Genomic DNA, 54995 nt, shown 5'->3' with positions numbered 1-54995 from the left:
GGGCAACTGGAGCCGGCGTACACCGTGGGCGGGGACCACTTCGACTGGTCGCTGGACGGCGACCGTCTCACCGTGACGGTGCTCAACGGCGAGGGCAGTGGGCTGGCCGCGTCGATGCTGACCGCCGTCACGGTCAACGCGATGCGCAACGCCCGGCGCTCCGGTGGCGGCCTGGTGGAGCAGGCCGAGCTCGCCTCGGACACGGTCTTCTATCAGCACCGGGGCCGCCGGTACGTGGCGACCCTGCTGCTCGACGTCGACACCCGCACCGGCCGGGTCTGTGCGGTCGACGCGGGCTCCCCGCACCTGCTGCGGATGCGTGGGGCCACGGTGGAGCCGATGAAGCTGGATCAGCAGTTGCCGCTGGGGATGTTCGCGGAGACCCGCTACGAGGTGCAGGAGTTGCACCTCGAGCCGGGTGACCGGCTCTTCGTGGTCAGTGACGGTGTGTGGGCCGCCGAGCCGCCGGGTCAGGAGCCGTACGGGGATCGGGCGATGGCTCGCTCGCTGCGCGCCACGCGGTTGCAGCCGGCGGCCGAGGCGGTTGGTACGGTGATGCGCGAACTGCACGCCTACCACGCGGACTCCGATCTGCGCGACGACGCCGTCGTGGTGTGTCTGGACTGGCACGGTCCGCGTGAGCGGGGCAGCGGGTGAGGGTCGCCGCCTCGTCTGGTGGGCACCAGCGCGACGACGGCAGGGGACAGCGGGTGGAGCGTCCTGAAGATCTCGCCGCGGCGATCGCCGCGGCTGCCGGGACGTTGATCGCCGTGCTCGACTCGTCCGCGTCGGGGCATCAGGTGCCGCCCACGCAGTTGCGGGTGTTGACGTTGATCAGCAGCCGCTCGGAGACCAATGTCAACGGGTTGGCGGAGCTGCTCGACGTGGTGCCGTCGTCGGCGAGCCGCCTCTGTGACCGGTTGGAGGCGACCGGGCTGTTGCGGCGGGTGGCCGATCCCCGCGACCGGCGTGAGGTGCGGTTGGTGCCCACGCCCGCGGCGCTGGCGTTGCTGGGGGACCTGGCCGAGCGGCGCCGGCGTGCGGTGCAGTCGGTGCTGGATCGGATGCCGGGCAGGACGCAGCACGATCTGTGGCTGGCGTTGGTCGCGTTCGGCCGGGCGGCGACCCACTCGGTGCCCGAGCAGCAGACCGATCCGGCGGCACAGACGGCCTGAACCCCCGCTTCCACTAGTATCCTAGGACGCTCTACACGTGGTGATCCACACCACAGTGCGACACAGTCGCACCGAACGCGCGGTGACGGCGCCGGGCAAGCGGAGACAGGCCCGATATAGTGACAGCGCACTTACCCGGCCCGTGATCTTCGAGATCGCGGGCCGGATCAGGGAACAGGCCCCACCCGGGGCCGCAGGGGGAGCCGGCGCGGGCCGGCCCGACAGCGCGTACGACCCTCCGCCGCGCCCGACGTCGGCCGAGGGTCCTTGCCGTGGAGGAGGATCGGTGTCGCGTCCGGCTCGGGCAGAGCAACCGCGGGACACCGGTGACGAGGCCCCCGGCAACCAGGTGCTCACCCTGCCCAACCTGATCAGCTTCGTACGGCTGCTGGGCGTGCCCCTCTTCCTCTACCTGTTCCTGGTCGAGCAAGCCGACGTGGCGGCGATCGTCGTCCTGGCCATCGGCGGCACCACGGACTGGGTCGACGGCTGGATCGCCCGCCGCCTGCACCAGGTGAGTCGACTCGGGGAGTTGCTCGACCCGTTCGCCGACCGGCTCTACATCCTCGCCACCCTCGTCGCCTTCACCGTGCGGGAGGTGGTGCCGTGGCAGTTCACCGCGGCGCTGCTGGCCCGCGAGCTGCTGCTGCTCGGCTCGCTGGCGGTGCTGCGCCGCTACGGGTACGGGCCGCCGCCGGTGCACTACGTGGGTAAGACCGCCACGTTCCTGCTGCTGGCGGCGTTCCCGGTGCTGCTGTTGGCCAGCGAGTGGAGCGCGGCGGCCACGGCGACGGCCGCGATCGGTTGGGCGTTGGCGTGGTGGGGGCTGGTGCTCTACTGGGTGGCCGGCGGGATGTACGTGGTGCAGGCGGCGCGGCTGGTGCGCGCGGCGCGCGGCCCGGGAGCGGCGGCATGAGCGCGCCGCAGCCGGGCAAACCCCGCCCGGACCGGGTGTACGCCCCGGATTTCCTCACCGAGTTGTTCCGCAACCCGCTCGATCCGGGTTACGCGGATGCGGCGGCGGCCCGTCGGCGCTCGGCGTCCACCGGGTCGGCCCGGGGGTGGCGGGCGTGGCCGGCGCGGTCGGTCAGTCTGGTCGTGGTGGTGCTGCTCGGTTTCCTGTTCGCGGTCGCGTACCGGCAGACGATGGCGGACGAGCCGGGGCGGGCCCAGGCTCGTGCCGGTCTGGTGGCGCAGATCAAGGAGCGCGAGGGCACGACCGACCGGTTGTCCACGCGCGCGGACCAGCTGCGCGAGGAGGTCAGTCGGCAGCGGGACGCGGCGTTGAGCGGCACGGCGGCGGCACGGCTGCGGGACCTGGAGGCGAGCACCGGGCTGGGGCGGGTGCGCGGCGACGGCGTGGTGGTGCGGTTGGCGGACGGGCCGGGTAACGCCGACGCGGTGACGGGGGCTGGTGCGGGGCCGTCGCGGGTGTTGTACAGCGACCTGCAGGGTGTGGCGAACGCGTTGTGGAGTGCCGGTGCGGAGGCGATCGCCATCAACGGGCAGCGGTTGACCTCGACGTCGACGATCCGTACGGCGGGTGATGCGATCCTTGTGGATTTCCGGCCGGTGATGGGGCCGTACGAGGTGTCGGCGGTCGGGCCGGGTTCGATGCGGCGCAGGTTCGAGGACAGCCGCAACGCGGACGTGATGCGGGAGGTCGCGCAGAAGACCGGGTTGTCGTTCGGTGTGCGGGAGGCCGATGACCTCACCCTGCCGGCGGCTCCGGAGCCGCAGCTACGCTACGCGAAGCCGTCGGCCAGTCCGAGCCCTTCCGCGTCGGGTGTCCGGTCCGGCAGTCCTGGGTCGTCCGGTCCGACGACGACCGTTAGCCCCTCCGGAGGTGGCCGATGATCGCGGTGCTGGCGTTGCTTGCCGGTGTGGTGCTGGGTGTGTGGCTTGATCCCACGGTGCCGGCGGCGTTGCAGCCGTACCTGCCGATCGCGGTGGTGGCCGCGTTGGACGCGGTGTTCGGTGGGGTGCGGGCCCGGTTGGACCGCATCTTCGACGACAAGCAGTTCGTGGTGTCGTTCATTTCGAACGTGCTGGTGGCTGGTCTGATCGTGTATCTGGGTGACCAGCTCGGGGTGGGCGGGCAGTTGTCCACGGGCGTGGTCGTCGTGTTGGGTGTCCGCATCTTCGGCAACGTGGCGGCGATCCGTCGGCACCTGTTCCGGGCGTAGGTTTGACAGCGATGAGTGATGAGCAGAGCGACACGGGGACCGGGTGGCCGCAGCCGGGTGGGCCGACGCGGCCGGGTGGGCCGGCGGGTGAGCCGGATCCTCGTCCGGACGCGCCTGATCCGGATGAGCTGAGCCCGTTGGCCCCGCAGGAGCCGGCCCGGCCGCAGGAGCGGCCGGACGAGGAGCCCGGGGTGGAGCGGGTCGACGACGGCGCGACGGTGGACCTGAACGCGGTGTCGCGGTCGGAGGAGCCGGTGGCGGCGTCGGACGGGTTGGGTGAGCCGGCCGGGGAGTCGGTGGCGGTGCCGCCGGTGGCGGCGGGTCGGTTCCGGTGGAGTACGGCCGGTGTGATGATCGTGGCGTTGTTGGTGTTGCTGGGTTTCACGTTGGTCGTGCAGTTGAAGACGACGTCGACGGATCCGACGTTGGGGGCGACGCGCCAGGAGGACCTGGTGCGGATTCTGTCGGATCTGGATGCGCGGGAGAGTCGGCTTCAGCAGGATATTCGTGCTCTGGAGGACAGTCAGCGGCAGTTGCGCTCGGGTGAGCAGGGTCGTCAGGCGGCGTTGGACGAGGCGACGCGGCGGGCGAACGAGTTGGGCATTCTGGCGGGTACGTTGCCGGCGGTGGGGCCGGGGTTGACGGTGCAGTTCGATGCGGGTGTCAAGCCGATCACGGCGACCCGGGTGTTGGACGCGGTGCAGGAGTTGCGGGGTGCGGGCGCGGAGGCGATGCAGATCGCCGGTGGTGACCGGGTGACGGTGCGGATCATCGCGTCGACGTACTTTCTCGATGGGGACAACGGGTCGTTGGTGGTGGAGGGGCGTCGGTTGACGGGGCCGTACACGATCACGGTGATCGGTGATCCGGCGACGATGCGTACGGCGTTGAACATTCCTGGTGGGGTGGTGGCGTCGGTCCGGGGTGTCGGCGGTAACGTGACGTTTGGGGAGCGTGAGGTTGCCGAGGTTTCGGCGCTGCACGCTCCGATCAAGTTGGAACACGCCCGTCCGGTCTCCTGACCGGCGCGGCCGCGCCGGGCCCGGGTGGTCCGGGGCACCGATGGATGAAGGACGCGTCTGGTGATTCCTGAGGATCTGCGATACACCGCCGAGCATGAGTGGGTGGCGGGTGACGGCACGGGTTCGATCCGGGTCGGTATCACGCACTTCGCGCAGGACGCGCTGGGTGACATCGTGTACGTGCAGTTGCCCGAGGCGGGCGCGGTGGTAGCGGCCGGTGATTCGTTGGGTGAGATCGAGTCGACCAAGAGTGTGTCGGAGATCTACGCGCCGGTCGCCGGTACGGTGGTGGCGCCCAACGAGGCGTTGGGTGACACACCGGAGCTGATCAACACTGATCCGTACGGTGCGGGTTGGTTGGTGGAGATCACGCCGAACGATCCGACGGCGACGGATGGGTTGCTGACGGCGGCGGCTTATCAGAAGATCACCGAAGGCTGAGTGTGCGTGATCCGGTGCGTGGGTTGTGTGCGCGCGTCCGGTTGCCCTGCATTTCGGCGCTGGCTAGGCTCGCCCAGTCGACCGAGAACCCAAATAGTTGAGCGTTGTGGAATTGCCTTCCCGGGCACGGGGAGCCAGCCGCCGGGTGTTCACGTGCCCGGCGGCCAGACCCGCCATTACCCGACGCCGACCGAACAGATCCGTGAGGTGGTCCCATGACGCGGCCAGACGACGAGTTCCCCCCGCTCGACGTCACTTCGACGCTCAATCTCGGTTCGCTCGACGAAGTGCTGGAAGGGCCGGACACCGATGTGGTGCCGAGCCGGATGTCCGGCTCGTTGCCGCCGGGTATGGCGCTGCTGGTGGTTCGTCGAGGTCCGAATGCGGGTGCCCGGTTCCTGTTGGACCACGATGTGACGACCAGTGGCCGGCATCCGGACAGTGACATCTTCCTCGATGACGTGACGGTGTCGCGTCGGCACGCGGAGTTCCACCGTGATGGTGGGACGTTCACGGTGCGGGACGTGGGTAGCCTGAATGGCACGTACGTGAATCGTGAGCGGGTTGAGGCGGCCACGTTGAGCAATGGTGACGAGGTTCAGATCGGTAAGTTCCGGGTGGTGTTCATCGCCGGTCCGCGCCCGGAGGAGGAGGCCGGCCGGGGGTGAACGAGCCTGCGGCCTCCATGTCACCCGGGGCGGCTCGGTCTGAGCCGCTGATGAGCATCGGTGAGGTGCTTGGGCAGTTGCGGGTGGATTTCCCGGACACCACGATTTCGAAGCTGCGGTTTCTTGAGGCTGAGGGTTTGGTCGAGCCGCAGCGGACGGCGGCGGGTTACCGGAAGTACAGCTGGGACGATGTGGCGCGGTTGCGGTTCGTGTTGACCGCGCAGCGGGACAAGTACCTGCCGTTGCGGGTGATCCGTGAGCAGTTGGCCCAGTGGGATTCGTCTGGTGAGCAGCCGGGGCGGTCGCGGCCGGCGTTGGTGGCGGTTGGTCCTGATGGTGCGGTGCCGGGTCGTGAGTCGGTGGAGCCGGCCGAGTCGTCGCAGGTGCGGCTCGGCCGGGCGGAGCTGGTGGCCCGGAGTGGGATCGACGAGTCGACGCTTGGGGAGTTGGAGCGGCTCGGTGTGTTGGTGTCGGATCCGCCGGGGTGGTATGACGGGGATGCGTTGATCATCGCTTCGGCGGTGGCGGGGTTGGCGTCGTACGGGTTGGAGCCGCGGCATCTGCGGGGTTACCGGACGGCGGCGGATCGCGAGGTTGGTTTGTTCGCTCAGTTGGTGGCGCCGTTGGCGCGGCAGAGTGATCCGGCGGCGCGGGCTCGGGCGGCGGAGACGGCGCGTGAGTTGGTCGCGTTGTCGGAGCAGTTGCACGCGGCGTTGGTGCGGGTGGGTTTGCGGTCGACGTTGGGTCGCTGAGGGGTCCCGGTGGGTGGTGGCTGAGCGGAAAGATCTCTTCCGGGAAGCGTGCCGTAGGCTTGCCGGGGTAACCCCTTTCCGGCGCGGGCGTGGTGCGGTAGCGCACGGGACGACCGTGTCGCGGTCCGTGTACCGTGCAGGGAAGGGCGCGGTGCGGCGTAGGTGACAACGACACGGAGGCGGCGGTGCGCGAGCTGAGCGTGGTCGGAGTTCGGGTGGAGTTGCCTAGCAACCAGCCGATCGTCCTGCTCAGGGAGGTCGAGGGTGACCGCTATCTGCCGATCTGGATCGGCGCGGTCGAGGCCACGGCTATCGCTTATGAGCAGCAGGGGGTGAAGCCGGCCCGACCGTTGACGCATGATCTTCTGCGGGATGTGTTGGCGGCGTTGAAGGCGCCCTTGCAGGCGGTGGAGATCACCGAGCTCAAGGAGAATGTGTTCTACGCGGATCTGTTGATCGGCGATGGGGTGCGGGTGTCGGCGCGTCCGAGCGATTCGATCGCGTTGGCGTTGCGGGTTGGTGCGCCGATTCGTTGTGCTGAGCAGGTCCTCAGCGAGGCGGGGATCGTCATTCCTGATGAGCAGGAGGACGAGGTGGAGAAGTTCCGGGAGTTCTTGGAGCAGGTGCGTCCGGAGGACTTCGCGGGCTGAGGTGGGCCGTGGGCTCGCTCCCCGGGTGGGTGCTCCCCGGTGCGGTTGGTGATCTTTCTCGGTGGCGGCGCGGCGTGTCGTGTCGGTTCCTCCGTGGTAACCCCTGAGGGTGGCGATAGGGTTGCCGTGTCGAGGGGTGCGCGTCCCGGAAACGACGCGTCGCCACACTGACGGGGGAGGTTGTCCGGATGCACGAGCCGCGGGATCCCGATCCAGGCACGGAGTTCGACGAGTCGGGTGCCTCGTCGCCAGGTGTGGCGGCTGAGGGTGACGGTTCGGTCGGCTACCGGGGTGTGACGGCCTGCCACGCGGTGGGCATCAGTTACCGGCAGTTGGATTACTGGGCGCGGACGGCGCTGGTGGTGCCGAGTGTGCGGGACGCCTCTGGTTCGGGTACGCAGCGGTTGTATTCGTTTCGGGACCTGGTGGTGTTGAAGGTCGTGAAGCGGTTGTTGGATGCGGGGGTGTCCCTGCAGAACATCCGTAAGGCGATTGAGGCGTTGCGGTCGCGTGGTGTGGAGGATCTGGCCGGGATCACGTTGATCTCCGATGGGACGACGGTGTATGAGTGTCGGTCTCCGGAGGAGGTGGTCGACCTGTTGCAGGGTGGCCAGGGTGTCTTCGGGATCGCGATCGGTGGGGCGTTCAAGGAGATCCAGGGGTCGTTGTCGCATCTGCCGGCGGAGCCGGCGACGAGCGCTCCGGTGGAGCCTGCGGTGGCGTCTGGTTCGGATCCGGTGGGTGACGAGTTGGCGGCGCGGCGGGCGCGGCGGCGGGCTGGCTGAGCGCGGGCGCCTGGTTTTTTCGGTTGGTTTTTTCGCGACCGTCGGTGACGGCTGGTGGCGTCGGTGGGTGAGTTCTCTCCACTGTGGACACCCTGGGTGGTGTTGTCGTTGCCGACTGTGGAGATACCCGCCGGTAGTGGTGACGCTGCGTTTCGGGCAATTGTCGGGAACGCGATAGGGGGGCAATGACCCCAGACGATTGACACGCTATGGTCCGTCACGGTTATCGACCCTTCCCCCCGGAGGAACGACCGTGACGGTTACCGAAGAGGCTCTCCCCAAGTCGCACTACGACCGTATTGGCGGTGCCAGCTCGGTCAGGGCGGCTGTGGAGCTGTTCTATGACAAGGTGTTGGCCGACCCGACGTCGGCGAGCTATTTCGCCAACGTGGACATGGTGGGTCAGCGGCGGCACCTGACGTTGATGTTGACCACTGTGTTGGGTGGTCCGGACGAGTACACCGGTCGTGGGTTGGCCGAGGCGCACCAGCCGTTGAACATCCCGGTGGAGCACTACGCGAGGGTGGGCGAGTACCTGCTGGCGACGCTGGCCGAGTTGGATGTGCCGGCGGACACTCTGGACCACGTGCGGGTGGTGCTGGGCCAGGTGCAGGACCAGGTGGTGGCCTCCGGAGACCGGTCGGGCGCCTGAGCGTGGACGCTGCCCAACTCAAGCAGAGCTGGTCGGTGGTCGCCGAGCATGGCGATCAGGTGCCGCTCTATTTTTATTCGACGTTGTTCCTCGCTCATCCTGAGACGCGGCAGATGTTCCCGACGAACATGGCCGGTCAGCGGGATCGCCTGGTGACCGCGTTGGGGCACATTGTGTCCAACGTGGATCAGGTGGACCGGTTGGTGGGTTTCCTGCAGGACCTGGGTGCGGACCACCGCAAGTTCGCGGTCCGCGCGGAGCACTACCCGGCTGTCGGTGAGGCGCTGTTGGCGACGTTGCAGCATTTTCTCGCCGAGCAGTGGACCGACGAGTTGGCCGCGGACTGGGCTGCCGCGTACGGGTTGGTGGCGCAGGTGATGGTGGAGGCCGCTCAGGCCGCCGAGGCGGTGAACCCGCCGTGGTGGGTGGCGGAGATCGTGGCGCATGAGCGGCGGGCGTTCGACGTGGCGGTGTTGACGGTGCGTCCGCAGTATCTGCTGCCGTTCACTCCGGGTCAGTCGGTCGGGGTGTCGCATCCGTCGGTGCGTTCGTGGCGGTACTACTCGCCGGCGAACGCGCCGCGGGCGGATGGCACCCTGGAGTTGCATGTGCGGGCCGCGCCGGGTGGTGCGGTGTCGTCGCGGCTGGTCTACGGGTCGGCGGTGGGGGATCGGGTCCACCTGGCGGCGCCGGTCGGGGAGCGGCTGGGGTTGTGGTCGGCGGGCTCCAGTGATCTGTTGCTGCTGGTCGCGGGGACCGGTTGGGCGCCGGTGAAGGCGCTCGTGGAGCAGGTGGCGGCGGAGGGTTCGCGTCGGCGGGTGGATCTGTACGTGGGGGCCCGTTCCCGCAGTGAGCTGTACGACAGTGAGGCGATCGACAAGTTGGCGTCGTCGTATCCGTGGTTGACGGTGACCTATGTGGTGGGTGCCGACGTGAGCCGGCCCGGGGAGTTCGCGCACGCGGTGGATCGGGCGTTGGCCGACGGTGAGTGGCGTTCCCGGCACGTGTTCGTGTGTGGGTCGGACGAGATGGTGTCGTACGCGGTGCGGGCGTTGCTGCAGGCGGGTTTCCACGCGGGGCAGGTGCACCACGAGGGCCTGGGTGAGCAGTGGTACGGCCCGGCGTGGCGTACGGCGGTGCAGCAGTCGCCGGTCGGTGACGTTTCGGGAGGTGGGCACAGGTGAGCGCGACCCCGATCAGCCGGTACGACGGGATGCAGGTGTCCGGCGCGGTGCAGGTGCGGATGACCGCCGATCGGGTGCGGCGGTGGCAGTTCGGGGCGGCGTCGTTCGCGCGGCGTGGTTACGACAACGCCGACGTGGACCGGTTCCGGATGCAGATCGCCGACGAGTTGGACGTGTTGGCGACGCAGATCGCGACGTTGCGGGCGGAGAACGAGCGGCTGACCGACCGGGTGGAGCTGCACCGGCATGGGGTGATCCCGAGCACGGGGGCGGCGGGGAAGGCCCCGGCGGCGCGGGAGGTGAATCTGCTGTCCGCGGCGCAGCGGGAGGCGGAGCAGATCATCGCGCAGGCGCATGACTACGCGCGGCGGGTCGCCGAGTACGCCCGGGTGCAGTACGAGAGTTACCTGCACGCGGCGGAGGCGGAGGCGAAGCAGGAGGCGGAGCGGGCGGTGGCGGAGTATCGCAGCGCGGCCGGGTCGAGCTTCGACGACACGGTGGCCACCCGGGAGGCGTTGCGGATCTTTGGGGAGATGATGGTGTCGCACATGCAGGCGGCGGCGCGGCATCTCGATGATGGCAGTGAGCAGTTGGCGCGGACGATGGATCGGATCGCGGCGGAGACGCCGGGGGCGCCGTTCGTCGGCGGTGTGGTGGGTCAGTCGGCGTTGCCGCGTCACCACCAGCGGTGAGCGCACCGGGTGGGGTGCGACCCCACCCGGTGCTCAGCTGAGGCGTTGTGCGAGGTGGAAGGTCACCTCGGTGCCGGCGTCGCTCTTGCCGATGGCCTTGCAGAGGGCGGCGCGGATGGGCAGCCAGTGCGGGCCGGTGCCGGAGGGCATCAGGGTGGCGCTGAACGGGTGGCCGTCGATGGTGCCGGTGACCTTGACGGCGCGGCGGGTGCCGAGCAGGTGCGCGGAGTCGGGGACGGTCACGTAGGTGGCGAACGCGCCGTCTTTCTCGATGGGCGCGGTGAACCGGTGGTCGAGTGGTTGCGGGTCCATTGCTGTCCTCCGGGGGGTGACGCGGCGGGCGTTCAGGTGGTGGCGGCGCGGATGGCGTCGGCGATCGGGGTGGGTCCGCTGACGAGTTCCAGGGTCGCGCCGGCGGTGGCTGGTGCGTCGAGCAGGGCGACGAGGACGTGGGCGACGTCGGCGCGGCTGATCGCGCCCCGCCCGGCGTGTGGGGTGAGGGTGACCCGTGCGGTGGGGTGCTCGTCGGTGAGCCGGCCGGGTCGCAGCACCGTCCAGGCCAGGTCGCGGCCCCGCAGGTCGTCCTCGGCGGCGCGTTTGGCGCGCAGGTACGCCGCCCACACGTCGTCGGTGTCGGCGGAGGGTGGCTCGTCGACCCCCATGGAGGAGACGAGCAGGTAGCGGCGGACACCGGCGCGGGTGGCGGCGTCGGCGAGGAGCGCGGCGGCGGCCCGGTCGACGGTGTCCTTGCGGGCGGCGCCGCTGCCGGGTCCGGCGCCCGCGGCGAAGATCACCGCGTCGGCGTGTTGCAGGTGCGCGGCGACGTCGGTGACGTCGGCGTGTTCCAGGTCGCAGACGACGGGGGTGGCGCCGGCGGCGCGCAGCGTCGCGGCCTGCTGGGGGTTGCGGATCAGGCCGACGGCGGTGTCGCCGCGCCCGGTGAGGTGACGCTGGACGAGGAGGGCGATCCTGCCGTGGCCTCCGGCGATGACGACGTGCATGGGTCCAACCTACCGGCGACACCGGGAGGCGACGGGGTGGTGTCCTGGCCGGCGGCCTTGACCTTGACCTTTGGGTAACCCCCAGGGTGGTGCGTGCCGGTCGCGGTGACCGGTACGAGGAGGATGCCGCCGTGGAGTTGTTGACCATCGGGGCGTTCGCGCGGGCGGCGAGGCTGACGCCGAAGGCGCTGCGCCTGTACGACCAGGTGGGGCTGTTGGTGCCGGCCGCGGTCGATCCCGAGTCCGGGTACCGGCTCTACGACCCGGAGCAGGTGCCGTTGGCGCGCCTGATCGCGCAGTTGCGCCGCATCGGGATGCCGTTGGCGCAGATCCACGCCGTGTCTGGTTTGGCGCCGGCGGCGGCGGCTGAGGCGGTCGCCGCGTACTGGCAGCAGGTCAGCGCCGACACGGCGGCGCGGGCGCGGCTGGCCTCCGTCCTCGTGGACCACCTGTCTGAAGGAGGCACCACCATGACACCCACACTTGCCGTCCGTCACGCCGCTGGTTGTGTGGCCGGGGCCGTGCGCGACAGCAACGAGGACGCCGCGTACGCCGGTGGGCGGTTGCTGGCCGTCGCCGACGGGATGCGAGGACCGGGCGGCGCCGTCGCCAGCGCTGCCGCCATCGACGCGCTGCGACCGTTGGCGCTGGCCGACGTCGCGGCGGACGACCTGCTGACGGTGCTCGCTGGTGCGGTCACCGACGCCGAGCGCACGGTGCGCGCGTTGGCGACCGACGAGTACCAGCCGGTCACCACGCTGACCGCGGTGCTGTTCGGTGGCTCCCACCTGGCTTTGGTGCACGTGGGGGACACCCGGGCGTATCTCCTGCGCGGCGGTGAGTTGTCGCTGCTCACCCAGGATCACACCTGGGTGCGGGCTCAGGTGGAGCAGGGCCGCCTCGACCCGGATCAGGCCGCCGCGCATCCGCAGCGGGCCGTGCTGGTGCGCGCCCTCGGTGGCGGCCAGCAGGTCGAGGCGGACCTCGCGTTGCGTACCGCGCTGCCCGGTGATCGTTACCTGTTGTGCTCCGACGGTCTGTCCGCCGTCGTCGGCCGTGCCGACCTGTGCGCGACGCTGGGCGCGGCGACCGGTCCCGGGCAGACGGTGCGGGCACTGATCGGTCTGGCTGAGGCCGCGGGGGCGCCGGACAACGTCGCCTGCGTCGTCGCCGACGCCGTCGCCGGGTAGGACCGCGACAGCGGTCGCCGGGTAGAAGCGCGACAGCCGCCGACGGTCGGGCCTGGAGACGCCGAGCCGTCGGCGCGGCGTTGCCGGCCCGGCCGCCAGTGCCGAGCGGCCCGCGCCGAGCGGCCAGTGCCCAGCGGCCAGTGCCCAGCGGCCCGCGCCGAGCACGACGCCCACCCGAGGGCCGAACCCCGACCGCCCGGCGAGCCGCGGGTGGCCGGGGGTTCGGCATCGGCGGGTGGGGTGAGGCAGCATGAAGGGGTGACGGAGAGCTTCGAGGCGGTGCGCGCGCTGGTGGCCGATGGTGGGGTGGTGGTGCTCAGCGGCGCGGGCCTGTCCACCGAGTCGGGCATCCCGGATTACCGGGGGCCCAGCGGGGTGGCGCGGCGGCACACCCCGATGACGTTCCAGGCGTTCACCCGGGATCCTCTGGCCCGGCGACGCTACTGGGCGCGTAGCCACCTGGGGTGGCGGTTGATCGCGGGTGCGGCGCCCAACGCCGGGCACCGGGCGGTCGCCGGGCTGCAACGGGCCGGGCTGGTCGATACGGTGATCACCCAGAACGTCGACGGTCTGCACGGTGCGGCCGGCAGCACGTCGGTGATCGAGTTGCATGGTCGCCTGGACGAGGTGATCTGCCTGGACTGCGGCAACCTGACCTCCCGGGAGGAGTTGGACCGGCGGCTGCGCGAGGCCAACCCGGACTTCGTGGCGCGGGTCGCCGCGGTCAACCCGGACGGTGACGTTGATCTCCCCGACGAGCAGGTGGCGGCGTTCCGGACGGTGGACTGCGGCATCTGCGGCACCGGGATGCTGAAACCGGACGTGGTGTTCTTCGGGGAGACGGTGCCGCCGCAGCGGGTGGCGCGCTGCTTCGCGGCGGTGGAGCGGGCCCGGTCGTTGCTGGTGCTGGGGTCGTCGTTGACGGTGATGTCCGGGCGACGTTTCGTGATTCGGGCGGCGAAACGGGGCATCCCGGTGGCGATCGTGAACCAGGGCCCGACCCGGGGCGACGGGCACGCCAGCGTGTGCGTCGACGCCCCGTTGGGCGCGTTGCTGCCGGAGTTGGCCGCCCGGGTCGCCGGCACTGCGGCGACGGTCGGGGTCTGAGCACCGCCGGGGGGAGGACATCTGCCGGAAATACCGGCGCTGGTAGCGTTGTCCGTGCCGGTAACACCCACGTGGGAGAGACCGCCCGACAGCACGCAGGGCGGCGCCGAAGGGGCAAATCCTCCCCGGAACCTCTCAGGCAAAAGGACCTCGTGGGCAGGCACTGTGGAGCACCCCCGGGTGCGACAGAGGGGGAGGCCGACACGTCGACCTCGCCCCGGGAGTGCCCCTATGACCGTAGAGCAGTTCGCCACCCGTCACATCGGTCCCGGCCCCGACGACGAGCGTCGGATGTTGGAGGTCGTCGGGCACGGTTCGATCGACGAGCTGATGGACGCCGCGATCCCCGAGGTGATCCGCTGGCACGGCACCCTCGACCTGCCCGACCCGGCCACCGAGGCCGAGGCGATCGCTGAGTTGCGGGCCCTCGCGGCCCGTAACACCGTCGCCGTGTCCATGATCGGGTTGGGGTACCACGGCACGCACACCCCGGCGGTGATCCGCCGCAACGTGCTGGAGGACCCGGCCTGGTACACGGCGTACACGCCGTACCAGCCGGAGATCAGTCAGGGTCGCCTGGAGGCGCTGCTGAACTTCCAGACCATGGTCACCGACCTCACCGGCCTGGCCACCGCGAACGCGTCCATGCTCGACGAGGGCACCGCCGCGGCGGAGGCGATGACCCTGGCGCGGCGGGCGTCCAAGAGCAAGAGCCGGGTGTACGTCGTGGACGCCGACGCGTTGCCGCAGACCATCGCGGTCATCACCAGCCGGGCCGAGCCGCTGGGCATCGAGGTGCGGGTCGTCGACGTGGAGCGCGACGAGGTGCCGGCGGAGTTCTTCGGTCTGCACCTGCAGTACCCGGGGGCGTCCGGGGCGGTCCGTGACCACAGCGGTCTCGTCGAGGCCGCGCACGCCGTCGGCGCGCTCGTCACCGTGGCGGCGGACCTGTTGGCGTTGACGCTGCTGCGGGCGCCGGGGGAGATCGGGGCGGACATCGCCGCCGGCACCACGCAGCGTTTCGGCGTACCCATGGGCTTCGGTGGGCCGCACGCCGGTTACCTGGCGGTGCGCGCGGGCCTGGAGCGGATGCTGCCCGGGCGTCTGGTTGGGGTGTCGCGCGACGCGGACGGCAACCCGGCGTACCGGTTGGCGTTGCAGACCCGTGAGCAGCACATCCGGCGGGAGAAGGCGACGAGCAACATCTGCACCGCGCAGGTGCTCCTCGCGGTGATGGCCGGCATGTACGCCGTGTACCACGGCCCGGACGGGTTGCGGGACATCGCGGCGCGTACCCATGCCATGGCGGTGCGGCTCGCGGCCGGGTTGCGCGCCGGTGGCGTGGACGTCGCGGACGTCGCGTTCTTCGACACCGTCACCGCGACCGTGCCGGGCGGCGCGGCGCGGGTCGTCGCGGCGGCCGCGCGGCGTGGGGTGAACCTGCGGCTGGTCGACGCCGACCGGGTGGGGGTGTCCTGCGACGAGACGACCACCGACGCGCACCTGCGGGAGGTGTGGGAGGCGTTCGGGGTGCCCCACTTCGACGGCGACGCCGACGTGGCCCTGCCGGTCGAGTTTCGTCGCACGAGTGACTTCCTCACCCACCCGGTGTTCCGCAGCCACCACTCGGAGACGGCGATGCTGCGCTACCTGCGGCGGCTGTCGGACTTCGACTACGCCCTGGACCGGGGCATGATCCCGCTCGGGTCGTGCACGATGAAGCTGAACGCCACCACCGAGATGGAGCCGGTCAGCTGGGCGGAGTTCGCGAACATCCACCCGTTCGCGCCGGACGCGCAGACCGTCGGGTACCGGGAGATGATCGGTCAGCTGGAGTCGTGGCTGGCCGAGGTGACCGGCTACGACGCGGTGAGCGTGCAACCCAACGCCGGGTCGCAGGGTGAGCTGGCCGGGTTGCTGGCGATCCGCTCGTACCACGCGTCGCGGGGTGAGTCGCACCGCGACGTGTGTCTGATCCCGTCGTCGGCGCACGGCACGAACGCGGCGTCGGCGGTGATGGCCGGCATGCGGGTCGTCGTGGTGGCCTGCGACGACGACGGCAACGTCGACCTCGTCGACCTGGACGCGAAGATCGACAAGCACCGCGACGCGCTCGCCGGGATCATGGTGACGTACCCGTCGACGCACGGCGTGTACGAGACGGGCATCGCGTCGCTGTGCGCGAAGGTCCACGACGCCGGCGGTCAGGTGTACGTCGACGGGGCGAACCTCAACGCCCTGGTCGGGTTCGCGAAGCCCGGTAAGTTCGGGGCGGACGTGTCGCACCTGAACCTGCACAAGACGTTCTGCATCCCGCACGGCGGCGGCGGCCCCGGTGTCGGTCCGGTGGCGGTGCGCGCGCACCTGGCGCCGTTCCTGCCCGGTGACCCGCTGGGCGCGCACGAGGACTCCACGCCGGCGATCTCGGCGGCGAAGTACGGGTCGGCGGGCATCCTGCCGATCCCGTGGGCGTACCTGCGGATGATGGGCGCGCAGGGGCTGACCCGGGCCACCGGCGTCGCGGTCCTCGCGGCGAACTACGTGGCGGCCCGGCTGCGGGGGCACTTCCCGGTGCTGTACGCCGGCAACAAGGGCCTGGTGGCCCACGAGTGCATCCTCGACCTGCGGCCGTTGACGAAGGCGACAGGCGTGAGCGTGGACGACGTCGCGAAGCGGCTGATCGACTACGGCTTCCACGCGCCCACCATGTCGTTCCCGGTGGCGGGGACGCTGATGGTGGAGCCGACCGAGAGTGAGGACCTGGCCGAGCTGGACCGGTTCTGCGACGCGATGATCGCGATCCGGGCGGAGATCGAGCAGGTCGCGTCGGGGCAGTGGCCGGCCGGGGACAACCCCCTGGCCAACGCGCCGCACACCGCGGCGATGGTCAGCGGCGACGACTGGGCGCACGCGTACCCGCGGTCGGTGGGCGCGTACCCGGCCGGGGTGGACCGGGCCGGGAAGTACTGGCCGCCGGTGCGGCGCATCGACGGCGCGTACGGCGACCGGAACCTGGTCTGCTCGTGCCCGTCGCCGGAGGCGTTCGAGGACTGACAACGTCGCAGCCGGTCGAGACTGACAACGGCGCGCCGGGGCGGGCGGTACGGCCTGCCCCGGCAGCCGCTACGGCCTGGCCGAGGACGTCCCGTACCGGGGGACTAGCCTGGCCGACGGCGGCTAAACGGTTACGCTGGGTGGTCGATCAGGCCGCGAGGGCGTGGCGGGCGGGACCGCGGTGCGGTGCGATGCTGCTGCCGTCAGGAAGCAACTCGCCGGTGTCCTCGAAGACGATCACACCGTTGCAGAGCAGGCTCCAGCCCTGCTCACGGAAGCAGGCGAGGACCCGTGCGGCTTCCCGGTCGGTGGCTTCAGCGGAGGGGCAGGTCGGTTGGTGCTGGCACATCAGGGTCTCCGGACTGTGGGGGCACTGTGTCATGGTTCACATGACCAGTGACGCACAGTACCAAGCGAAAGTGTCCAGCATCGACCAGGTGCCGGCCCGGCGCACACGAAATCCACTGAACGGATGAGGAAGGTCGGACCATACGGCGTGGAAACGCTCCCACGGGTGGATGCCGCGTCCCGCGGCCCGGCTGGGTATGCCGCGTCCCGCGGCCCGGCTAAGAGGGTCGATGTACCCGCGGCACCCACCGCCTGCCGCCACGCGCTCACCGAACGCGCCCGCCTGCAATGGCACCGCCGCGACGGCGGCGACCCCGCCGCCCTCGCCGAGGAGTTCCTCGCCGCGCACGGCCTGCCCCTGCACGACCTGACCCGACCCACCCCCACCCACCGCCACACCGGCCCCTGCGGCGCCGCGCTCTACCTGTCCGCCGCCGCCGGCGCGCACCTGGCCGGCGCACCCACCACCGCCCCCGAACCCGCGCCCACCCTGCCCGACCTCACCGTCGTCGTCTACGACCACGGCCCCACCCGAACCACCCCACCAGCCGCACCCACCCCCTGGTGGCTCGGCCCGTGGACCGACAGCTGGACCCCCCACCAACACGCCGACGCCGTCGACGCGGTCCGCGCCGCCATCGGCCGCGGCGACGTCTACCAGACCAACCTCGTCGGACACGCCGCCGCCCGCTACACCGGCGACCCCCTACCCGCCCTGAGCCGCCTCGGCGCGCTCCCCGGCGCCCGCTACGGCGGCGTCCTCACCGGCGACGGCTGGGCCATCGGCTGCGCCTCCCCGGAAACCCTCATCGAGGTCACCGACGGACACCTGATCACCCGACCCATCAAAGGCACCCGCCCGGCCACCCCCGCCGGCCGCGCCGAACTGCTCGCCAGCGCCAAGGAACGCGCCGAACACATCATGATCGTCGACCTGGAACGCAACGACCTCGCCCGCATCGCCCGCACCGGCACCGTCACCGTCGACGACCTGTTCGCCGTACGCCGCTGGTGCGACCTGTGGCAGGCCGAGTCGACAGTGCGCGCCACCGCCGCCGACGGCCTCGGCCTCGCCGACCTGCTCCGCGCCACCTGCCCCGGCGGCTCCGTCACCGGCGCACCCAAACACGCCGCCCTCACCCAGATCAACGCCCTCGAACCCGTCGGCCGCGGCGCCAGCATGGGCGCACTCGGCTGGGTCGCCCCCGGCCACGTCGACCTCGGCCTGACCATCCGCACCGCCGCCGCCGACACCGAACTGCTGCACACCTGGGCCGGCGGCGGCATCACCTGGGACAGCGACCCGCACGCCGAGGTCGCCGAAGCCGCCGCGAAAACCGCCCCGATCCGCGCCACCCTGGCCGGACACCGAACCCACCCGGACCGGCGATAAACTACCCGCCATGACCATGCGGCCCATCCGGATCATCGGCGACCCCGTCCTGCGCACCGGATGCGAACCGGTCACCACCTTCGACGCCGAGCTGCGGGCCCTCGTCACCGACCTGATGGACACCCTCCTCGGCGCCCCCGGCCGCGCCGGCGTCGCCGCACCACAGATCGGCGTCAGCGCCCAGGTGTTCGTCTACGACGCCGACGGGCACCGCGGCCACCTCATCAACCCCACCCTGGAACTCTCCGACGACCTCCAGGACGACGACGAGGGCTGCCTGTCCATCCCCGGCCTGTACTTCCCGACCGTACGGGCCCTGCACGCCACCGCCCACGGCGTCGACCAACACGGCGAACCACTCACCATCGCCGGCAGCGGATTCCTCGCCCGCGCCCTGCAACACGAAACCGACCACCTGCGCGGCACCCTGTACGTCGACACCCTGCGCGGCGACACCCGCCGCCGTGCCCTGCGCGAGATCCGCGCCGGCCGCTTCGACTCACCCAGCCGCCGCGCCTGACACCGTCACCGCCCAGCCGTCCGAGCCGTCAACGACCACTCGTCGTAGTCCGCGACCCGGGCGAAACCCACCCGCTCGTACAGGCGCACCGCCGCCACATTGTCGGCCCTCACGTTGAGCGTCACGTGCGCGACGTTCTCCCGCAGACGCGCACACAACGCCGCCACCACCGACGCGCCCAACCCCCGCCCCCGCCACCGCGGATGCGTCGTGACGTTACCCAACGCCGCCACCCGGTACGTCGGCGAGAACACGTGCACCCCGGCCACCGCCACCAGCGCCCCACCGTCGTAGATCCCCAGGTACTGCCCGGTCCGCAACATCCGCTCGTCAAACCAGTTGCCGGGATACGCCAACGCGTACAACTCCCGCACCTGCGGCAGGTCAGCCGCGCCGAGCACCACCCCCGCCGCGACCACCGCGTCCAACCTCGCCGGGTCGGTCAACGCCATCCGGTGATGCCGGCCACCGGACTCCCACCGAAACGACCCGGCCAACGCACCGACCAGCCCGGGCGACAGGTGCGCGTACAGCCGGGCCGGCAGCACCGGCGCCACCTCCGCCAGCAACACCGCAAGCGCCTCCACGTCCCCCGGCGCGGCGAACGCCAACAACGTCGGCACGTCCACGCCGTGATACAGCAACGCGACCTGCTCACCCCGCCGGAACCACGACGTGTACGGCCAGAAGAAATCGTCCAGATCACCCAACTGGTAGGCGTGCAACACCGGGTCACGCCCCAACAACCGCGCCAACACCACACGGTCGTGCTCGGCCCGCACCCCCATCAGCGCGCCACCCACTGGTCATGGCCGAGCTTCGCGACCAACGCCACCACCACCACCAGCAACACCACCCGCACGAACCCCGACCCGCGCCGCAACGCCATCCGCGCCCCCAGCACCGCACCGGCGATGTTGCACACCGCCATCCCGGCCCCCAGCAACCACCACACGTGCCCGGTCACCGCGAACACCACCAGCGCACCCAGATTCGTACCCGCGTTGACGACCTTCGCCATCGCCGACCCGTGCACGAAGTCCGCGCCGACCAGCGCGGTGAACGCCAACACCAGGAACGTGCCGGTCCCCGGACCGATCAACCCGTCGTACAGGGCGATACCCACCCCGGCCACCGCGACCACCGCCACCACCCGCACCGGAGTCCGCCGCTGCGGCAGCGCCACCACCCCCAACCGGGGACGCACCAGCACGAACACCGCCACCGCCACCAGCACCACCAGCACCACCGGCCGGTACGCCGACGCCGGCACCGCCCCGGCCAACGCCGCGCCCACGCCCGCACTCACCACCGCCAGCCCCGCCGCCGGCGCCACCACCCGCCAGTCCACCGCGGTCCGCCGCGCGTACGTCGCCGCCGCCGTGGCCGTACCGAAGATCGCCGCCAACTTGTTCGTCCCCAACGCGGTGGCCACCGGCAACCCCGGCGCGGCGACCAGCAACGCCGGCAGCAGCAACAACCCACCACCACCGACCACGGCGTCAACCCACCCGGCCATCGCGGCGGCGGCCAGCAGAGTACTCAGGGATACGGCGTCCACGGGCGCCAATTCTGCCCACCGGGGCAGGGCCGACCGGCACCGCAGTGGCAAGCCTCACCTGGTCAGCGACCCCGGGAACGCCGCAACCACACCCCCAACGCGCCAATCGCCACGAACACCAGCACGGAACACACCAACAGCTTCAGCACCCGGCCACCATGCCACGGCCACGTATGGTGCAGAAGTGCGCCTGGCCACCTTCAACCTGCTGCACGGACGATCCCTGACCGACGGGCTCGTCAACTCCGACCGCCTCACCGCCGCCATCGGCGCCCTCGACGCCGACGTGCTCGCCCTGCAGGAGGTCGACCGCGACCAACACCGCAGCGGCAAACTCGACCTCACCACCATCGCCGCCCACGCCCTCGACGCACCGCAGCACCGCTTCGCCGCCGCCGTCGTCGGCACCCCCGGCGAACACTTCCGCCCCCTGCGCCACGAGGACGACGGACACGGCGAACCCTGCTACGGCATCGGCCTGATCAGCCGCCACCCCGTCCGCAGCTGGCACATCACCCGCCTCAAACCCGCCCCCGTACGCTCCCCGGTCTACGTGCCCGGCCCCCGCGGCGGCCTCATCCTCCTCCACGACGAACCCCGCGTCGTCCTCGCCGCCGTCCTGGACACCCCCCACGGCCCCCTCACCGTCGCCGCGACCCACCTGTCCTTCGTCCCCGGCTGGAACGCCCGCCAACTACGCCAGACCGTGCGCGCCCTGCGCGCGCTACCCGGCCCCCGCGTCCTGCTCGGCGACCTCAACCTGCCCGCCGGCGCCGCCCGGCTCATCTCCGGCTGGCACCCCCTCGGCCGCCGCCCCACCTACCCCTCCGGGCAACCCCGCGTCCAACTCGACCACGTCCTCGCCGACCGGCACGCCCTCGACCAACTCCCACCGGTACGCGCCGTCACCACACCGCCGTCCACCATCTCCGACCACCGCCCCCTGCTCGTCGACCTCGGCTGAACCCGCCAACCACCCGCCCGACATGCGTAGGTTGGAAACCACCGCCGCCACGGAGCTGACCATGAGCGACACACCCGACACCATCGTGCTCATCCACGGGTTCTGGGTCACCCCCCGCAGCTGGGAACACTGGGTCACCCACTACCAGGACAAGGGCCTACGGGTACTCACGCCCACCTACCCCGGGCTGGAGGCCGAGGTCGAGGCGATCAACGCCGACCCGAGCCCCCTGGAGACACTCACCGCGCCGCAGATCATCGCCCACCTGTGCGCGGTGCTCGACGCACTGCCCACGCCACCGATCATCATCGGCCACTCCGCCGGCGGAGCGTTCACCCAGGTGCTCCTCGACCGCGGCTACGGCGCCTCGGCGGTCGTGCTCAACTCCGCACCCACCGAAGGCGTCACGGTGACCCCCCTCTCGCAGCTGCGCTCCACCTTCCCGGTGCTACGCAACCCCGCCAACCGGCACCGGGCCGTCGGCTTCACCTTCGACCAGTGGAACTACGCGTTCACCAACACCTTCGACGAGCGCACCGCCCGCGCCCTCTACGAGCGCTACGCCATCCCCGCCGCCGGCGGCATCCTCTGGGACGGCGTCCTGGCCAACCTGCTGCCCGGCCCCCAGGACATCGCCGTCGACTACGACAACCAACGACGCGCCCCGCTGCTGTTCATCTCCGGCTCCGAAGACCACATCATGCCGCCCAGCGTGCAACACGCCAACGCCGCGCACTACCAGGGCGACACCATCACCGAGGTCGAACTCTTCGAGGGATACGCCCACCTGCTACCCGCCCAGCACGGCTGGCAGCAGATCGCCGACCACGCCCTCGACTGGGCACTACGACACGCCCGCTGACCGGCGCGCTCAATCCCGGTCCACCGCCACCAGCGACGCCAACACCCGGTTGGTGCGGTTGGCCCGCACCGCCTCGCGCTGCTGCCCGGCCGTCACCTCGATGTACGTCTGCGACGACGCCAACGACGCATGCCCCAACAACCGCATGATCTCCGCAGCGCTCGCCCCGTCCTCCGCCAACCGGGTCGCGAACGTGTGCCGCAGCGCGTGCAACCGCGCCCCCCGCGGCACCCGATCCCCGATACCCGCCCGCCGATAACACGACTCCACCAGATACTGCAGCCCACCACGACGCAGCGGCTCACCGTGACGATCCACGAGCAACGCCGAGTCGGGGCGCACCGACCGCCCCCCGAAACGCCGCCGCCGACTGTCCAGATAGTCGGCCACCACCCGGTCCAGATCGGCCTCGATCGGCACCACCCGCGGCCGCCCACCCTTGCCCGACACCTCGATACGCCGCTCACCCGGCCGACCCGCCAGCGACCCGACCCGCAGCGCCAGCAACTCCGACAGGCGCAACCCGGCGCACAACGCCACCGCCAGCACCGCCACGTCGCGCTCCGGCCACGGGTCGCGCTGCCGACCGTCGTCGCGGGCGACCGACGCGAGCAGCACCTCGGGGGTGTCCGTGCCCCGCAGCGGCTTGGGCTGGGGGAGTAGCGCCCGGGGTCGCCCGACCGCCGGCATCGGGTTGCCCGCCAGCAGCCCCTCGGCCACCAGGAACGTGAAGAAACTGTTCCAGGTGGACCAGGCGCGGTGCACCGACGCGGCCGCCCGCGGAGCGGCGAACCGCGCGAAGGCCGCCCGCATCACCCGGGGGGAGAGGTCGGTGATCGACAGGTCGGTCAGGGGGAGGGGAGCGGTGGTGTCCTCGGCGATCAGCTCGCCCACCGAGTGCAGGTCCCGCCGGTACGCCGCCAGGGTGTGGGGGGAGGGCTTGCGGGTGGCCCGCGCGGTCAGGAACTCCTCGATCAGCACCCCGAGCGATTCGTCCTTTTTGTCATGCATAAGGGATATTATGCAGCATTTTCGTGTTACCGGGAAGAGGGGAGGAGGGGGAGCGATGCCCGAACCCAGGCGGTACGTCCTGACCGGAGCACCCGGCGCCGGCAAGACGACCCTGCTGGAAGCGCTGCGCCACCGGGGACACCTCACGGTGCGGGAGGCGGCCACCGACGTCATCGCCGAGCGCCAGGCACAGGGCCACGCCGAGCCGTGGCGCGAACCCGGATTCCTCGACGCGGTCGCCGCCCTCCAGCACCGCCGTCAGGCCGACGTCGACAGGCATGGGCCGGTGCAACTGCACGACCGGTCACCACTGTGCACCCTGGCGCTGGCCCGCTACCAACGCAGGCCGGCAGGTCCCGCGCTGCGAGCCGAACTCGACCGGATCACGCGGCTGCGGACCTACCAGCGGCTGGTGTTCATGATCAGCCCGCTGGGCTTCATCCGACACACACCCGCACGCCAGATCAGCTACGCCGAGTCGCTGGCCTTCGCGCGGGTGCACAGACAGGTGTACGAAGAGTACGGACACCATCTGGTGGACGTCCCGGCCGGGCCGCTGTGGAAGCGGGTCGCGGTGATCGAGAGGCACGTATCGTGGCCGACGTGACGTCGCCAGGCGCGAACTGCCCCACCTGCGGTCAGCCCCGCCTGCCGATCATCTACACCGAGCGCGACGACCACACCGATCCGGCCTGCCCGCAGCGGCACGAGTGGCGGGCCGGCGGGGACCCAGCAGCGGTACCAGGCGCCGTCCCCGACGGTCCCGACGAACGCGGCCCGGCGACGAGCGTGGACTCCGTACGCACCAGCGACGGGCGGACCTGGCGGATCGGCACGGCCGGCGACGTCGGCTGGATCGCCGGCCACACCACACCAGGGCTCTCGGTCACCGCGGCGATCCCGCCGGTCTTCGACGCGTACGCCACGTGCCATCCGCCCGACGGCGTCAGCCTGCAGGCCCACGAGCACGCCGTGGTCCGCGAACTCGCCGCCGTCACCCCCGACCAGCCCTGGTGGCTGGGGTATCTCGACACCGGCGCCCACGACATCGTCTTCCCGTACGCGGCGAAGGTCTCCCTCTACGGAGGCTGGTCCTATGTGCTTGTCGAGGCCGGACCCGAGCAGGCCCTCACCTGGCGGACCGGTCACCTGCGCGGCGACGGAGCGCTGCCCGACCTCTTCTTTCCGGCGGATCGGTCCTGGCTCGTCTCCGCCCTCTGGGACGACACCTGGACCGACGTCGGCGGCAGCGCGCTCGTGCTCGCGGCCCTGCGCCGCGATCCGCTTGTCAACGCGCGCCTCGTCCAACCCGACGAGGACGCCTGCCCGCCGGGTCGGACGCGCGACTAGGGACGGTGAGGGGATCCCCAAGCCGCTTCACTTTACATAATGTGCATTATCGAATCAGGATTCGGGTCGCGGGTTGAGGGGCAACCGGTCAGAGCTCTTCGAGTGCGGTGTCGGCCCACCTCGCCCAGGCGTCACGCCAGCGCCAGTCGATGGCCTCGCGCTCGTTGATGGGCACGCCCTGTCGGGACATGAGGTGTTGCCGTTCGCGCCAGGCGCGTTGAGCCGGATGACTGGACACACCTTCACTCAGCCCGGTGCCGTACAGCAGGATTTCGTTGATGGCGCGGGCGCGCAGCGTCGCGTGCTCATCGAACCAGGTGGTGCCATCGGCGATGCTGGTGACGTGGGCGACGATGTCGCTCACCGCACGGTTGGCGTCGGTTTCGTCCTGATCGGTGAGTTGCCTCTGTCGACGCACGGCGGCTTGCCAGAGCGTCGACCAGTACGGGGGCAGGTGCGGCGGTGCTCCCCCGTCGGCCATCCAGGCGTTGTGGTCCCGACGGCTGCGCAGGGCGGCGTCGATGAGCGCCCGGTGTGGTTCGCCGGGCGGCAGGGCGACCGGTTCCGTGGGCGGTGTCTCCGCCGTAGGTCGGCTACCCAGTGCGTCGAGCAGTGGGGTGAGGTCGGTGACCGAGCCGAGGTGCACGGTGGCCGGGTGCCAGTCGCGGGCCGTCACGGTGATCTCGACACCGTCGCGTTCGCAGCGGGTCGCCCACCACCGATGACCGGCTCGTACCGTACGGCCGGGAACTGGCTGGTCGTCGACCAGGACAGTCGTGTCGTTCTCGGTCCATTCGACGTCGGAGAACCGGTCGCCGGCGAGTCGCATGCCGTGTTCGAGGTGCGTGCGTAACGGGCCGGCGTTGACCGGGAGGTCGGCCCAGCGGGCGGTGTCGACGGTCGCCCACGGTCCGGTGGTGGGGTCGCCGTGCACGACTCGGACGACGGTGATCGTGCCGTCGAAGGTTTCGGTGCCGGCGAAGCACTCGGTGGCCGGGCGGTCGGGGCCGGTGAGCGCGACGACCGGTGTCGCGCTGTCCAGCAGTTCCCGGCGGACGCGTTCGGTCTGTTGCACGAACCGTTCGTCCGGGCCGGGCGACGGGTCGTGTTTCATCCCGGCCTCCTCGTCGGTGCGGGCTGTGTCCTGCTGCCGTTCATCATGGTGCCAGTGCGGTGTGGCTGCGGGCGAGGTCGGGCGAAGGTGGTGGCCGGGCTAAGGCACCGAGGCCTGGGATCCATCGGGCAGGGTCACGATCCGGTGGCCGTGGGCGTTGGCGACCTCGGCGTCGAAGCCGAACAGGGCCATGCCCAGTGTCGCGGTGGAGGCGGTGGAGTCCGGTGCGGCGGCGTTCGCCGGGATGGGGGTCAGACCGGAGGCCGCCAGCGCGAGAGCCAGCAGTGCCGCCGCAGAGACGGACCTGCGGCGCGCGCTTGTAGACGTCATCCAGTTCTCCCCGTGCTGGTTGGTGCCGCTCCCCGTATTGATTGGCACCGTGGAAAACATAAATCAATGTTGATGTATTTCCACAAGGCCCGCTCCCCCAGTTCGGGGTGTCACGTTTGCGTGCGGCGCAGCCACTCCTGGGTGTGCGATCGCAGCACCGCGGGCTGCTCGTACGGCAGGTAGTGTCCGGCGGCGTCGACCACGGTGAAGGTGCCGCGGGAGTAACGGCGCATGGCGCGAAACTGGTCGGCGTAGCCGACGACGCGGTCCTGGCGGCCGGTGAGCACGGTGACCGGGCCGTCGAAGACGATCTCGGCGGTCTCGTCGGGCAGCGCGTAGTCGGGACCGGACTGCAGCTTCTGCAGGAACGTTTCGTCGCCGGGGCCGCCGGAGTCCAGTGCCGCGAGCACCGTCGCGACGACGGCTGGGGTGCGCTGGCCCAGGGCCGCGTCGAGGTGCGCGCGCAGGGCGGCGGGTGCGTCGTCGAGCCAGCCCGTGGGTGCGTCGAGCGGTGGCTCGTCGGGCAGGGTCCGCGTGTCGCGGGCGATGGTGACACCGGGGCAGACGAGGAGCAGGCCGCGGACGAGGTCGGGTCGTTGACGGGCGATGCCGGCGGCCAGGTACGCGCCGTAGGAGGCGCCGGCCAGCAGGACCGGTGCGCCGACGTGGTCGTCGAGCCACGCGCACACGCTGTCCAGCACCGCCTGGGACGTGGGTGCGCAGGTCGCGGGGGTGTCTCCGTGGCCGGGCAGGTCCAGGTAGGTCTCCCGCAGGTCGGCGCCCGCGAAGGCGGAGCCGAAGGCGGTGGCCGTGGCGGCACGGCTCATGCTGAACATGGGCAGGCACACCACTTCCGGGCCGGTGCCCGGTGATCGGTCGTACGCCAGGTTCATGGCAGAGGTCCTCGCTTGAAGCGGTGGGCAGGAGACGCGGCCCAGCCTACAAACGGGTGTGCGTGAGCGTGGTGTGGTCTCTACAGTGGTGCGCTCTGGGCCGGCGCGTGTGCACGTGACCGGCGGAATCGTGTGTCACCACGGGGGAACGCCTTGATGAGTACGTCTGTCCGTGTCGTGCTGGGCCTGGTCGCGACCGCTGGTCTCGTGGTGGGTTGCCAGCCTGCCACGAAGGAGAGCGCGGCGAGCGCCAGTCCTTCGGCGAGCGCGGTGCCTTCGGTGAGTGTGGCGCCGAGCCCGACGGTCGACGTCGCGGCGAACAGCAAGCAGGTCTGCGCCACGACCCTCGCGATGGTCAAGAAGCACTACGTGGCGATGGCCGACGATGCGATCGCCGCCATCGACAAGCCGGTCAGTGCCAAGGAGGCGGGCGCGAAGGTCCGTGGTCACTACACGGCGCTGCTGGCGGATCTGCGGAAGGCGGCGCCGACTGCTGTCGACCCGCAGGTGCGCGCCGGGTTGGAGACTCTGGCCACGGGGGTCGAGAAGCACCTCGCCGGGCCGAAGGCCACCGAGGTCGAGGCCCCGGATCTCGATCCGTTGCTGACGGCGTTGGACACCGCCTGCGGTCGCTGACCGTCGTGGGGCGCCGGGCCGTGTCGGCCGGCGCCCACGAACAGCGCGAGACGGGGGTACGGCTCGACGTCGCGGCACCTGCGGTGCAGGTGCCGGGCTCCCCCGCTCCGGTGAGGTCGGGGTGTTCGAGCGGTAGCCCTGGGTGTGGTGGAGTTTCGATCAGGTCCGGGTGGCCGTTACCCGCGTCACACCTGGGCGGTAAACGGTCGTCTGGGCTGTAACCCTTCTTCAAGGTAAGCGCCGTCGCTGTCGCCGACCTCACGTGCGCCGTTCGCGGGGGAATTCCGGGAGCGGGTCGCGCGGTTCTCCGTTCGGAAGATCAGGATCACATGATCGAATGGAAGTGCCATGCACATGCGCTCAGATGCGGTAGTGCTGTTCGGTGTCACTGGCGACCTCGTTTCGAAGAAGCTGTTTCCGGCGCTGTACGAGTTGACCCGGCGCGATCGCCTCGACGTCCCGGTGATCGGGGTGGCCCGCTCCCCCTGGGATGATGAGCAGCTCGTCACGATGGCCCGCAAGGCGGTGGCCGAGGCCAACGACGAGGTCGACGACGAGACGTTCGACCGGCTGGCGCACCGCCTTTCGATGATCTCCGGCGACTACGCGGACCCGGCCACGTACCAGCGGCTGGCCGAGCGGCTGCGGGGCGCCGAGCGGCCGGTCTTCTATCTTGCGATTCCGCCGGCGGTGTTCGGTGCCGTCGTGGAGGGTCTGGCGGCGGCTGGTCTGGCCGATCGGGGTCGGGTGATCGTGGAGAAGCCGTTCGGGCGCGACCTGGAGTCCTCCCGTGAGCTGGACCGGACGCTGCGGGGGGCCTTCGACCAGGAGCGGGTGTTCCGCATCGACCACTACCTCGGCAAGGAGGCCGTCGAGGGGTTGTACGCCTTCCGGTTCGCCAACCGGCTCTTCGAGCCGCTGTGGAACAACCAGCACATCGACAACATCCAGGTCACTCTGGCTGAGGGTTTCGGCACGCAGGGCCGCGCCGGCTTCTATGACACGGTGGGCGCCACCCGGGACGTGTTGCAGAACCACATCCTGCAGGTCGTGGCGCTCATCGCGATGGAGGCGCCCGCCGCCGACGACACCGACGCGTTCAATGCCGCGGAGGTCGCGGTGCTGCGGCAGATCGAGCCACTGTCGCCGCGCTCCACCGTCCGGGGGCAGTACGCCGGCTACCGCGACGAGCCGGGCGTCGCGTCGGACTCGAACACCGAGACGTTCGTCGCCACCCGGTTGACTGTCGATTCCCCCCGCTGGGCGGGCGTGCCCTTCTACCTGCGGACCGGCAAGTCCCTGCCGGGCACGGCGACCGAGGTCGTGGTCGAGTTCAAGCAGCCGCAGCGCTCTTTGATCCCCGCCGAGGGTGGGGCCGAGGCGCCCGCGAACCTGCTGCGGTTCCGGTTGGGTCGTGGTGACGGCATCACGATGTCGATCCAGGCGAAGAGCCCGGGTGCGGAGGTGGCGAGTCGTCCGGTGGATCTGTCTGTCGACTTCGGTGCGGCGCTGGGTCGTCGTCAGGAGGCGTACGAGCGGTTGCTCGACGACGCGATGGACGGGCAGCACCTGCGTTTCGCGCGGGCGGAGACGATCGAGCAGGAGTGGCGCATCGTGGCGCCGATCCTGGACCTGGCGGCGGTGCAGTCGTACGACAGGGGCACCTGGGGTCCGGCGGACGCCGACGCGTTGGGCGGTGGGTGGCACACGCCGGTTCTGGGGTAGGCGCGGTGCGGTTCCGGTCAGTGGCGCTGATTGACCGCTCAGCTCAGCGTGGTGACCGTCCGGCGATGGTGAGGTTTGCCCCCTGCGTGTGGTGTGGGCACGTTGTGCGGGACGTCTCTCGTCCTCGTCGGAGAGGAAGCAGCGCATGCTTTCCGCACTCGATCGTCGGCACACCGTCGCGCCGCCCGGCTACAGCAGGTGGCTCATCCCCCCGGCGGCGTTGGCCATTCATCTCTGTATCGGTCAGGTCTATGCCACAAGCGTCTACAAGAACTCGCTGATCGCCCACTTCGACACCAGCCAGACCGCGATCGGGGTGATCTTCAGCATCGCGATCGTGATGTTGGGGTTGTCCGCCGCGGTCGCCGGGACCTGGGTGGAGGCGAACGGGCCGCGTAAGGCGATGTTCGTCTCGGCCTGTTTCTGGGCGGCCGGCTTCCTGGTGGGTTCGCTGGGTATCGCCACGAAGCAGTTGTGGTTGCTGTATCTGGGTTACGGGTTGCTCGGTGGTATCGGTCTGGGTATCGGTTACATCTCCCCCGTCTCCACGTTGATCAAGTGGTTTCCGGATCGGCCGGGTCTGGCCACCGGGTTGGCGATCATGGGGTTCGGTGGTGGGGCGATGGTCGCCTCTCCCCTGTCCCGGCAACTGCTGTCGTTCTACGACCCCGGCTACGACCCGGCGAACGCGGGCTCGACGGCGTCGGGCAGCGCGCTGGTGTGGTTGTTCGTGACGCTCGGCCTGGCCTACTTCGTGATCATGATGTTCGGGGTGGCGAACGTGCGGGTGCCCGCGGAGGGGTGGCGCCCGGCCGGCTTCGATCCTGCGAGCGTGGCGGCGAAACCGCTTGTCACCAGGGCGAACGTGTCGGCGGCGAACGCGGTGAAGACCCGCTCGTTCTGGCTGCTGTGGGTGGTGTTGTTCTGCAACGTGACCGCGGGCATCGGCATCCTGGAACAGGCCAGTCCGATGATCCAGGACTTCTTCCGGGACAACGGCACGTCGGCGGTGTCGGTGGCGGCGGCCGGCGGGTTCGTGGGGCTGCTGTCGCTGTTCAACATGGCGGGTCGGTTCGTGTGGTCGTCGACCTCGGACGTCATCGGCCGCAAGCCGATCTACCTGGTGTACCTGGGTGTCGGCATGGTGCTGTACGCGCTGCTGGCGCTCGTCGGGCAGACCGCGACGGCGTTGTTCGTGCTGTTGGCGTGCGTGATCCTGTCGTTCTACGGCGGCGGGTTCGCCACGGTGCCGGCGTACCTGCGGGACCTGTTCGGGACGTTCCAGGTCGGGGCGATCCATGGCCGGTTGCTGACCGCGTGGTCGGCGGCGGGGATCGCGGGTCCGCTGATCGTCAACGGGTTCCTCGACGCGCAGGGCGAGCCGGGTTCGTTGACGGCGGCGGCGTACCGCCCGGCGCTGTTCACGATGGTTGGTGTGCTGGCTGTGGGCTTCGTGGCGAACCTGCTGGTGCGGCCGGTGCCGCAGCGCTACCACGAACCGGCACCGGAGCGTGGCGTGGATGAGGAGACGAAGGTGGAGAGGAGTGCCACGCGATGAGTGACGACAGCCGTTCCGGGCAGCAGGCCCGGTTGTGGATCTCCTGGTTGGTGGTGGCGGCGCTGCTCGGCTACGGGGTGGTGCAGACCGTCATCACGGCGGCGAAGCTGTTCACGCACTGAACCTGGTCCGGCGGTCTCTGACCACGAACGTGGTCCGGCGGTCTCTGCCCGCTGCGCACGGGAGGTCAGAGACCGCCGGAGACCCGCAGGACCGTGCCGGTGGTGTACGAGGCGTCCGGGCCGAGCAGCCAGGCGATGGCGGCGGCGATCTCGTCGGGTTCGCCGGCGCGGCCCAGCGGGATGCGGCCGGCGGCGGTGTCGGCGCGGTCGGGTACGCCGGAGTCGGCGTGGATGTCGGTGCGCACGATGCCGGGTGCGACGGCGTTGACCCGGATGCCGTTCGGGGCGAGTTCCTTGGCCAGGCCGACGGTGAGGGTGTCGGTGGCGGCTTTCACGGCGGCGTAGTGCACGTACTCCCCCGGGCTGCCGAGGGTCGCGGCGGCGGAGGAGACGTTGACGATCGCCCCGCCGTGGGTGAGGCGGCGGGCGGCCTGCTGGGCGCAGAGGACGTAGCCGACGAGGTTGACGTCGACGACCCGGCGCAGGTCGTCGACGCGCAGCTCGGTGAAGGGCCCGATCGGGCTGGTGACGCCGGCGTTGTTGACCAGGCCGGTGAGGGGGCCGAGGTGGGCGGCCGCGTCGAACAGGTGGTGTACCTGCTCGGGGTCGGTGGTGTCGGCGCGTACCGCGATGGCCTGTGCGCCGGCGGCGCGCAGGTCGGCCAGGACGGTGGTGGCGGCGGCCTCGTCGCGGCGGTAGCACAGCGCGATGTGGTGACCGGTGTGGGCGAGGCGGCGGGCGGTGGCCGCGCCGATGCCCCGGCCGCCGCCGGTGATGACGGTGACGGGTGCCACGGTGCCTCCCGGCGGGTGTGACGGCTGCGTGCTGGTCGTGCCGACGCTACCGTGACCGGCGCGGGTGGGTCGTCGAGAGGAGCGTCACATGCGGCGGGCGTTGGTGCTCGGCGGGGTGACCGGGGTGGCCTGGGAGTTGGGGCTGCTGGCGGGGTTGGTCGAGCAGGGTGTGCCGGTCACCGAGGCGGATCTGGTGGTGGGTACGTCGGCGGGTTCGGTGGTCGGCGCGCAGGTGTGCTCCGGGTTGCCGGTGCAGCGGTTCCACGCCGAGCAGTTGGCGCCGCCGTCGAGTGAGCTGGCGGCGCGGCTGGGCGTCGCGGTGCTGGCGCGGCTGATCTGGGCCGGTGGGCGTAGCCGGGACGCGGTGCGCTCGCGGGCGCGGATCGGGGCGATGGCGGTGGCGGCGCGTACCCCGTCGGAGGCGTCGCAGCGGGCGGTGATCGAGGCCCGTCTGCCGCGGCGGGAGTGGCCGGCGCGGCGGCTGCTGGTCGCGGCGGTGGACGCGTCGTCCGGGGAGTTCGTGGTGTTCGACCGCGACAGCGGGGTGTCCCTGGTGGACGCGGTGGGGGCGAGTTGCGCGGTGCCGGGGGTGTGGCCGCCGGTGACGATCGGCGCGCGTCGGTTCGTCGACGGTGGGATGCGCTCGTCGGTGAACGCGGACCTGGCGGCGGATGCGCGGGCGGTGCTGGTGCTCGCGCCGACGTCGGCGTCGTTCGGGCCGATGCCGCGGCTGTCGGCGCAGGTGGCTGGGTTGCGGGCGGGCGGGTCGCGGGTGGTGGTGGTGACGCCGGGCGCGGCGGCGCGTGCGGCGATCGGCCGCAACGTGCTGGACCCGGCGCGTCGGGCGGGTGCGGCGCGGGCTGGGCGGGCCCAGGCCGAGGTGGTGGGTGCCGAGGTGGCGGCGCTCTGGGTGTGATCGCTTACGCTCTGCGCGCGGTCGATCAGACGATGGAGGTGCGCGGTGGCGGGTGTGGGTGTCGGCGACGAGGTGCGGGATTTCGAGCTGCCGGATGAGACGGGCACGCCGCGGCGGTTGTCGGAGTTCCTGGCGGCGGGGCCGGTGGTGCTGTTCTTCTACCCGGCGGCGATGACCCGGGGGTGCACGGCGGAGAGCTGTCACTTCCGCGACCTCGCGGCGGAGTTCACGGCGCTGGGCGCGACGCGGGTGGGCATCAGCCGTGACCCGGTGGCGAAGCAGGCCGAGTTCTCGAAGCTGCACGGCTTCGACTATCCGTTGTTGTCGGACGTCGACGGTGCGGTGGCGCAGCAGTTCGGGGTCAAGCGGCGGGTGCCGTTGGGGCCGTTGAGCATGAAGCGGATGACGTTCGTGATCGGCGTCGACCGGCGGGTCGTCGAGGTGATCCACAGCGAGGTCAGCATGAACGAGCACGCGGACCGGGCGCTGCGGGCGCTGGGCGGGTGAGCGGGGTGTGAGCCCCGTGCGGCGGGTGTCGCAGCCGGCTGGTATCAAGACAGCAATCAAACAGGTGTACGGAAGAGGGTTGTGATGGATGCCGGCCAGGGTTTGTCCACTAGCGAGGTGCAGAGCATCCGGGAGGCGTTGGCGGCCGGGCGTAAACCGCGGGTGGTGTTCACCGCGGCGGCGGGTCAGATCGCCGGTCAGGTCGGTCAGGTGATCGAGTTGACCGATCCCGAGGCGTCCGACGAGTTCGTGGTGGTGCGCTTCGGTCGGGACGAGTTGCCGTTCTCCCCCGCTGACCTGGCGGTGGCGCCCAAGGGTGTGACGCGTCGGGTGGTGGAGCCGAAGCCGGAGCCCGAGCCGGAGGTGCCGGCGGTGGCGGCGCCGGAGTTCGTGTTGGACACGCCGCGGGTGCCCGCGCAGCGACAGGAGGAGCCGAAGGTGGAGCAGGCGGAGAAGCCGCCGGCGCGGCGGGCGGTCAAGGCCGTCAAGCCGAAGGGTCCCGCGGGTCTCACCGTGACGTTGGCGTACGCCGATGGTGAGTGGACGGTCGCCGCGCAGCAGGGCAGCAAGGCCTTGGCGAAGCCGTACGTGGTGAAGCCGGCGGAGGCGTTGAAGATGGTGGCTCTGGTCGACGTGCCGGGGGTGCAGGAGGCGGTGGAGCAGATCCTGGGCACGGAGCGGGCCGAGGCGGAGCAGCAGGCGGACAAGCTGCGCGCGGAGTTGGCCGAGATCGAGGCCCGGTTGGCGGAGTTGCGCGAGGCCCGCTGAGCGTGTTCAGCGGCGGGTGTGGTGGTCCAGCAGCCGGGTGAGCAGGTGGGTCAGCTGTTCGCGTTCGGTGGCGGACAGCGGGGCGAGCAGGTCGCGTTGGACGCGGTCGAGGGTGTCGCCCAGCCGGTGGGCTTCGTCGGCGCCGGTGGTGGTGAGGCTGATGACGTTGCGGCGGCGGTCGGCCGGGTCGGGGGCGCGGACGACGAGTCCCCGACCGGCCAGGTCGTTGACGGCGGCGACGACGTCGCTGCGGTCTATGCCGCAGCGGCGGCCGAGGTCGGCCTGGCTGGCGGGGCCGTCCTCGGCGAGCGCGGCGAGCAGCCGGTAGTGGTAGCCGCGCAGGTCGTGCGCGGCGAAGCCTTCGGTGAGCAGGCGGGTGGCGTGGCTGGCGGTCTGGTTGAGCAGCCAGGTCGGGGTGGTGCGTAGCCCGGCGGGTGACTGCGGGGCGGTGGCGTCCATGGGCGGCAGCCTAACAGGAATCGTTGGCGCGACCCACGATCGGTGTTACGTTGGTCTCGCCAACGTTGGTGCAGCCAATGTTTCCCAGGAGGCGTCATGTCCACCACTCCCACCCTCAACGGCCAGGCCATCGGCCAGGCCCACTACGCGACCCGGGCACTGCTCGAACGGGCGCTCGCGCCCCTCGGCGTCAGCTTCGGCCAGGTGCTCGCGCTCAACGTCCTCGCCGCCGGCCCCGCCGAGCCGGCTCAGCTCGTGCGTCGGATCACCAGCACCCTCAAGGTCGACGAACCGGCCGTGCACCAGGTGATCGCCAGCCTCACCGACGCCGACCTCGCGTACCTCGACGAGGCGTCCCTGCGGCTCACCGACACCGGTCGCGCCACGCAGGCCCGCATCGCCGACGCCGTAGCGGGCATCACCGCCCGGCTGTACGCGGACATCCCCACCGACGAGGCCCGCATCGCGGCGCGGGTGCTCACCCTCGTCACCCAACGCGCGAACGCCGAGCTGGCGGCGATCCCGGCCTGACCGCGCGGCCGGTACCCAGCCCGTGGGTGCCGGCCGCCGGAACCACCTACCGTTGCGGGCGCTGCCCGAGCTGCGCCACCACGGCCCGGTGCAGTACGGCGGTCGTGCCCAGCACCGTCCCGGGCGGCCCGTCGGCGGTGTCCGCCACGAGATAGCTGCGCTCACCGAGGTAGTCGAACGTCCGCTCATCGAAGATCCACTCGTCGCGGCGGCTGCGCTCGGTGTGCGCGACGGCTATCCCCCGCCGCCCGGCCGCGTCGGTGACCCCGCGCACCACCTCGACCCCGGGGATCTTCGCCGCGGCCCGGTAGAGCGCGGCGCTCGTGCGCGGCGGCACCAACGACTCGCGCAGGATGTCACCGATCGCGGTGAACGCCGCACCGTCGCGGCTGGTGCCCCGACCCCGGTCCTCGCGTTCGGCGTACAGCTTCGCCAGCAGGGCGTCCGGGTCGTCGGGCAGGTCGACGAGCGCGGCGTTCGGGGTCACGTCCGTGAGCGTCTCGCTCTCCGGAATCACGCCGACGATCGGCGCGTCGAAGAACGGCTGCCGCAGCAGGCCGTCACCCCGTTCGTCGCGGGGGATCCAGATCTCCCGCTCGTGCACCGGTCGCAGCCGCGCCGGGCCGTCACCGAGTTCGGCGAAGGCGCCCCGGCTCTTGATGTAGACGTAGCCGCCCTCGCCGGGCGGTGGTCCCGGCTTGTCGGCCGCGGCCACGGCCATCCGGTTGAGCAGCAGCGTCGCGCCGACGCGTTCGCCCTGCATGACCGGGACGACAAGGGGCGCGCTGCGCGACGCCCACGGCTGGGCGACCACCCCGACCGCGACCGCGACGGCCAGCGCCGCCACCGGCACGAGCACCCGGACCCGTCGGGGCCGCCGTGCCGGCCGCCGGACCTCGGTCAGCAGATGATGCCGCAGTGCCTGTCGGCGCAGCGCCGGCAGGGCCGGCACGGGCGGGGCGGAGGTCTCTCTCATCGGTGCTCTCCCTGCTCGACGGGGATCATCCGGGTACCGGTCAACTCCTGCTGCGCCAGCGCTCGCAGCCGGGCGCGGGCCCGCGACAGCCGGGAGCGCACGGTCCCGACGGGTACGCCCAGCGCCTCGGCCGCCGCCGCGTAGTCCAGGTGCGACCACACGCAGAGCAGGAACACCTCCCGGTCGGCGCGGCGCAGCGCCCGCAGTCCCGCCAGGGCGGCGGCCACCTGGTCGGCGTCGTGCATCCGGTCGACGACCTCGTCGGCGAAGTCCGGCACGACGTCGCGTACCGGCAGCCGCCGCAACGCCTCCCGGTGCCGGCGCGCCGCCCGTCGGCGATTGCGCAGCACGTTCGTCGCGATGCCGAGCAGCCACGGGCGCAGGGTGTCGCCGTCCGGGCGCAGGGATTCGCGGATCCGCCACGCCTCGAGGAAGGTCAGCGACACCACGTCCTCGGCGTGCGCCGGGTCGCCTCCGCTCCACAGCGCATGTCGATGGATCGCGTCGGCGTGCTCGTCGAAGAGCTCACCCAACGCCTCGGAGTCTCCGGCCCGGATCCGGGCCCGCATCTCGGCTGTCACACCTGTATCTGTCCGCTGCGACCGTCGAGTTCCCACTCCCGGTGCGCGAATCCACCGGCACCGGGAACGCCGGTCAGAAGTAGTCGAGCAACTGCGCCGGGCCGCCGGCGCCCAGCAGGTCGAGAGCGGCCGGGTCCACACCGGCGCCGTGGTGCAGCAGCCCGGCCTGCGCGACCGACCGGGCGTGCGCGGCTCCGGCGTAGAGCAGCGCGAAACCGCGCACGTCCAACCGCAGGTCGGCCGCGGAGTCGATCCGGGTCAGCTCGGCGGCGCCGTCGGCGACGGTCAGCCGCCACGTGCCGGTGTTCCACTCGGCGAGCGCGTCGGTGAGGGTGACGTCGACGACACCTCGGGCGTGGGCGGGCCACCCGCGCGCGGCCACCGCCCGGACCACGTCCACCGGCCGGTGCATCCACAGGTCCCGCTCGTGGTCGCGGGCCGCCTCCAGCGGCAGGACGGTGCTGACCGTGTCGCCGTCGAGGGGGCACAGCCGTACCGTCGGCGCGACGCTGGCCCAGCTGGCGAGCACTCCGACGAGTTCCCGGGCGGCCTCGGCGGTGACGGCCAGGGCCTCGTCGACGGTGAGCACCGAGTCGGCGCCGTAACCTCGGCCCCGCTGCCAGGTGGCGTACCCGACCAGGTCGCCGTCGGCCTCGACGAGGGTGAGACCGTCGCCGGGCAGGCCCCGGTCGGCGGCGAAGAAGTCGAACAGCTCACCCCGGCGGGTCAGCATGCCGTTGCGGTGCCGGGCGACCCGCTCGTAGAGGTCGGCGACAGCGGACAAATCGGCCGGTGTACCGGCCCGCACGGTCACATCCGGGCTGGGCCGGTGCCGGGGCAGCGCGGCGGTGGCCAGATCGACGGTACGCAGCACACCGGCGGCCTCCCACCCGCAGGCCCGGTACGGGGCGGCGACGGTCGGGTAGAGCGCGCTGACCGCCGCCCCCCGCTCGCGGGCGCCGCGCAGCAGAGCGGTGAGCATGGCGCGCGCCACGCCCCGGCCCCGGGCCTCGGGGGCGACGGCCACCCCGGCGACGTCGGCGGCCGGCACCGCCCGGCCCGACCACCACTGGTCGTGGTGCCGGTCGACGGCCTTGCCGACGAGCCGACCGGCAGCGTCGAACGCGCCGTAGCGGGTCATGCCGGGCACCTTGACGCTCGTCGACGCCGCGCGCTCCGAGTTCGAGCCGAACGCGACCCGACCCAACTCCCAGGCGGCGTCGAGGTCGGCGAGGTCGAGTTCACGAACATGCAGGGGGGCGGGCATCGGCACACCCTAGCGGGGCGGATACGCGCCGGCCGCCGATTTTCGCACGGGTGCGAGACCGCCTCCGTTCTCCGGCCGGACACGCTCAGTGCTGCGGGATGTTGGCCACGCCGATGCGCTTGCGGAACACCCAGTACGTCCAGGCCTGGTAGGCCAGCACAACCGGAGTGAAGATCACCGCCACCCAGGTCATGATCTTCAGGGTGTACGGGGTGGCGGCGGCGTTGGTGGCCGTCAGCGTGCCGGCCGCGTCCAGGGTGGAGGGCAGCACGTTCGGGAACAGCGCCGCGAACAGGGTCGCCACGGCCAGGCCGATCGCCACGGCGGTGCCGGTGAACGCCCAGCCCTCCCGGCGTACCCGGGCGGCGGCCAGGCCACCGAGCAGGGCGAGGGCCGCACCGACGGCGAGCACGACGGCCGCCGCGCTGGAGCGGATGCTCAACGTCCAGGTCAGGAACGCCACCGCGAGCACGGCGGCGCCGACGCCCAGGCGCACCGCGAGCGCGCCCGCGCGCTCGCGGATGTCGCCGGTGGTCTTGAGGGCGAGGAACACCGCGCCGTGGGTTGCGAACAGCGCGAGGGTGGTCGCGCCACCGAGCAGGGCGTACGGGTTGAGCAGGTCCACGAGGCCACCGACGTACTCGTGGTCGGCGTCCAGCGGCACCCCGCGCAGGATGTTGGCGAAGACGACGCCCCACAGGATCGCCGGCAGCAGCGACCCGACCACGATCGCCGCGTCCCACCGGCGTTTCCAGGACGCCTCGGGGCGCTTGTGCCGGTACTCGAAGGCCACGCCCCGGGCGATCAGGGCCAGCAGGATCAGCAGCAGCGGCAGGTAGAAGCCGGAGAACAGGGTGGCGTACCACTCGGGGAACGCCGCGAACATGGCGCCGGCGGCGGTGATCAGCCAGACCTCGTTGCCGTCCCAGACCGGGCCGATGGTGTTGATCAGGACGCGGCGTTCGCGGTCGTCGCGGCCGAGGACGGGCAGTAGCATGCCGACGCCGAAGTCGAAGCCCTCCAGGATGAAGTACCCGGTGAACAGCACGGCGACGAGGAGAAACCAGATGGTGGTCAGTTCCACGATGAGCTCCGTCCGGGATCAGTAGGCGAAGGCGAGCGGGCGCTCGGCGTCGTCGGCGTCGTCGGCGGGCGGCTGTTCGCTGACGTCCGGCACGCCGGCCTTGGCGTAGCGCAGCAGCAGCTTCACCTCGATCACGGCGAGGGTGGCGTAGATGAGGGTGAAGGCGGTGAACGAGGTGAGCACCTCGGCCAGCGACACGCTGCGGGACACCCCGTTGCGGGTGAGCATCTCGCCGAAGACGATCCACGGCTGGCGGCCCATCTCGGTGAAGATCCAGCCGAAGGAGTTCGCCAGCAACGGCAGCACCGGCATGGCCAGCCCGGCGCGCAGCAGCCACCTGCTGCTCGGGGTGCGGCCCTTGCGCTGGCTCCACAGCACCAGCAGGGCGATCGCGCCGGCGGCCAACCCGAAGGTGATCATGAAGCGGAAGCTCCAGTAGGTGACCGGGATGATCGGGGTGTAGCTGCCGGCGCCGTACTGGGTGGCGTACTGGGCCTGCAGGTCGTCGATGCCGCGTACGGTGCCGTGCGGGTCGCCGGTGCCCAGGAACGACAGCAGGTACGGGATCTTGAGGGCGAACACCTCGCGGCTGCCGTCGAGGCTGCCGATGGTGAGCACGGAGAACGAGGCGGGGCTCTCGGTGGTGTAGAGGCCCTCGGCGGCGGCCATCTTCATCGGCTGCACGTCCGTCATGATCTTGCCTTGGATGTCGCCGGTGAACAGCACGGCGGCGGAGGCGACCAGGACCACCCAGGAGCCGAACCTGGTGGCGAAGCGGTAGGCGTCGGTGTCGGCGGAGCCGCGGTTGCGGATGACGTGCCACAGGCCGACCGCGACGATCAGCGACCCGGCGACCAGGAACGAGCCGGCCAGGGTGTGCGGGAAGGTGATCAGGGCGACCTTGTTGGTCAGCACGGCCGGGAAGTCGGTCAGCTCGGCGCGCCCGCTGTCCGGGTTGATCCGGAAGCCGACCGGGTTCTGCATGAACGAGTTCGCCGCGAGGATGAAGTACGCGGACAGGTTCGTGCCGATCGCGGCGGCCCAGATGCTGGCCAGGTGCGCCCGCTTGGGCAGCCGGTCCCAGCCGAAGATCCACAGGCCGATGAACGTCGATTCGAGGAAGAACGCGACGAGCGCCTCGATGGCCAGGGGTGCGCCGAAGATGTCGCCGACGAAGCGGGAGTAGTCGCTCCAGTTCATGCCGAACTGGAATTCCTGCACGATCCCGGTGACCACGCCCATGGCGAAGTTGATCAGAAAGAGCTTGCCGTAGAACTTGGTGAGTTTCAGGTAGCGCTCGTTGCCGGTGCGGTGCCACATCGTCTGCAGGATGGCGACCAGCACGGACAGGCCGATGGTCAGCGGCACGAAGAGGAAGTGGTAGACGGTGGTGACACCGAACTGCCAGCGGGCAACGTCCAACGCGTCCACCTGAAACCCCCAGCTACTCATACTACGAGACGTAGTAAATACTACTGCTCGTCGTAGAAGCTCGGCTGACCCGCACCCACCCCGTGCCCATGACCCTGATCACCCCGACCCGACCTCGCGATCACCCCGCCGCGTGCGACGATGGCGCGCTGATGAACACCTCCACCTGGCAGCCGCCGCTGATCTGGCGCGCCGCCCTCCTGCTGGCCCGGGGCCTGGTCGGCCTGCTCGCCCGCCTCGACGTCACCGGCGACGTCCCGACGCACCTGCGGCGCGGCCCGCTGGTGCTGACCGCCAACCACATCAGCCCGTTCGACCCCCTCGTCATGGCCGCCGCCTGCCAGACCCGCGGCATCGCCCCCCGGATCATGGCGACCGCCGGGCTGTTCCGCGTGCCGGTGCTCGGCGCCGCCATGCGCCACGCCGGGCACATCCGGGTCGACCGGGGTACCAGCGCCGTCCACCGGGCACTCGACGACGCCGCCAGCGCCGTCGCCAGCGGGTCGGTGATCCTCATCTACCCCGAGGGTCGCATCGGCCTGGACCCCGGCATGTGGCCCGAACGCGGCAAGACCGGCGCCGCTCGACTCGCCCTGGCCTGCGGTGCCCCGGTCATACCGATCGCCCAGTGGGGCGCCCACGAGGTGCTGCCCTACCAGGCGCCCCGCGGGATGCTGCGCGGCATCGCCCACGCGCTGTGGCGCCGCCCGGTGATCCGGGTGCACTTCGGCGCGCCCGTCGACCTGGGCGAGACGAACACCGCCACCCCCGGCGCCGCCCGCCGCGCCACCGACCGGATCATCGACGCGCTCACCGACACCCTCGCCCCGCTGCGCCCCGACGAACCGGACCTGCCTCGCCACATCGATCCCAGCCGCCCCGCCGACACCAGCCGCGCCCACCGTCGCCGTTCGGCCTGACGGAGACTCCGAGATCAACTCGGCGTCCTGGAAACCGGGGCCTCCATCGCCGCGGACACCGCGCTTTTCAGGAAGCCGAGTCGATCACCGTCCGTGCCCTTAACCTCGTGCCGGGGGCCCAGGAACGACTCCGCCCGCAACGAAAGGCCGACGCATGAGCGAGCAGACCGTGTTGATCACCGGAACGTCCACCGGCATCGGGCTGGAGATCGCGCTGGGCTGCGCGCGAGCCGGCTGGCGCACCGTCGCCACCATGCGCGACGTCGCCCGCGCCGACCGGCTGCGCGAGGCCGCCGACGCCGCCGGGGTCGCCGACCTGATCGACGTACGCCGACTCGACGTCACCGACCCGGACGCGGTCACCGGCTGCGTCGAGGACGTGATCGGCGCGTACGGGCGGCTCGACGCGGTGGTCAACAACGCCGGCGCCGGGCACGTGGGCACCCTGGAACAGGACAGCGTCGACGACGTCCGGGCCGTCATGGAGGTCAACTTCTTCGGTGTCCTGCACGTCAGCCGCGCCGCCCTGCCCCACCTGCGGGCCAGCCGGGGCCGGCTGGTCACCGTCTCCAGCGTCGGCGGGATCGTCGGGCAGCCGTTCAACGAGGCGTACTGCGCGGCGAAGTTCGCCGTCGAGGGGTACCTGGAATCCCTCGCCCCACTGGCCGCCACCACCGGCGTGCGGGTGACCCTCGTCGAGCCGGGCGCGGTGGCCAGCGAGTTCGTCGCCAACATCGACGCCGACGCCGCCATCGCCGCCGCCGGGGTGTACGAACCGGCGCTGCGCGCGTACCTGGCCCGCACCGGGCAGGCGTTCGCCGCCGCGCAGTCCGCCGCCGACGCCGCGGCGGTGGTCATCGCCGCGCTGACCGACCCGACGCCGCCGGTGCGGGTGCAGACCTCCGACGGCGCCCAGCAGTTCGTCGGAGTCAAACTCGCCGACCTCGACGGATCCGCGGTGGCCCGGATGACCGGCGGCTGGCTGGCCTGAGCGGGCGACAGACGCCGGCCGGCCATCCGCCGGCCACCAACCGGGGGCATACTGCGTCGCGTGTTGACCCGATGCGGCTATCTGGACGCGCCCGCGCCGCTGGCGTTCGCCCACCGTGGCGGTGCCGCCGAGGGAGACGAGAACACCGCCGAGGCGTTCGCCCGCGCCGTCGGGCTCGGCTACCGGTACGTGGAGACCGACGTGCACGCCACCGCGGACGGCGTGGCGGTGATCTTCCACGACCCGACGTTGCGACGGGTCACCGGTGAGGCAGGGCGCATCGCCGAGCTGAGCTGGGCCGACCTGGCCTCGGTACGCGTCGGCGGCGCGGCCGTCGTACCCCGGCTCGACGAGGTGCTGGGCGCGTGGCCGCAGGTCCGCTTCAACATCGACGTGAAGGCCGACGGCGGCGTCGAGCCGACGGTCGCGACGGTGACCCGGGCCGGCGCCGCCGACCGGGTGCTGCTCGCGTCGTTCAGCGACGCCCGCCTGACCCGGCTGCGCGCGCTCACCGACGGACGGGTCGCCACCAGCCTCGGCATGCGCGGGGTCGCCCGGCTGCGGGTCGCCTCCCTGCACGGACGCCCGCTGCGGTTGCCTCCGTCGGTGGTCGCCGCGCAGGTGCCGCCGCGCTACGGGCGGGTGCCGGTGGTGGACCGCCGGTTCCTCGACTACTGCCACCGGATCGGCCTGCAGGTGCACGTCTGGACGATCGACCAACCCGACCAGATGCACGACTTACTGGATCTCGGTGTGGATGGCATCATGACCGATCACGTCGGCGTGCTGCGCGACGTCTACCGCAGCCGCGGCCACTGGGCCGCCTGAACCGTCGAAGGACCCCCGGATGGCCGAGACCGTGACCCCCACGGTGGACGACACCCCGCCCCCGGCGAGCACCCGCCGCGAGCGCAGGGGCTGGTACATCTACGACTGGGCCAACTCCGCGTTCCAGACCACGGTGATCACCGTGTTCCTCGGTCCGTTCCTGACCACCGTCGCCGAGTTGGCCGCCGGCTGCGAGCTGGGCGCGGACACCTGCGACGGGTACGTACACCCGCTGGGCATCCGGGTCGCGCCCGGGTCCTTCTACCCGTACCTGATCTCGCTGTCGGTGCTGCTCACCGTGTTCGTGCTGCCGGTCATCGGGGCGATCGCCGACCGGTCGGCGCACAAGAAGCGGCTGCTCGGCGGGGCCGCGTTCACCGGCGCCGGCGCGACCATCGCGATGGCCTTCGTCACCGGTGACCGCTACCTGCTCGGCGGGGCGCTCTTCCTGGTCGCCAACATCTCCTTCGGCGCGGCGATCGTGGTCTACAACTCGTTCCTGCCGCAGCTCGGCGGCCCCGACGAACGCGACGGCATTTCCAGTCGCGGCTGGGCGCTGGGCTACCTCGGCGGCGGTCTGCTGCTGGCGCTCAATCTCGTCGCGATCACCCTGCTCGACGAGGGCGACAACCCGCAGCGCACCCTGGACCTGGCCCGCTGGTCGATCGTGTCCGCCGGCGTGTGGTGGGCGGTGTTCACCCTGGTCCCGCTGCGCTGGCTGCGTGAGCGCCCCAGCGCGGCGGCTGTGACCGGCGGCGGCAACGTGCTCATCGACGGGTTCCGGCAGCTCGGCCGCACCATGCGCGAGATCAAGGCGTACCCGTTGACGTTGTTCTTCCTGCTCGCCTTCCTGGTCTACAACGACGGCATCCAGACCGCCATCACCCTGGCCAGCCAGTACGGCACCGAGGAGTTGCGCCTGGAGCAGAGCACCCTGATCATCACGATCCTGCTGGTGCAGTTCCTGGCGTTCGGCGGCGCGCTGAGCCTGGGCGCGCTGGCCAGGCGCATCGGCGCGTGGAAGACCGTGCTGCTCAGCCTGGTGCTCTGGACCGGTGTGATCATCGCCGCGTTCCGGCTGCCCGCCGAGGCGCCGGTGCCGTTCATGATCCTCGGCGCGGGCATCGGCCTGGTCCTCGGCGGCAGCCAGGCGTTGAGTCGGTCGCTGTTCAGCCAGCTCATCCCGGTCGGCAAGGAAGGCGAGTACTACGGCTTCTACGAGATCAGCGACAAGGGCACCAGCTGGCTCGGCCCACTCGCCTTCGGTCTGGTGTTCCAACTCACCGCCTCCTACCGGTTGGGCCTGGTCTCAATGCTGATCTTCTTCGTGGTCGGCTTCCTGCTCCTGGCCGCCGTGCCGATCCGCCGTGCCATCGTCGCCGCCGGTAACACCCCGCCCCGGGTGCTCTGAGCACGCGTCCCGCGCGCGACAGATCAGCCTCGGCCGATCGGCTAGGCTGCCCGACCGTGACAGACGACGCCGCCACCGCTCCGACCTGCCTGGCTCACCCGTTCCCCGGCCAACCGCACGCACCGGCCGGGTGCGCGGCCGCGCGCGGGCTCGACGGGCGTCCGGTGCACGCCGCGGCGTTGAAGTTCTTCTGGGGGCCGATGGACTGCGGCAAGTCGACGATGGCGTTGCAGATGAACTACAACCACGCCCGGCAGGGCCGGCGGGGGCTGGTCACCACCCGCATCGACAGGTCGCTGGGCCCGCAGGTCACCACGCGCATCGGCCTGGCCCACGAGGCCATCGAGGTCACCGACGACCTGGACCTGCGGGCCCTGGTCCGCGGCCGGTGGGCCGACGGGGTACGCGTCGACTACCTGATCTGCGACGAGGCGTGCTTCTACACCGTCGAGCACGTCGAGCAGATGGCCGAGCTGGTCGACAGCTACGACGTGGACGTGTTCGCGTTCGGCCTGGCCACCGACTTCCGGTCCTGCCTGTTCCCCGCCGCGCAACGCCTGTTCGAGTTGGCCGACGAGGTGGCCCGCATCCAGGTCGAGGTGCTCTGCTGGTGCGGCCGCGAGGGGCTGCTCAACGCCCGCGTCGTCGACGGGCGGGTGGTCCGCGAGGGCGCGCAGGTCGTCATCGGCGACACCGTCGACACCGCCGAGGTGCGCTACCAGGTGCTCTGCCGCCGGCACTACCGCAGCGGCGACCTCGGCCCCCGCGACTGACCCACCCGCCGGGCCGACACCTGGTCGGCCACGATCACCCCGACCGTGACCAGTAGCGCCGCGCCGGCGGCCACCGCGACCGGGGACCGCAGCGCGACAGCCGCCGGCGACAGGGCGAGCAGCAGCACCGCCGCCGCGGCCCGGGCCACCGCCCCGCTGTCGCGCAGCACCAGCTGGTACGCGGCGTGCCCGGCCAGGAACAGCGCCGGACCGCCGAGCATGACCAGCGCGCCGGCCCAGCCGACCGGTTCACCGGGGGCGCGCAGCAGTCGCTCGTCGCCGACCGACGCGACGACGATGCCGGCCACCATCACCGGGTGCAGGTAGTTGAACAGCAGCCGGGAGAGCCGGCCGGCCCGCTGACCCGCACCGGCCAACGCCGCCAGGACGGCCTGCGCCCGGTCGAAGTACACCCACCACAGGGCCGCCGAGCCCGCGAAGGCGAGCAGGAACGCGGCGATCGTCCCCCGGTCCAGGTGCCGTGTCAGCGTCCCCCCGGTGATCAGGATCGACTCCCCCAGCGCGATGAGGATGAACGCCTGACAGCGTTCGGCGAGGTGCCCGCCCTCCACCTCCCAGTGCTCCGGGTCGCTGCGCCCCCACCCGGGCACCGGGAACCCGCTGGCCAGCCCGATCGCGTCGACGGCGATCACCGCGATCCAGATCACCTCGCGGGCCGGGGTGTCCACGAGGCCGCCGACGACCGCCAGTGCGGCGGTGCCGGAGACCCAGACCACGCACTGGCGGAAGCTGTCACCGAGCCACGGCTGACCGCGGATCGCCCACAGGGCGAAGACCGTCCGCCCCACCTGCACCGCCGCGTACACCCCGGCGAAGAGTAGGCCGTTGTCGCCGAACGCGCCGGGCAGCGCCGCCGCGAGCAGCAGGCTGCCCAGCGTCACCAGCAGCAGGACGGCTCGCACCGGTGCCCGGTCCGGGCGCAGCCAGTTGCCCGCCCACACGGTGTAGATCCAGACCAACCAGACCAGGCCCAGTAGGACCGCGGTCCGGCCAGCGCCCGACCAGTCGAGATCCCTGCTCAGGTAGTGCGACAACTGGGTGATGGTGAAGACGTAGACCAGGTCGAAGAACAACTCGGTGGAGGTGGTCCGCTCCACGCCACGACGCGGGCGCAGCAACTGCGGGTGCAGCGGATGGCCGTCCGACCCGGAGCGGGTCACCGCGCGCCCGCCCGCCTGGTCGGGCCGGCGGCCTGCGCATTCCCGGCATCCACGACTACCGACGGTAGTGAATGCGATCGCAGCGACGGGCGACAAGCCGGAAATCGATTCCACGCGCTGACCGGCCGCCCCCGTGTTGGGGACGGCCGGCCGTGACGCGGGTGGTTCAGCCCACGCAGACCTGCTGCGCCCGGACGTTCCACGCCGCGGCGAACGCGACGATCTCCCGTCCGGTCGCCTCAGCGGTGTCCAGTGCCGGCTTGGGCAACAACGTCGCCACCGAACCGGCCCCGGTGAGCCCGGTCAACACCGCGCCGACCCCCGCGGTCTGCGACCCCGCCGCGCAGACCGGTGTGGTCACCGACTTCGGCGCGTTCGCGTTGAACGCGCTCGTCGCCTCCGTCAACGCCATCGCCGGCAGCGGAGTGCCGCAGAACGCCTGGGTCTGCAACGTGAAGTTGCCCGGCGCGCCGAACACGTACGCGGTGCTCGACACCGAGCCGAGCGCCGAGGTGTACGCCAGTTCGTCGATCGCCACCGCGGCGTTGGCGTTGTCGATCCGGTACCCGCCGCCGAAGGTCTTCTTGCCCGCCGGGCAGACGGCGGTGACGCCCACCTTGTCGAGGGCGTTGTTGACCGACGTGGTGGTGACCAGTTGCAGGCCGGCCACCGCCCCGGCCGGGGCGCAGACCGCGAACGCGTCCACCGACCAGGGCACGTTCGTGGCGTTGGCCTCCACCCCGAGCACGGTCACCGTGTGCAGGGTGGCGTCGGCGTAGACCCGGGTCATCAGGACGTCGCCCTGCCCGTCGTTGATCCGCCCGCCGGCACCGACGACCTGGTCCGCGCCGTTGCAGGAGATGGGCATGGTCTTGGCGTTCGTCGCGTCCAGGACGCTGGTGGCGGCGACCCGGTACAGGCCGACCGACGCCTGCGCCGGGGTTGTCGGTGCGAGCAGCGTCGTGGCCGCCGCCATGCCGGTCAGCACTGCCAGACCGGCCATTTTCCGCTTCATCGGATGTTCCCTCCGCACTGCCTCGTCGACTGTCGACGACGGCGTTGCGACCAGACTCCGCACCCTCGTCAGGAGCGCGTCAGCAGCGCGGACGCCCATGCCGTACTGACGCCACGATGACGGGCGGCTGCGACAGTGCCGGCGACGTCATCGCGGCGTCAGCGGGCTCCGGACGGGGTCCACGAACGGGAGGTCCCATCATGCGTATCCGAGCGGCGGCGCTGGCCGCCCTCCTGGTCAGCGGCGCTCTGATCGGCGTCGGCGGTGGCACGGCGTACGCCGACCCGGACGTGAATCCGTGCGCCGCCACCGACGGCGACCCGATCATGGGCACCGCCGGCGACGACATCCTGCACGGCAGCAGCGGACCCGACGAGATCTACGGCCTCGGCGGTGACGACATCATCTACGGCGGCGGTGGTGTCGACACGATCCACGGCGGCGGCGGCGACGACGTCCTGTTCGGTAACGACTGCGGGGACTTCATCGTCGGCGGAGCCGGCGACGATGTGCTGGCCGGTCTCTACGGCGACGACCACCTCTCCGGCGCCAACGGCGCGGACCTGCTGATCGGGGTGGCCGGCGTCACCATCTGGGGCGTGGTCAGCGACGGCGACAGCTTCGACGGTGGCCCCGGGGAGGACACCTGCGCGGAGGACGACGAGACCAGCAGCGACATGGTTTTCTACTCGTACGTGGACTCCGACGACGGCAACGAGAACCTCTACAACTGCTGACCGGCCGTCGTCCGCAGCACGCCCGGGTCCGGGGGCGGTGCGTCGATCGCGCGCATCGCCCCCACCCACCTGTCGAACGCCCGCCGAGCCTCTCCGTGCCGGCCGGCACCGACAAGCGTCGCGACCAGCGCGCGGTGCGCCCACTCGTCGTAGGAGTCGGCGTCGAGCAGCCGGACCAGAGTGGTGGCGGCCCGGTCGGCGTCACCGTCGCGCCGGTATCGGCGGGCCAGTTCACGCAGCGCCCGCAACCACACCGAGCGGGCCTGTTCCCGCAGCCCGTCGGCCCAGTCCTCGTAGGGCTCGTCGGCGAAGGCGTCCCCCCGGTAGGCCGCGTCCACCTCGGCGAGCATCGCGCGGGCCCGCGCCGGGTCACCGTCGCGGGCGAGCCGCTCGGCCCGCGGGACGTCAGCGAGGACGTTCTCCGCGTCGACGACCACCCGGGTCAGGTCGATGCGCACGCCGGTCAGGTCGGCGCGCACGTACCGGTCGACGGGCCACCGCCGGGGAGGGTCGAGCACGGCACGCACAGCGGACAGCAACACCGACAGGCGGTGCGCGGTCCGCCGGGGCTCGTCGTCGGGCCACAGCAGCTCGCACAGCTCCGCTCGCCCCACGGCACGGCCGCGCCGGGCGACGAGGATCTTCAGTAACGTGCGGGCCTGCCGGGACCGCCACGCCGGCAGCGGTACCTCCCGCCCGCCGACGATGACTTCGAACCGGCCGAGCACCCGCACCTCGACGGTGCCACCGTCGACGGACGGCTCGGACAACTGCCGTCCGTCGACCGTCTCGACCCCGAGCGCCAGCAGCCGGTTGGCGGCCTCCTGCGCCGCCGAACGCTGCGCGCCGTCGGCGCCCGGGACCCGACCCAGCAGGACGACTGTCTGTTCAGCGGCCGGTCCCGCGCCCGCCGTCCGCCAGATCGCCCCGGCCTCCAGCAGCGCGTCCCGGCTCGCGGTCGGGTCGGCGGCGACCGCGGCGGTGAGTTCCAACGCCTCGGCCAACGCGTCGGCCTGCCGGCCGGTCCGGGCCGCCCGCACCGCTTCGGCCGCCCGCCGCCGGGCCACCTCCAGGTCACCTCCGGCGTACGCCACCCAGCCCGTCGCCGCCAGCGCGCAGGACAGCAGGAACGCCGGTGCCAGTCGGTGTGCCTCGTCGGCGGCGGCACGGGCGGCGGTGAGATCGGCTGCGGCGCCTTCACAGCGCAGCCGGGCCAGGCCGACCAGCGCCGGGATGCGTACCTGGAGGTCGCCCACGTCCCGGGCCAGCTCCGCGGCCTCGGTGAAGGCCGCCAACGCCTCCTCCCGTCGGGCCAGGCGGCGACTGACCTCGGCCAACCCGTACACGCCGAAGGCCGCCCGGTTGAGTCCCAACCGCTGCGAGACCAGTTTGGAACGGGTGAAGTGCAGGGTCGCCTCGTCGTAGCGGCCCAACCGCACCAGCGCCTCACCCGCGTTGTGCAGCGCGGTCACCAACACTCCCGGCGGTCCGGCGAGTTCCGCCGCGCGGACCGCCCGCACGGCGGTGGCCAGCGCCGACGGGTACCGGGCCTCCCGCAGCAGGCAGTGCGCCTGGTTGACCAGGACCCGCGCCTGCTGGACCAGGTCACCCGCGCGTTCCGCCGCCGCCAGCGCCTCGGCCAGGTGCCCGTCGCGGCGGACACCGGACGAGGTCAGCGCGGCCGCGATGTGCGCCGCCGCCAACGGCGCGTCCTCGTTGAGCTGTCGCGCCGCGCCGAGCGCCCGCGCCCCGGTGCTGACCGCCTCGTCGACCCGGCCGAGCTGGGCGAGGGTGCTGGCGCGGCAGGCCAGCAGCAGGACGTCGTCGGGGCCGGGTGGGGTGACCGTCGGCGGCGCGCTCACCCGGTCGAGCACCTCGAGGGCACCGGCGTAGTCGGTGCGCAGGTACGGCACCATCGCAGCCCGCCACAGCAGCCGCGCCGGCCAGTGACGGTCGTGGTCCGACCGGGCCAGCAGCGGGGCGAAAACCCGCGATGCCCAGGTCACCGAGCCGGACATCCGCAACGCGTCACCGAAGATCAGTTGGAGGTCGGGGTTCTGCTCGGCCGGCGGCAACACGCTGATCAGGTCGACGACATCCGGCGCCCCACCACCGGCGAGCATGTCCTCACCGTGGCTGACGATCAGCCCGGCACAGCGGGGGGTGTCGCTCGCGTCGTGCAGGGCTCGGGCAGCCGCCAGCGGGTACGCGTTGGCGAGGTACCAGTCGGCGGCGGCGGACAACCGACGGCGCCCCGCGGCGTCCGGCCGGCCTGCCTGCTGGGCCACCACCGCCGCGAGCACAGGCACCAGCTGCAACGTCGACGAGGTGGGGCCGGATCGTCGGCGGGGATGGGCGACCAGCAACCCGGTGCGGGTCGACCAACGCAGCGCCTGCGCGGTCGCCGCTGGCGTGTCGGCGTCGATGGCCGCGCACAGCGGCGCGGTGATCGGGTCGAGGTGGTGGACGCGGCCGAGCAGACTCGTCACCTGCGCGGGCAGGTCGGCGAGGATCTCGTCGCGGGCGAAGTGCCCGCCGGCGGTGCCGGGTTCGGTCAGGGCCGCGAGCAGCTCCCGTCGGCCGATGCCCTGCCGGCCGAGGGCGTCACCGGCGAGGTGTACCCACGCCGGCCAGCCGGCGGTCAGCTCGTAGACCAGGTAGGCGAGGTCGCTGTCGGGCACCGCGTGTTCGTCGCGCAGGATCCGGGCGACCGCGTCCCGGCCGAGGGCGAGGGTTTCCGGCCCACGGTGCACGACGGGCCCGGCACAGGCGCTTGGCGCCGCGTCGGCGAGCGGTTGTCGAGCGGCCAGCGTCACCGCCGGCTGACCCGGCAGCGCGCTCAACAGCCGCACCAGGGCCAGTTGGTCGTCCGCAGTGAGCGTGGACACCTCGTCCACGGCGACCCGGGCCAGCGGATGCGCGTCCGACGGGCTGGTGGGCTGCGACAGCGCGTCGAGCAGGTCCGTCGCCCGGTGACAGGTCGTCGGACCGTCCCCGCCGATGGTCTCCAGGGCGGTGCTCTTGCCGTAACCGGCGGCGGCCACCATTATCAGCCACCGCTGGGCTCGGGTCCGCCGGTCGGTTGCCATCGCGTCGCCTCCGCTCGTCCGAGCACCGCGGAAGGTCACCCGGAGGGCCGGTCACCCACGCTAACCATCCGGCGGCCCGCCGACGCCGGCGTTGTCCGAGAACCGACGCAGTGCCGCCGGCGGGTCAGGACGGCCCTCGGGCGGCGGACCGTGCCCGCGACCGGTCGGTCACGATGACGGCGACGGTCACCGCCAACGCCAGCGCGGCGCACACCGCGACGGGCAGTTCCAGCCGCACGCAGATCGGCACCAGCGCCAGCAGCACCAGCACGGCGGTGATCCGGCTGGTCGGTGGGCGTCGCCACAGCAACGCCTTGTAGGCGCCGTGCCCGGCGAGGAACAACGCCGGACCACCCAGGGTGAACAGCGCGGCGACAGTGGTGGCCGGCGCGCCGGGCTCCCGCAGCAACAACTCGTCGCCCGCGGAGGCGACGATCACGCCGGCGACGATCACCGGGTGCAGGTAGTTGAACGCGACCCGGCTCAACGCCCCGGTACGCTCGCCCGCCCCCGCGATCACCTCGGTCGCGGCCGGGGCCGACCGGGCGAAGTACACCCACCACAGCGCCACCGAACCGGCGAACGCCAGCAGGAACGCCCCGGACGTCACCAGGTCCACGTGTGCGGTGAGGGTGTTGCCGGTGACCAGGATCGACTCACCCAACGCGATCAGGACGAACGCCGCGCACCGTTCGGCGAGGTGCCCGCCCTCGACCATCCACCGTTCGGGGCGGCTGCGTCCCCGCCCCGGCAGTGGGTAACCGATCAGCAGGCCGACCACCTCGATCACGATCACCGCCGCCCACAACGCCTCCCGGGCGACCCCGGTGGCCAGGCCGCCGAGCACCACGAGCACCGACGTCCCGGTGATCCACGGCAGCGACTGCTGGAATCCGGCGACCAGCCATGGGCTGCCCTGCACCGCCCACAACGCGAACAGGGTGCGGCCCACCTGTACGACCACGTAGACCACCGCGAAGAGCAGGCCGGCCCCGGCGAACGCCTCCGGGATCGCCGCCGACAACGACAGGCTGCCCAACGCCACCCCGATCAGCACCGTGCGCACCGGCCCCTGGTCCGGTTGCAGCCAGTTGGTCAGCCAGGTGGTGTAGACCCAGACGAACCAGACGAGCGCCAGCAGCAGCGCCGTCCGCGCAGCGCCCCGCCAGTCCGGGTGGGCGATCAGGTAGTGCGACAACTGGGTGATGGTGAAGATGAAGACCAGGTCGAAGAAGAGTTCCGTGGACGTGGTCGGCTGCACCCCCTCACGTGGTCGCAGCAGCTGCGGACGTACCGGGGCGGCGGTCGGTGGCTCAGAAGGGGTCACCGCACACCCGCCAGTCCCCGCCCTCGCGGACCACCGGCAGACGCCGTTCCTCGCTGAGCCCGCCGTCGCGGGTCACCTTCACGGTCACCGTGCCGTGCGGTCGTCCGCTGCGGGTGGCGACCGACACGTCGGTGATCTCGTAGTCGGTGACCATCGGCGGCGTCCGCACCCAACTGGTGAAGCCGATCGCGCTCCACCGGCTGCGCGCGTCCGCGCAGAGCCGCTCGTACGCCTGGTCGCTGTCGCCCAGGGCGACCTCGCTGAGAAAGTCGTCGGCGGTTTCCCGGATCGGGCCGGCGGCCTGGCGGACGGTCTGCAGGTTCCAGGCGGCCACCCCGGCCACGCCGACGCAGCACAGCGCCACACCGAACCCGGCGAACGCCAGCCCGGTGCGCATCGGGCGGTTGCGCCGGGCCGGTCGGCTCCACGGCTGGCCGGCACCCACGACTACCGACCGTAGAGAACGCCATCGCACTGAAGTGCGACAAGTCGGAAATCGGGCGTACCTGGGTCGGTGGGACTGCCCTGTTCGGACCGGCCACGGATCGTCTACCGTCGGCGCACGTCCCCGAGCCGTGCCAGGAGTCGATCGATGAGCCGCTTCGTGCAGCCGGTGCCACCTCCCGTCGATCCGTACGCCGGTGACGGCCTGCTGCGCTCCTGGCTGGAGCGCCACCTGGGTCCCGGCGGGCACGCCGCCGCGAAGGGACGCCTCGCCGACCTGGCCGCCGACGTCAGCGGGCCGCTGCGCGCGGCGCACGCCGACGCGGAGGCGCACCCACCGACTCTGGTCCGCTACGACCCGTGGGGCGCCCGGATCGACCGGATCGACACCTCCGCCGGCTGGCAGGCGCAGCGTGCCGCCGCAGCCCGACACGCCGTGGTCGCGCTGCCCTACCTGACCGAGGCGCGCGGCACCTGGGGCGCCGCCGCGCGGGTCGTGCAACACGCCCTGCTGCACCTGTACGGGCCGGAGTCGGCGACGTTCTCCTGCCCCGTGGCGATGGCCGACGGGGCGGCGGCGCTGCTGAGCATGCCCGACGTGGACGCCGGGGTGCGCGACGCGTGGCTGCCCCGGCTGATCTCCACGGAGCCGGCCACGGCGATCACCAGTGGGCAGTGGATGACCGAGTCGCAGGGCGGCTCCGACCTGGGCCGGTCGAGCACGATCGGCCGGCCGGCAGCGGACGGGTCCTGGCGGCTGACCGGGGAGAAGTGGTTCTGCTCGGCCGCCGACGCGGCGATGGCGGTGGCGCTGGCGCGGCCGGAGGACGCCGGGCGCGGCAGTCGGGTGCTCGCACCGTTCCTGGTCCCCCGCTACGCGGCCGACTCGCCGTTGAGCATCGGCGGGGCGCCGGACGCGCCCGCATCGGGTGTCATCGTGCGCCGCCTCAAGGACAAGCTCGGCACCCGCGCGCTGCCCACGGCCGAGATCGGTCTGCACGACGCGTACGCGCTCCCGCTGGGCGACCCGGCGGTGCCCGGCCTGGTCCGGGCGATGACCCTGGTCGTGGTGACCCGGGTGCACAACGCGGCCGCGGCGGCCGGCGGGATGCGGCGCGGGCTGGACTACGCCCGCGCGTACGCCGACGTGCGGCACGTCGCCGGCGGGCCGTTGACGTCCTCGCCGCTGCACCGGGCCACGTTGGGCACCCTCGCGGTCGACGCGGCGGGCGCGTTCGCTCTCGCCGGGCACGCGTTCGCCCTGCTGGGGCGGGTTGAGGTCGGCGCCGACCCGGAGGCCGCTGCGGAGCTGCGCATCGTGGCGCCGCTGGCGAAGCTGGCCACCGGCCGGCTGGCCGTCAGCTCCGCCAGCGAGTACGTGGAGAGTTTTGGTGGCGCCGGTTACGTGGAGGACACCGGTGTGCCCCGGCTGCTGCGCGACGCGCAGGTGCTGCCGATCTGGGAGGGCACCACAAACGTGCTGTCGCTGGACGTGCTGCGCGCGTTGACCAGGGAGGACGCCGGGGCTCCGCTGCTGGGCCGGCTCGCCGCCGCGGTCGACCTGGCCCGACCGCTGTCGCCGACGCTTGCCGACACCCTGGCCGCCGTCACCACGCGGCTGGGCGAGACGATCACCTCGGTGACCGCCGATCCGGGCGCCGCCGCGGTGCAGGCCGGTGCCCGTGGTCTGGCGCTGCGCCTGGCGTACGCGCTGACCACCGCGTTGCTCATCGAGCACGCCGCGTGGGGTGACGAGCAGGCGGAGCTGGCGGCCCGGCTGTGGGCGCGGCGCTGGCTGCGGCAGGAGGAGATCGCCGAGGACGCCCACCACCACCTGGAGTTGCTCTGCTGACCGGCCGGAGCGAGCGCACGGACGAGCACCCGTGTCGGTGCTGATCGAGCTGGGCGACGACCGGGGTGCGCCCCGAGACGACGACAGGCCACCGCCGCAGGTGTCGCGGGGTCGGCGGGTGGCGCTGCTGGTGGTGGCGTGCGCCCTGCTCGGCGGGGCCGCCGAGC

At 71.8% G+C, this 54995-nt stretch carries 60 protein-coding genes and 1 riboswitch (2 of these 61 cut by a window edge); of the genes, 39 read left to right on the top strand and 21 right to left on the bottom strand.

What is annotated here, in order from left to right:
- From AB0C25_RS25990 to AB0C25_RS25925, 14 genes are all read left to right on the top strand, one after another.
- Positions 1–657 carry the 3' portion of a PP2C family protein-serine/threonine phosphatase gene (locus tag AB0C25_RS25990; RefSeq protein WP_357376824.1) on the top strand. It extends 522 nt beyond the left edge of the window, so only the last 657 of its 1179 coding nucleotides appear in the window; the start codon falls outside the window, past its left edge; its stop codon occupies positions 655–657.
- A gap of 53 nt (positions 658–710) precedes the next feature.
- The gene (locus AB0C25_RS25985; protein WP_357376823.1) at positions 711–1175 is read left to right on the top strand and encodes a MarR family transcriptional regulator; all 465 of its coding nucleotides are present in this window, start codon (positions 711–713) and stop codon (positions 1173–1175) included.
- Positions 1176–1461: 286 nt separating this feature from the next.
- Complete coding sequence (locus AB0C25_RS25980) at positions 1462–2091, top strand: CDP-alcohol phosphatidyltransferase family protein (RefSeq protein WP_357376822.1); 630 nt, start codon at positions 1462–1464, stop codon at positions 2089–2091.
- Complete coding sequence (locus AB0C25_RS25975; protein WP_357376821.1) at positions 2088–3032, top strand: DUF881 domain-containing protein; 945 nt, start codon at positions 2088–2090, stop codon at positions 3030–3032. Before AB0C25_RS25980 ends, AB0C25_RS25975 begins: the two co-directional genes overlap by 4 nt.
- Positions 3029–3361 (top strand): small basic family protein, encoded by a 333-nt coding sequence (locus AB0C25_RS25970; RefSeq protein WP_030327710.1) that lies wholly within the window; start codon positions 3029–3031, stop codon positions 3359–3361. The genes AB0C25_RS25975 and AB0C25_RS25970 overlap by 4 nt, the downstream gene beginning before the upstream one ends.
- A gap of 11 nt (positions 3362–3372) precedes the next feature.
- Positions 3373–4383 (top strand): DUF881 domain-containing protein, encoded by a 1011-nt coding sequence (locus AB0C25_RS25965; RefSeq protein ID WP_357376820.1) that lies wholly within the window; start codon positions 3373–3375, stop codon positions 4381–4383.
- Positions 4384–4443: 60 nt separating this feature from the next.
- Positions 4444–4824 carry a glycine cleavage system protein GcvH gene (gene gcvH, locus AB0C25_RS25960; RefSeq protein ID WP_355031815.1) on the top strand — a complete coding sequence of 127 codons (381 nt, stop codon included), beginning with the start codon at positions 4444–4446 and terminating at the stop codon, positions 4822–4824.
- Positions 4825–5039: 215 nt separating this feature from the next.
- On the top strand, positions 5040–5492 hold the full coding sequence (locus AB0C25_RS25955; RefSeq protein WP_007071101.1) for an FHA domain-containing protein: 453 nt from the start codon (positions 5040–5042) through the stop codon (positions 5490–5492).
- 50 nt (positions 5493–5542) lie between these two features.
- The gene (locus tag AB0C25_RS25950) at positions 5543–6244 is read left to right on the top strand and encodes a MerR family transcriptional regulator (protein WP_357376846.1); all 702 of its coding nucleotides are present in this window, start codon (positions 5543–5545) and stop codon (positions 6242–6244) included.
- Positions 6245–6429: 185 nt separating this feature from the next.
- Positions 6430–6894, top strand: a complete 465-nt coding sequence (locus AB0C25_RS25945; RefSeq protein ID WP_030327706.1) for a bifunctional nuclease family protein — start codon at positions 6430–6432, stop codon at positions 6892–6894.
- A gap of 188 nt (positions 6895–7082) precedes the next feature.
- Positions 7083–7679, top strand: coding sequence for a MerR family transcriptional regulator (locus tag AB0C25_RS25940; protein WP_357249182.1), 597 nt, complete (start codon positions 7083–7085; stop codon positions 7677–7679).
- 253 nt (positions 7680–7932) lie between these two features.
- Entirely contained in the window at positions 7933–8331 is a 399-nt protein-coding gene (locus AB0C25_RS25935; protein ID WP_357376819.1) for a group 1 truncated hemoglobin, read from the top strand.
- 2 nt (positions 8332–8333) lie between these two features.
- Positions 8334–9515 carry a globin domain-containing protein gene (locus tag AB0C25_RS25930; protein WP_357376818.1) on the top strand — a complete coding sequence of 394 codons (1182 nt, stop codon included), beginning with the start codon at positions 8334–8336 and terminating at the stop codon, positions 9513–9515.
- Positions 9512–10207, top strand: a complete 696-nt coding sequence (locus tag AB0C25_RS25925) for a cell division protein DivIVA (RefSeq protein ID WP_357249191.1) — start codon at positions 9512–9514, stop codon at positions 10205–10207. The genes AB0C25_RS25930 and AB0C25_RS25925 overlap by 4 nt, the downstream gene beginning before the upstream one ends.
- Positions 10208–10240: 33 nt before the next feature.
- Here AB0C25_RS25925 and AB0C25_RS25920 read toward each other — a convergent pair whose 3' ends face one another.
- Together AB0C25_RS25920 and AB0C25_RS25915 are read right to left on the bottom strand one after the other, a co-directional pair.
- Positions 10241–10519: a DUF1905 domain-containing protein gene (locus tag AB0C25_RS25920; RefSeq protein ID WP_357376817.1), complete on the bottom strand. Its 279-nt coding sequence runs from the start codon at positions 10517–10519 to the stop codon at positions 10241–10243.
- A 32-nt stretch (positions 10520–10551) separates the two neighbouring features.
- Positions 10552–11208, bottom strand: coding sequence for an NAD(P)H-binding protein (locus AB0C25_RS25915; RefSeq protein WP_357376816.1), 657 nt, complete (start codon positions 11206–11208; stop codon positions 10552–10554).
- 131 nt (positions 11209–11339) lie between these two features.
- Here AB0C25_RS25915 and AB0C25_RS25910 point away from each other — a divergent pair, with 131 nt between their 5' ends.
- From AB0C25_RS25910 to gcvP, 3 genes are all read left to right on the top strand, one after another.
- The gene (locus AB0C25_RS25910; protein ID WP_357376845.1) at positions 11340–12398 is read left to right on the top strand and encodes a MerR family transcriptional regulator; all 1059 of its coding nucleotides are present in this window, start codon (positions 11340–11342) and stop codon (positions 12396–12398) included.
- A 258-nt stretch (positions 12399–12656) separates the two neighbouring features.
- Positions 12657–13505: an NAD-dependent protein deacetylase gene (locus AB0C25_RS25905; protein WP_357376815.1), complete on the top strand. Its 849-nt coding sequence runs from the start codon at positions 12657–12659 to the stop codon at positions 13503–13505.
- A 62-nt stretch (positions 13506–13567) separates the two neighbouring features.
- A riboswitch (glycine riboswitch) is annotated at positions 13568–13666 on the top strand.
- A 70-nt stretch (positions 13667–13736) separates the two neighbouring features.
- Positions 13737–16559 carry an aminomethyl-transferring glycine dehydrogenase gene (gene gcvP, locus AB0C25_RS25900; protein ID WP_357376814.1) on the top strand — a complete coding sequence of 941 codons (2823 nt, stop codon included), beginning with the start codon at positions 13737–13739 and terminating at the stop codon, positions 16557–16559.
- 148 nt (positions 16560–16707) lie between these two features.
- Here the strand turns inward: gcvP and AB0C25_RS25895 are convergent, their stop codons facing one another.
- Positions 16708–16908, bottom strand: a complete 201-nt coding sequence (locus AB0C25_RS25895; protein WP_137780771.1) for a DUF5999 family protein — start codon at positions 16906–16908, stop codon at positions 16708–16710.
- 123 nt (positions 16909–17031) lie between these two features.
- Between AB0C25_RS25895 and AB0C25_RS25890 the strand changes: the two genes are divergently transcribed.
- Together AB0C25_RS25890 and AB0C25_RS25885 are read left to right on the top strand one after the other, a co-directional pair.
- Positions 17032–18300 (top strand): chorismate-binding protein, encoded by a 1269-nt coding sequence (locus AB0C25_RS25890; RefSeq protein WP_357376813.1) that lies wholly within the window; start codon positions 17032–17034, stop codon positions 18298–18300.
- 10 nt (positions 18301–18310) lie between these two features.
- A complete protein-coding gene (locus AB0C25_RS25885; RefSeq protein ID WP_357376812.1) occupies positions 18311–18820 on the top strand; it encodes a peptide deformylase in 510 nt (169 codons plus the stop codon).
- A 5-nt stretch (positions 18821–18825) separates the two neighbouring features.
- Here AB0C25_RS25885 and AB0C25_RS25880 read toward each other — a convergent pair whose 3' ends face one another.
- Together AB0C25_RS25880 and AB0C25_RS25875 are read right to left on the bottom strand one after the other, a co-directional pair.
- Complete coding sequence (locus AB0C25_RS25880) at positions 18826–19608, bottom strand: GNAT family N-acetyltransferase (protein ID WP_357376811.1); 783 nt, start codon at positions 19606–19608, stop codon at positions 18826–18828.
- Positions 19608–20381: a TSUP family transporter gene (locus AB0C25_RS25875; protein ID WP_357376810.1), complete on the bottom strand. Its 774-nt coding sequence runs from the start codon at positions 20379–20381 to the stop codon at positions 19608–19610. Before AB0C25_RS25875 ends, AB0C25_RS25880 begins: the two co-directional genes overlap by 1 nt.
- A gap of 184 nt (positions 20382–20565) precedes the next feature.
- Between AB0C25_RS25875 and AB0C25_RS25870 the strand changes: the two genes are divergently transcribed.
- The gene (locus AB0C25_RS25870) at positions 20566–21345 is read left to right on the top strand and encodes an endonuclease/exonuclease/phosphatase family protein (protein ID WP_357376809.1); all 780 of its coding nucleotides are present in this window, start codon (positions 20566–20568) and stop codon (positions 21343–21345) included.
- Positions 21346–21406: 61 nt separating this feature from the next.
- Entirely contained in the window at positions 21407–22207 is an 801-nt protein-coding gene (locus tag AB0C25_RS25865; RefSeq protein WP_357376808.1) for an alpha/beta hydrolase, read from the top strand.
- A gap of 9 nt (positions 22208–22216) precedes the next feature.
- On the opposite strand, the gene AB0C25_RS25860 is transcribed toward AB0C25_RS25865, so the two are convergent.
- Entirely contained in the window at positions 22217–23218 is a 1002-nt protein-coding gene (locus AB0C25_RS25860) for a tyrosine-type recombinase/integrase (RefSeq protein WP_357376807.1), read from the bottom strand.
- Between the two features lie 55 nt (positions 23219–23273).
- Here AB0C25_RS25860 and AB0C25_RS25855 point away from each other — a divergent pair, with 55 nt between their 5' ends.
- Together AB0C25_RS25855 and AB0C25_RS25850 are read left to right on the top strand one after the other, a co-directional pair.
- A complete protein-coding gene (locus AB0C25_RS25855) occupies positions 23274–23825 on the top strand; it encodes an AAA family ATPase (protein ID WP_357376806.1) in 552 nt (183 codons plus the stop codon).
- A complete protein-coding gene (locus AB0C25_RS25850) occupies positions 23822–24568 on the top strand; it encodes a hypothetical protein (protein WP_357376805.1) in 747 nt (248 codons plus the stop codon). The genes AB0C25_RS25855 and AB0C25_RS25850 overlap by 4 nt, the downstream gene beginning before the upstream one ends.
- Positions 24569–24656: 88 nt before the next feature.
- On the opposite strand, the gene AB0C25_RS25845 is transcribed toward AB0C25_RS25850, so the two are convergent.
- The 3 genes from AB0C25_RS25845 to AB0C25_RS25835 all read right to left on the bottom strand — a co-directional run bounded on the left by AB0C25_RS25845 (position 24657) and on the right by AB0C25_RS25835 (position 26905).
- Entirely contained in the window at positions 24657–25682 is a 1026-nt protein-coding gene (locus AB0C25_RS25845; RefSeq protein WP_357376804.1) for a hypothetical protein, read from the bottom strand.
- A gap of 99 nt (positions 25683–25781) precedes the next feature.
- Entirely contained in the window at positions 25782–26012 is a 231-nt protein-coding gene (locus AB0C25_RS25840) for a hypothetical protein (RefSeq protein WP_357376803.1), read from the bottom strand.
- Between the two features lie 110 nt (positions 26013–26122).
- A complete protein-coding gene (locus AB0C25_RS25835; RefSeq protein ID WP_357376802.1) occupies positions 26123–26905 on the bottom strand; it encodes an alpha/beta hydrolase in 783 nt (260 codons plus the stop codon).
- A gap of 156 nt (positions 26906–27061) precedes the next feature.
- Between AB0C25_RS25835 and AB0C25_RS25830 the strand changes: the two genes are divergently transcribed.
- From AB0C25_RS25830 to AB0C25_RS25815, 4 genes are all read left to right on the top strand, one after another.
- Positions 27062–27541, top strand: a complete 480-nt coding sequence (locus AB0C25_RS25830) for a hypothetical protein (RefSeq protein ID WP_357376801.1) — start codon at positions 27062–27064, stop codon at positions 27539–27541.
- 348 nt (positions 27542–27889) lie between these two features.
- Entirely contained in the window at positions 27890–29266 is a 1377-nt protein-coding gene (gene zwf / locus AB0C25_RS25825; RefSeq protein WP_357376800.1) for a glucose-6-phosphate dehydrogenase, read from the top strand.
- A gap of 145 nt (positions 29267–29411) precedes the next feature.
- The gene (locus AB0C25_RS25820) at positions 29412–30824 is read left to right on the top strand and encodes an OFA family MFS transporter (RefSeq protein ID WP_357376799.1); all 1413 of its coding nucleotides are present in this window, start codon (positions 29412–29414) and stop codon (positions 30822–30824) included.
- The gene (locus AB0C25_RS25815) at positions 30821–30946 is read left to right on the top strand and encodes a hypothetical protein (RefSeq protein ID WP_354973036.1); all 126 of its coding nucleotides are present in this window, start codon (positions 30821–30823) and stop codon (positions 30944–30946) included. The genes AB0C25_RS25820 and AB0C25_RS25815 overlap by 4 nt, the downstream gene beginning before the upstream one ends.
- A 65-nt stretch (positions 30947–31011) precedes the next feature.
- On the opposite strand, the gene AB0C25_RS25810 is transcribed toward AB0C25_RS25815, so the two are convergent.
- Positions 31012–31740: an SDR family oxidoreductase gene (locus AB0C25_RS25810; RefSeq protein WP_357376798.1), complete on the bottom strand. Its 729-nt coding sequence runs from the start codon at positions 31738–31740 to the stop codon at positions 31012–31014.
- A gap of 88 nt (positions 31741–31828) precedes the next feature.
- On the opposite strand from AB0C25_RS25810, the gene AB0C25_RS25805 reads away from it, so the two are divergent.
- From AB0C25_RS25805 to AB0C25_RS25795, 3 genes are all read left to right on the top strand, one after another.
- Positions 31829–32656, top strand: coding sequence for a patatin-like phospholipase family protein (locus AB0C25_RS25805; RefSeq protein ID WP_357376797.1), 828 nt, complete (start codon positions 31829–31831; stop codon positions 32654–32656).
- Between the two features lie 45 nt (positions 32657–32701).
- A complete protein-coding gene (locus tag AB0C25_RS25800) occupies positions 32702–33163 on the top strand; it encodes a peroxiredoxin (RefSeq protein WP_357249267.1) in 462 nt (153 codons plus the stop codon).
- Positions 33164–33247: 84 nt separating this feature from the next.
- Complete coding sequence (locus AB0C25_RS25795; RefSeq protein WP_357376796.1) at positions 33248–33931, top strand: hypothetical protein; 684 nt, start codon at positions 33248–33250, stop codon at positions 33929–33931.
- A 6-nt stretch (positions 33932–33937) separates the two neighbouring features.
- Here AB0C25_RS25795 and AB0C25_RS25790 read toward each other — a convergent pair whose 3' ends face one another.
- Entirely contained in the window at positions 33938–34390 is a 453-nt protein-coding gene (locus AB0C25_RS25790; protein ID WP_357376795.1) for a MarR family winged helix-turn-helix transcriptional regulator, read from the bottom strand.
- A gap of 96 nt (positions 34391–34486) precedes the next feature.
- Here AB0C25_RS25790 and AB0C25_RS25785 point away from each other — a divergent pair, with 96 nt between their 5' ends.
- Positions 34487–34921: a hypothetical protein gene (locus AB0C25_RS25785; RefSeq protein WP_357376794.1), complete on the top strand. Its 435-nt coding sequence runs from the start codon at positions 34487–34489 to the stop codon at positions 34919–34921.
- A gap of 46 nt (positions 34922–34967) precedes the next feature.
- On the opposite strand, the gene AB0C25_RS25780 is transcribed toward AB0C25_RS25785, so the two are convergent.
- From AB0C25_RS25780 to AB0C25_RS25760, 5 genes are all read right to left on the bottom strand, one after another.
- Positions 34968–35897 carry a CU044_5270 family protein gene (locus AB0C25_RS25780; protein ID WP_357376793.1) on the bottom strand — a complete coding sequence of 310 codons (930 nt, stop codon included), beginning with the start codon at positions 35895–35897 and terminating at the stop codon, positions 34968–34970.
- On the bottom strand, positions 35894–36478 hold the full coding sequence (locus tag AB0C25_RS25775; protein WP_357376792.1) for an RNA polymerase sigma factor: 585 nt from the start codon (positions 36476–36478) through the stop codon (positions 35894–35896). Before AB0C25_RS25775 ends, AB0C25_RS25780 begins: the two co-directional genes overlap by 4 nt.
- A 73-nt stretch (positions 36479–36551) precedes the next feature.
- Positions 36552–37745 (bottom strand): GNAT family N-acetyltransferase, encoded by a 1194-nt coding sequence (locus AB0C25_RS25770; protein ID WP_357376791.1) that lies wholly within the window; start codon positions 37743–37745, stop codon positions 36552–36554.
- Between the two features lie 85 nt (positions 37746–37830).
- Positions 37831–38829, bottom strand: a complete 999-nt coding sequence (gene cydB / locus AB0C25_RS25765; protein ID WP_357376790.1) for a cytochrome d ubiquinol oxidase subunit II — start codon at positions 38827–38829, stop codon at positions 37831–37833.
- A gap of 18 nt (positions 38830–38847) precedes the next feature.
- Positions 38848–40260 (bottom strand): cytochrome ubiquinol oxidase subunit I, encoded by a 1413-nt coding sequence (locus AB0C25_RS25760; RefSeq protein ID WP_357376844.1) that lies wholly within the window; start codon positions 40258–40260, stop codon positions 38848–38850.
- A gap of 152 nt (positions 40261–40412) precedes the next feature.
- Between AB0C25_RS25760 and AB0C25_RS25755 the strand changes: the two genes are divergently transcribed.
- The 5 genes from AB0C25_RS25755 to AB0C25_RS25735 all read left to right on the top strand — a co-directional run bounded on the left by AB0C25_RS25755 (position 40413) and on the right by AB0C25_RS25735 (position 45183).
- Complete coding sequence (locus AB0C25_RS25755) at positions 40413–41180, top strand: lysophospholipid acyltransferase family protein (RefSeq protein WP_357376843.1); 768 nt, start codon at positions 40413–40415, stop codon at positions 41178–41180.
- A gap of 154 nt (positions 41181–41334) precedes the next feature.
- On the top strand, positions 41335–42171 hold the full coding sequence (locus AB0C25_RS25750) for an SDR family NAD(P)-dependent oxidoreductase (protein ID WP_357376789.1): 837 nt from the start codon (positions 41335–41337) through the stop codon (positions 42169–42171).
- A 60-nt stretch (positions 42172–42231) separates the two neighbouring features.
- On the top strand, positions 42232–42999 hold the full coding sequence (locus AB0C25_RS25745) for a glycerophosphodiester phosphodiesterase (RefSeq protein WP_357376788.1): 768 nt from the start codon (positions 42232–42234) through the stop codon (positions 42997–42999).
- A 19-nt stretch (positions 43000–43018) separates the two neighbouring features.
- On the top strand, positions 43019–44410 hold the full coding sequence (locus tag AB0C25_RS25740; protein WP_357376787.1) for an MFS transporter: 1392 nt from the start codon (positions 43019–43021) through the stop codon (positions 44408–44410).
- Between the two features lie 164 nt (positions 44411–44574).
- On the top strand, positions 44575–45183 hold the full coding sequence (locus AB0C25_RS25735) for a thymidine kinase (RefSeq protein WP_238647311.1): 609 nt from the start codon (positions 44575–44577) through the stop codon (positions 45181–45183).
- On the opposite strand, the gene AB0C25_RS25730 is transcribed toward AB0C25_RS25735, so the two are convergent.
- Together AB0C25_RS25730 and AB0C25_RS25725 are read right to left on the bottom strand one after the other, a co-directional pair.
- Positions 45150–46364, bottom strand: coding sequence for a low temperature requirement protein A (locus tag AB0C25_RS25730; protein WP_357376786.1), 1215 nt, complete (start codon positions 46362–46364; stop codon positions 45150–45152). The genes AB0C25_RS25735 and AB0C25_RS25730 overlap by 34 nt on opposite strands.
- A 166-nt stretch (positions 46365–46530) precedes the next feature.
- Complete coding sequence (locus AB0C25_RS25725) at positions 46531–47379, bottom strand: hypothetical protein (protein WP_357376785.1); 849 nt, start codon at positions 47377–47379, stop codon at positions 46531–46533.
- 200 nt (positions 47380–47579) lie between these two features.
- Between AB0C25_RS25725 and AB0C25_RS25720 the strand changes: the two genes are divergently transcribed.
- Complete coding sequence (locus AB0C25_RS25720; RefSeq protein WP_357376784.1) at positions 47580–48116, top strand: hypothetical protein; 537 nt, start codon at positions 47580–47582, stop codon at positions 48114–48116.
- Here AB0C25_RS25720 and AB0C25_RS25715 read toward each other — a convergent pair.
- From AB0C25_RS25715 to AB0C25_RS25705, 3 genes are all read right to left on the bottom strand, one after another.
- Positions 48104–51205, bottom strand: coding sequence for a BTAD domain-containing putative transcriptional regulator (locus AB0C25_RS25715; RefSeq protein WP_357376783.1), 3102 nt, complete (start codon positions 51203–51205; stop codon positions 48104–48106). The two genes, AB0C25_RS25720 and AB0C25_RS25715, sit on opposite strands and share 13 nt — an antisense overlap.
- Before the next feature lie 124 nt (positions 51206–51329).
- Positions 51330–52532 (bottom strand): low temperature requirement protein A, encoded by a 1203-nt coding sequence (locus AB0C25_RS25710; RefSeq protein ID WP_357376782.1) that lies wholly within the window; start codon positions 52530–52532, stop codon positions 51330–51332.
- Positions 52519–52977 (bottom strand): hypothetical protein, encoded by a 459-nt coding sequence (locus AB0C25_RS25705; protein WP_357249328.1) that lies wholly within the window; start codon positions 52975–52977, stop codon positions 52519–52521. Before AB0C25_RS25705 ends, AB0C25_RS25710 begins: the two co-directional genes overlap by 14 nt.
- A 147-nt stretch (positions 52978–53124) precedes the next feature.
- Here AB0C25_RS25705 and AB0C25_RS25700 point away from each other — a divergent pair, with 147 nt between their 5' ends.
- Together AB0C25_RS25700 and AB0C25_RS25695 are read left to right on the top strand one after the other, a co-directional pair.
- Positions 53125–54828, top strand: a complete 1704-nt coding sequence (locus AB0C25_RS25700) for an acyl-CoA dehydrogenase family protein (protein ID WP_357376781.1) — start codon at positions 53125–53127, stop codon at positions 54826–54828.
- Positions 54829–54859: 31 nt separating this feature from the next.
- Positions 54860–54995, top strand: partial view of a hypothetical protein gene (locus AB0C25_RS25695; RefSeq protein ID WP_357376780.1) — the beginning only. Its footprint extends 1037 nt past the window's final position; 136 of the gene's 1173 nt are visible here — the first part of the coding sequence; the start codon lies at positions 54860–54862; its stop codon lies beyond the right edge, outside the window.

The sequence above is a fragment of the Micromonospora sp. NPDC048839 genome (assembly GCF_040649915.1).
Taxonomy (GTDB): Bacteria; Actinomycetota; Actinomycetes; order Mycobacteriales; family Micromonosporaceae; genus Micromonospora.
This window is presented reverse-complemented; position numbering and strand designations above follow the sequence as displayed.

Bases quoted from the DNA above. Each gene is read 5' to 3' on its own strand.
- AB0C25_RS25975 (WP_357376821.1), top strand. From the start codon at position 2,088: ATGAGCGCGCCGCAGCCGGGCAAACCCCGCCCGGACCGGGTGTACGCC.
- AB0C25_RS25970 (WP_030327710.1), top strand. From the start codon at position 3,029: ATGATCGCGGTGCTGGCGTTGCTTGCCGGTGTGGTGCTGGGTGTGTGG.
- AB0C25_RS25965 (WP_357376820.1), top strand. From the start codon at position 3,373: ATGAGTGATGAGCAGAGCGACACGGGGACCGGGTGGCCGCAGCCGGGT.
- AB0C25_RS25955 (WP_007071101.1), top strand. From the start codon at position 5,040: ATGACGCGGCCAGACGACGAGTTCCCCCCGCTCGACGTCACTTCGACG.
- AB0C25_RS25950 (WP_357376846.1), top strand. From the start codon at position 5,543: ATGAGCATCGGTGAGGTGCTTGGGCAGTTGCGGGTGGATTTCCCGGAC.
- AB0C25_RS25940 (WP_357249182.1), top strand. From the start codon at position 7,083: ATGCACGAGCCGCGGGATCCCGATCCAGGCACGGAGTTCGACGAGTCG.
- AB0C25_RS25920 (WP_357376817.1), bottom strand. From the start codon at position 10,519: ATGGACCCGCAACCACTCGACCACCGGTTCACCGCGCCCATCGAGAAA.
- AB0C25_RS25915 (WP_357376816.1), bottom strand. From the start codon at position 11,208: ATGCACGTCGTCATCGCCGGAGGCCACGGCAGGATCGCCCTCCTCGTC.
- gcvP (WP_357376814.1), top strand. From the start codon at position 13,737: ATGACCGTAGAGCAGTTCGCCACCCGTCACATCGGTCCCGGCCCCGAC.
- AB0C25_RS25895 (WP_137780771.1), bottom strand. From the start codon at position 16,908: ATGTGCCAGCACCAACCGACCTGCCCCTCCGCTGAAGCCACCGACCGG.
- AB0C25_RS25890 (WP_357376813.1), top strand. From the start codon at position 17,032: ATGAGGAAGGTCGGACCATACGGCGTGGAAACGCTCCCACGGGTGGAT.
- AB0C25_RS25885 (WP_357376812.1), top strand. From the start codon at position 18,311: ATGACCATGCGGCCCATCCGGATCATCGGCGACCCCGTCCTGCGCACC.
- AB0C25_RS25880 (WP_357376811.1), bottom strand. From the start codon at position 19,608: ATGGGGGTGCGGGCCGAGCACGACCGTGTGGTGTTGGCGCGGTTGTTG.
- AB0C25_RS25865 (WP_357376808.1), top strand. From the start codon at position 21,407: ATGAGCGACACACCCGACACCATCGTGCTCATCCACGGGTTCTGGGTC.
- AB0C25_RS25860 (WP_357376807.1), bottom strand. From the start codon at position 23,218: ATGCATGACAAAAAGGACGAATCGCTCGGGGTGCTGATCGAGGAGTTC.
- AB0C25_RS25855 (WP_357376806.1), top strand. From the start codon at position 23,274: ATGCCCGAACCCAGGCGGTACGTCCTGACCGGAGCACCCGGCGCCGGC.
- AB0C25_RS25845 (WP_357376804.1), bottom strand. From the start codon at position 25,682: ATGAAACACGACCCGTCGCCCGGCCCGGACGAACGGTTCGTGCAACAG.
- AB0C25_RS25840 (WP_357376803.1), bottom strand. From the start codon at position 26,012: ATGACGTCTACAAGCGCGCGCCGCAGGTCCGTCTCTGCGGCGGCACTG.
- AB0C25_RS25835 (WP_357376802.1), bottom strand. From the start codon at position 26,905: ATGAACCTGGCGTACGACCGATCACCGGGCACCGGCCCGGAAGTGGTG.
- AB0C25_RS25830 (WP_357376801.1), top strand. From the start codon at position 27,062: ATGAGTACGTCTGTCCGTGTCGTGCTGGGCCTGGTCGCGACCGCTGGT.
- zwf (WP_357376800.1), top strand. From the start codon at position 27,890: ATGCACATGCGCTCAGATGCGGTAGTGCTGTTCGGTGTCACTGGCGAC.
- AB0C25_RS25820 (WP_357376799.1), top strand. From the start codon at position 29,412: ATGCTTTCCGCACTCGATCGTCGGCACACCGTCGCGCCGCCCGGCTAC.
- AB0C25_RS25815 (WP_354973036.1), top strand. From the start codon at position 30,821: ATGAGTGACGACAGCCGTTCCGGGCAGCAGGCCCGGTTGTGGATCTCC.
- AB0C25_RS25805 (WP_357376797.1), top strand. From the start codon at position 31,829: ATGCGGCGGGCGTTGGTGCTCGGCGGGGTGACCGGGGTGGCCTGGGAG.
- AB0C25_RS25795 (WP_357376796.1), top strand. From the start codon at position 33,248: ATGGATGCCGGCCAGGGTTTGTCCACTAGCGAGGTGCAGAGCATCCGG.
- AB0C25_RS25790 (WP_357376795.1), bottom strand. From the start codon at position 34,390: ATGGACGCCACCGCCCCGCAGTCACCCGCCGGGCTACGCACCACCCCG.
- AB0C25_RS25785 (WP_357376794.1), top strand. From the start codon at position 34,487: ATGTCCACCACTCCCACCCTCAACGGCCAGGCCATCGGCCAGGCCCAC.
- AB0C25_RS25780 (WP_357376793.1), bottom strand. From the start codon at position 35,897: ATGAGAGAGACCTCCGCCCCGCCCGTGCCGGCCCTGCCGGCGCTGCGC.
- AB0C25_RS25770 (WP_357376791.1), bottom strand. From the start codon at position 37,745: ATGCCCGCCCCCCTGCATGTTCGTGAACTCGACCTCGCCGACCTCGAC.
- AB0C25_RS25755 (WP_357376843.1), top strand. From the start codon at position 40,413: ATGAACACCTCCACCTGGCAGCCGCCGCTGATCTGGCGCGCCGCCCTC.
- AB0C25_RS25750 (WP_357376789.1), top strand. From the start codon at position 41,335: ATGAGCGAGCAGACCGTGTTGATCACCGGAACGTCCACCGGCATCGGG.
- AB0C25_RS25740 (WP_357376787.1), top strand. From the start codon at position 43,019: ATGGCCGAGACCGTGACCCCCACGGTGGACGACACCCCGCCCCCGGCG.
- AB0C25_RS25725 (WP_357376785.1), bottom strand. From the start codon at position 47,379: ATGAAGCGGAAAATGGCCGGTCTGGCAGTGCTGACCGGCATGGCGGCG.
- AB0C25_RS25720 (WP_357376784.1), top strand. From the start codon at position 47,580: ATGCGTATCCGAGCGGCGGCGCTGGCCGCCCTCCTGGTCAGCGGCGCT.
- AB0C25_RS25715 (WP_357376783.1), bottom strand. From the start codon at position 51,205: ATGGCAACCGACCGGCGGACCCGAGCCCAGCGGTGGCTGATAATGGTG.
- AB0C25_RS25700 (WP_357376781.1), top strand. From the start codon at position 53,125: ATGAGCCGCTTCGTGCAGCCGGTGCCACCTCCCGTCGATCCGTACGCC.